Below are 57671 nucleotides of genomic sequence, written 5' to 3'. Positions count from 1 at the left end.
GGGGCCGTGTTCCAGACGCTCGCCCGCAATCCGCTCGCGAGCCCCGACATCGTCGGATTCAGCGCCGGGTCGGCCACCGGGGCGCTCGTCGGGCTCACTCTTCTCGCCCCGGCCGCCTCTCCCGCCGCCGGGGCTTGGATCGGCGGCCTCCTGACCGTCGTGGTCGTCATGGCCATCGCCCGCAGCCTGGGCGTCTCGCGAGAGCGGACCATCCTCGCCGGGATCGCGCTCTCGACCCTGCTGTCGGCGGTCAACGACTACCTCTTGACCCGGGCCCCGCTCGAGATCGCGCGAAACGCGACGCAGTGGCTTCACGGGAGCCTGGCGGCGACCTCTCTCGACGATGTGGCGCTGTTGCTCGCGTCGATCGGCATCCTGTCACTCGTATTGATCGTCAGTTACCGCGACTTCCGCGCTCTCGAGCTCGGCGACGACACCGCTGTCGCCCTCGGGGTGCGCACCGGGCGAGTACGACTCGCCCTGATCGTCGTCGCCGCGCTGCTCACCGGAACCGCGACCGCGGTCGCCGGTCCCATCGGTTTCATCGCCCTCGCCGCACCGCAACTCGCCCGACGCACCATGCGCACCAGCGGGATCCCCCTGGTCGGCTCCGCGGTCACGGGCGCAGCCGTGCTCCTCGTCGCCGACGTGATCGCCCAGCGCGCCCTGGCACCGTTGCAGATTCCGGTCGGCCTGCTCACCGCCGTCGTCGGGGGCGCGTACCTGTTCTGGATCGTGTCGCGGCGACGCCGGTGAGCACGAGCGACCCCGCGGGGCCGGTAGGCTGGACGACGAGGGCCTCTAGCTCAGTCGGTAGAGCATCGGACTTTTAATCCGCGGGTCGTGGGTTCGAGCCCCACGGGGCCCACCGCGCTTGTCTTACTCGAACGAATTCCCCCGAGATCGTGATTGCTCGGGGTTGAGTCCAGAGCGTCAGCCGTATCGCTGACGCTCTTTGCTTTGGCTGCCGCCCACTCGACGGCAGCTGCCTGGATCAGAGCAACCGGCTTATGGAATTCACCGCGCGCACTCACCTCGTGCGACTCGTCCTCAATCCAGATCCCGGAGAAGAGGGCCTCAAGTGCGAGCGATTCACCCGGCCACAACACTTATCACCTCAGACATACTTTCGGATCCGAGGCAGCGCCGTCGACACTCTTCACAAAAGTTGATACATCTGCTTCGGTCGTCGAATCGGGGTCTTTATCCACAGGCAAATAGACGCACAAAAATTACCCACTTGATTGGCGGACGAGGTCAACAGGGAAGCTTCCTCTTTCACACGCGGAAGAATCGAATTGAATGTCGAATGATGCTCCAGAATCGAGGCCGCCCACGGACCAGAGACCAAGAAGGTCAAGACGGTTCGTCTTAACGGCGTCACTTGCATCCCGACCTTCAACCGCCGCGCAACCCACGTTCTCGGGCCAGCTAACAGTCTGCAATGTGCCTTCTACAGACGGAGCACGGCCGCATACGGCGGAATCTCGCTCGCGGCATCGAAAGAGCCACGGCGCGTGTAGCCCGCGAATAAGGCCGCGGAGTATCACGGGGGCTGCTCACCCCGTCCTCGATGATCAGTGCCCTACTGGAATTCCTCTATCCGCCGCAGGAACAGACTCAGCTTCCGGCCGCCGAAGGGAAAGATCTCCGCAAATCCTTCACGGACGGGATTCGCCATGAGAATCGAACCGTCGCGGAACGTGACCTTCAGCTGCGGTTCGAACAGGTGACGGCTCCGTACGACGGACTCCGAGACGTTCGCGACGTCGCCGGGATGAACATCGCGGGTCACACGGTCACCGGAGAACACCGTGAGTGATTCCGCCGTCGTCCAGAGCCATCCGCATTCGGCCTCGCGCACCATCCGGGCCGTCGATCTCATCCTCAGTCTCGCTCCTCGCGTCGAAGGGCGCAATCACAGCAGTCCACACCGGCGGCACTGACAGAGGTGCGTTCATCCCCCCGCCCTGCGCCCACGACGCACCCGCTCCATGGTCTCGGCGGCCGCGACACCGGCGAGAAGGATCGCGGCCGCAATCGACAATCCGAGCGCGTCGAGGACAGGGAGGAAGAGGGCCAGCCCCGCGAGCGTGGCCAGACCGATGAGGCCGAGCAGCTGAGCTCGCGGCCACCGTCCTTCGAGGGTGCGCCGGAACAGCACGGTGCCGGCGAGGAACAGGAGGGGCCCGCCGACGATGACGATCATCGCGGCGGCACTTCGCTGATCAGGTTGCGAAAGCATTTCCTTATCGCCCACGCTCATCAACACGATCCCGCCGATGATCGGAAGGTGCACCCAGGTGTACGCCGTGCGCGCGAGTCTGCCTGGTTCGTCCGACGCCTCGATCGCCTCCGCGCCGACGCGCTCGCCGTGATCGAAATAGATCCACCACGCGGCCGCTGCAGCGACGAACGCCGTCACCAGCGATGCCACCGACGACGCGGACGACTCCTTCTCGACGAAGGCGAGGCCGGTGACGAGCAGTCCCTCGCCGATGGCGATGAGGACGAAGAGCGCCGTCCGTTCGGCGATGTGGGGACCGGACAGGTCCCACGAGTGAAGCAGCACTTTTCCTCGACCCGGTATCGGGTACCCGAGAATCGTGCCGAGCAGTTCGAGCGCGAGAGCCGCGGTCCACAACGGCAGCTGCCCGGCGGGCGGTAATACGGCACCGACGATCCAGAGGGCGCCGCCGACGGCAGTCCATCCGAGGATCAGAGCGAAGTCGTGCGCCACCCGCCGGTCGTGACGAACGGTCGCCCACACGATGAATCCCGTGCGCCCGATCTGCAGGACGACGTACGCCACAGCGAAGGCCCACGCTCGATCACCGAATGCTTCCGCGATCGAAACGCTCATCACGAGCGCGATGAAACCCAGAGCGACAACCGCTCCGCGCACAGGCAGCGTCACGGGATCGAGCCAATTGGTGACCCATGTGGTCGACACCCACGCCCACCACAGAGCGCACACCATGATGACGCCCTCGAGCGCGCCGAGCGGCGTCTGGTTCTCGTAAAGGTAGGCGGACACCTGCGTCAGCGCGAGCACGAACATCAGATCGAAGAACAGCTCGACATACGTCACCCGGTCCGCGCGCGAGGAGTCCGTGGGGCGCAACACGTCGCGAGTCATCCCGAATGCCATGCCCCATCCTGGCACTGACGCGTTGAACACAGGCGGGTCTGCGCCTGCGGGTCCGAGGCACTATCCGGACCCCACTCATCCCGGCATCCGGTCGCCCCTCTCGACCCGCCGGACGGGGCCGTCAGTCGAGCAGCTCCACCCCGAATTCCGCCACCACGTCCCGCACCTCGCCCAGGTACCTCTGCGCCTGGTCGGTGAGGGGAATGGCGGTCCGCCCGATCCAGCCGATCTCGATCCGCTCGTCGACGTCGAGCGGGACGGCGACGATCTCGGGGTCGAGGTCGTCGCTGATGATTCCCGTCGAGATCGTGTACCCGTCGAGACCGATCATGAGGTTGAAGATCGTCGCACGGTCGGACACGCGGATCTCCTGTTTGCTCGAGAGGGTCGAGAGGATCTCCTCGGCGAAGTAGAAAGAGTTGTTCGCGCCCTGGTCGAAGGTGAGTCGGGGCAGATCGGCGAGGTCGGCGAGGGTCGCGCGTTCGCGACCGGCCAGCGGATTGCGGCGCGAGACGAAGATGTGCGGCTCGGCGCGGAAGAGCGGGTGGAAGGCGAGGCCCGAGTCCCGCAGCAGCTTGTCGAGCACGTTCCGGTTGAAATCGTTGCGGAACAGGATGCCGAGCTCGCTGCGCAGCGTCCGGACGTCTTCGATGATGTCGAAGGTGCGCGTCTCACGCAGCGAGAACTCGTACTCCGCGGCATCCGTCGCCCTCACCATGCGCACGAACGCATCGACGACGAACGAGTAGTGCTGGGCGGAGACGCCCAGGAGGCGGCGCGAGGGGGGCCGGCCCAGGTAGCGCTGCTCGAGGAGTTCCGCCTGTTCGACCACCTGACGCGCGTAGCCGAGGAACTCGACCCCGTCGACGGTCAGGGTGACGCCGCGCGCCGAGCGGGTCAGCAGGTCGCGGCCCACCCGTGTCTCGAGATCGCGCATCGCCGCCGACATCGTGGGCTGGGCGACGTAGAGCAGGTCGGCAGCGGCGCTGATGGATCCCTCGGCCGCGACCTCGATGAAGTACTGCAGCTGCTGCAGGGTGATGCCGCTCGCGCGCTTTGCCATAGCCCAAAGCTATACCTCGGCATAGCGGAGCGGAATTACCCGATGACTTCGCGGCGGCGGCACGATGGGGACACGCTCCCCGCACGGCCCACCCCGGCCCCTTCCGATTGGCTCGACATGGCGAACGACATTACGTTCCGCATCTCCACCACCCGCTTCGACGAGGACTACGCGCCCTCGTCCAGCTCGCGGATCACCACGAACTTCGCCAACCTCGCCCGGGGCGAGCACCGGCAGCAGAACCTGCGCAACGCCCTGGCCATGATCGACCGCCGGTTCAACGAACTGGCCGACGGTGAGAACCCCGACTCCGACCGCTACCGCGTCGAGCTCGACATCGTCTCCGCCGCGCTGCAGTTCGACGACGATGCCGGCGACGACCGCGAGTTCCCCCTGCTCGAGGTGCTCGACGTCCACCTCGTCGACACCCTCACCGGCGAGCGCCACCAGGGCATCGTCGGCAACAACTTCTCGTCCTACCTGCGCGACTACGACTTCAGCGTGCTGCTGCCCGCCGCCAACGGCGAGGGCAAGCCCTTCACGCTGCCCGAGGGCTTCGGCATCCTGCACGGCAAGCTCTTCCAGCACTTCCTCGATTCCGAGGCGTACTGCGAGCGCTATACGCAGTCGCCCGTCGTGTGCATCAGCGTGTCGACGAGCCGCGAGTACCACCGCACCGGTGTCGTGCACCCCGTCCTCGGGCACGAGTACGAGCAGGATGCGTTCTCGCTGACCGACGAGTACTTCGGGAAGATGGGCCTGCAGGTGCGCTACTTCATGCCGCGCGGCAGCGTGGCGCCGCTGGCCTTCTACTTCCGCGGCGATCTGCTCGCGGACTACACCGACCTGCAGCTAGCCGGCACGGTGGCCACGATGGAGACGTTCCAGAAGATCTACCGTCCCGAGATCTACAACGCCCACGAGCCGGCGGGCGAGGTCTACCGTCCCACCCTCGCGCACGAGGACTTCACCCGCACGAACATCGCGTACGACCGCGAGGAGCGCAGCCGCCTCGGGATCACGCAGGGCCGTTACACCGAGGAGCACTTCGTCACGCCGCACCGCGCCGTGCTCGACGCCTGGCTCGTCGCCGACGTGCTCCCGACCCGATGACCTCCCCGGAGAACACCGCCGTGAACAGCCTTCTGCCCACCTCCATCGTCGGAAGCCTCCCCAAGCCGGCCTGGCTCGCCAAGCCGGAGGTGCTGTGGTCGCCCTGGGAGCTCGAGGGTGACACGCTCGTCGAGGGCAAGCAGGACGCCCTGCGCAGCGCCGCGAAAGAGCAGGAGCGCCGCGGCCTCGACATCGTCAGCGACGGCGAGCAGACCCGTCAGCACTTCGTGACGACCTTCATCGAGCACCTCGAGGGCGTCGACTTCGAGAACCGCGAGACCGTGCGCATCCGCGACCGCTACGACGCGAGCGTCCCGACCGTCGTCGGTGCGGTGAGCCGTCGCCAGCCGGTCTTCGTCCAGGATGCCGCGTTCCTGCGCCGGCAGACGGACCGCCCGATCAAGTGGGCCCTGCCCGGCCCCATGACGATGATCGACACGCTCGCCGACCGCCACTACCGCAGCCGCGAGAAGCTCGCGTGGGAGTTCGCGACGATCCTCAACCAGGAGGCGCGCGAGCTCGAGGCCGCCGGCGTCGACATCATCCAGTTCGACGAGCCCGCCTTCAACGTCTTCTTCGACGAGATGAAGGACTGGGGAGTCGCCACGCTCGAGCGCGCTGCCGAGGGCCTGCGGGCCGAGACGGTCGTGCACATCTGCTACGGCTACGGCATCAAGGCCAACACCGATTGGAAGGCGACCCTCGGGGCCGAATGGCGCCAGTACGAGGAGTCTTTCCCGCTGCTGCAGCGCTCGAGCATCGATACCGTCTCGCTCGAGAGCCACAACTCGCACGTGCCGATCGACCTCATCGAGCTCATCCGCGGCAAGAACGTCATGCTCGGCGCGATCGACGTCGCCAGCCACGAGGTGGAGACCCCCGAAGAGGTGGCCGACACCCTGCGACGGGCCCTGCAGTTCGTGGACGCCGACAAGCTCATCGCCAGCTCGAACTGCGGCATGGCGCCCCTGCCACGCCAGGTGGCGTTCGACAAGCTCAGCGCGCTGACGGCGGGTGCCGGCATCCTGCGCGAGGAGCTGTCGCGCGTTCCCGCCTGAGCGCGCGTCGATCCGTGGCAGAGTCGACGGTGTCCCCCTTCACCGTCGAGGAGAATCATGCCCATCGCCGCCGATGACCCCCGCCTGACGTCCGCCTTCACGGCGTCCTCCACCCGCTACGACGACGTGCCGTTCCTGCGCGCCGGGGCGAGCGGCATCCCCCTCCCCCGCATCTCGCTCGGCCTCTGGCAGAACTTCGGCAGCGGGCGCACGCTCGACTCGCAACGCGAGATCCTGCGTCACGCGTTCGACCGCGGCGTCGTGCACATCGACCTCGCGAACAATTACGGTCCTCCCTACGGTGCGGCCGAGACGACGTTCGGCACGGTGCTCGACAGCGACCTGCGCCGATACCGCGACGAGCTGTTCCTCTCGACGAAGGCCGGCTACGACATGTGGCCCGGGCCTTATGGCGACGGCGGGTCGCGCAAGTACCTCGTCCGCTCGCTCGAGCAGAGTCTCACGCGCATGCGCACCGACTACGTCGACGTCTTCTACTCGCACCGCGTCGACCCCGACACGCCCATCGAAGAGACCGTCACCGCCCTCGCCGACATCGTGCGCAGCGGCAAGGCGCTGTACGTCGGCATCTCGAACTACCCCGCCGAGCTCACCCGTCGCGCGCACGAGCTGCTCGCGGCCGAGGGGGTGCGTCTGTTCATCCACCAGCCGCGGTACTCGCTGTTCGACCGCACGCCCGAGGCGGAGCTGTTCCCGACGCTGCGCGAGCTCGGCGTCGGCAGTGCGGTGTTCTCGCCGCTCGCTCAGGGCCTGCTGACGGCGAAGTACCTCGACGGGAACGTCCCCGCCGACTCGCGGGCGGCCGACAGCCGCTTCCTCGACGAGTCCGCCCTCACCGACGACTACCTCGAGCGCATCCGCGGCATCGACGGGGTCGCTCGCGACGCGGGTCTGTCGATCCCCCAGCTGGCGGTGGCGTGGGTGCTGCGCGACCCGGTGGTCACGACCGCGATCATCGGAGCGTCGCGGCCGAGCCAGATCGACGACGCCGTCGAGGCGAGCTCGGCCACGCTGAGCGACGACGTGATCGCCGCTCTCGAGCCGTTCGCCGCCCCCTCGGGCGGGTCGCTGCGCTGACCCACGCACACGCGCGGCGCCGGCGCAAGCGGCGCGGCATCCGGAGCCCGATCGTGTGAGGTGAGTAGCCACACGCAATCGAGGAGGCGTCATGGGTGTCGCACGTTGGATCGGAACCGGAGCGGTCGGACTCGCGGGAGCCGTGCTGGCCCGCACGGCGATCGGCCGCGCGGCCGCCGCAGGAACCGTCGCCTACCGGGTCTGGAAAGACCCGAAGGTGCAGAAGATCCGCCGCAAGGTGCAGGCGAAGGTCCTCAAGCAGCGCTCGCAGCGCTGACAGGCGGAGAGGCCCGGGTCGCTATCGTCGACCCGGGCCTCACGCGTGGCCGGCCGGTTCACCGAGCGGGAGCGGCGACACCGGCTTGGTCTCGGCGAACGCGAACGTGGTGTCGATCGAGGCGAGCGAGGGGATCGCGCGCAGGTGTTCGCGCAGGAGGCGCTCGTACTCCTCGAAGCTCGGCGTGACGATGCGCACGAGGTAGTCCCAGTCGCCGGCGAGGAGGTGCGCCTCGACGATGTGCGGGATCGCGCGCAGCCGCTTCTCCACGGCATCCACCGTCGCACCCTCGTGCGAGGCGAGACGCAGGCGCACGAACGCGGTAATGGTCAGATCGACCGCCTTCGGCGAGACCACCGCGCGGTACCCCTCGATCACGCCGGCCTGCTCGAGCTGGCGCACGCGCCGCAGGCACGGCGACGGGGAGAGGCCGACGCGATCGGCGAGTTCCTGGTTCGAGAGCCGACCATCCTGCTGCAGCTCGCGCAGGATCAGACGGTCGATGCGGTCGAGAGCGGTCATGAAGCATGATTCTGCCAATATCGGGCTACCACGAGCAATATTCGCAATCGCCTGCGCCGGCGATCTTTCTACTCTCGCAGGGTGACGACGTTCGCCCTCCCCCGGCCCCGGGTCCTCTCCCGCCGCACCGCGATCGGCATCGCGGCTCTCGCCGCCGTCATCGCACTCTGGTCGTCATTCGCCCTCTCCACGCGCGCCCTCGAGGGCGCGGGACTCACGATGGCGGATGCCGCGATCGTCCGCTTCGCCGTGCCCGTGCTCGTGCTGAGTCCGTGGATCCCCCGCACGTTCCGCGCCCTCCGCGGCGAGCGCCCCGCCGTGCTCGCCCTCGTGCTCCTGGCCGGGCTCCCGCACTTCCTCCTGTTCGCGTGGGGTGCCCACCTCACGTCGGCGGCCCTCACCGGTCTGCTCGTGCCCGGAACCGTGCCCCTGTTCGTCACGGCGCTGCTCTTCCTCGGCTTGCGGCGCACGGTGTCCCGGCGACGCCTGCTCGCCCTCGCCGCGATCGTGGCGGGGGTGGCGGCCAGCGCGCTGTTCACCGGCGGAGCGTCCGGCCCCGGGGGGATCGTCGTGCTGTTGGCCGCGGGCCTGGTGTGGGCCGCGTACACGGTGGGCGTCGCCCGCACGCGTCTCGACCCGATCGCGGTGATCCTGGTCGTCTCGGTGACCTCGGTGGCATCCGCTCTGCTTCTCGGGGCGACGGGAGTGCTGCCCTCGGCGCTGCTCGCCGGCACCGCCGACCTGCGCACCGTGGGCGCCTACGCCCTCGTCCAGGGAGTCGGGACGGGGCTGCTGTCGACGGCCTGCTACGTGGTCGCCGTCAAGAACCTCGGTAGCAGCCTGCCGGCTGCCGCCGGTGCGCTGAGCCCCGTCCTCACCGCCGTCATCGCTGTGCCCCTCCTCGGCGAATCCGTCGGCTGGGGCCTGGGCCTCGCCCTCGCTCTCATCGTGACCGGGGTGGCGGCGTTCGCGCTGGCCCCCGCGGCGCCCACATCGGCGCACTCCGCGCCCTGACGGCATCCGTTCCACCCTTCGCTCCGAATAAGGGGAGATGCTCATCGCGCCTGCGCGGAGAGCGGGAACGAGGGATGCCATGACGACCGACACCGCGGCCCGGACCGAGACCACCACGGCCCGCCGCCCGCACGCCTGGATCTGGGCGGCTCTCGCCGGCATCGTGGCGGCGGCGGTGCTGCTCGCCGCGGCAGAGGCGCTCGCAGCGCTCGTCGCGCGTTCGGCGAGCCCCATCCTCGCGGTGGGCTCGTTCATCGTCGACATCGTCCCGCGTCCGCTGAAGGAGCTGGCGATCACGCTCTTCGGCGAGAGCGACAAGATCGCCCTGCTGGTGGGCGTCGGTCTCGGCGCCGCCGTCGCCGCGGCCGTCGCCGGCGTGCTCGAGTACCGCTTCCGCTACGTCGGGGTCGCCCTGCTCGGCATCGGCGGCGTCCTCGCGACCGCGGCCATCGTCACGCGCGCCGGAGCCGGTGTCCTCGCCTGGCTTCCCCCGGTGGTCGGCACCGTCGCGGGCATTCTCGTGCTCCTGCTCGCGATCGTGCGCCTTCGCCGATGGGTCTCGGCGGCCACGGCGGGAAACGCCGATGCCGCGGGCACCGATCGCCGCCGGTTCCTGCTCCTCACCGGTCTCACCGCGGTAGGTGCGGTGGTCGTGGGCGTCGGGGCCCGCGTGCTCAACGCCGCGACCTCGTCGGTCGCCGCCGCCCGCGACGCCCTGAGCATCCCCGCGGCGCGGACGACCGTGACGGTGCCGGAGGGGGCGAACTGGGACATCGACGGTCTCACGCCGATCATCACCCCCAACGGCGACTTCTACCGCGTCGACACCGCGCTCACCGTCCCCAACGTCGACCCCACCACGTGGCGCCTCTCGATCGAGGGCATGGTCGACAACCCGATCGAGCTCAGCTTCGACGACCTCGTCGGCATGGGGCTCGACGAGTACGGCGTGACCCTCACCTGCGTCTCCAACGAGGTCGGCGGCGGGCTCGTCGGCAACGCCATCTGGACCGGCATCCCGATCCGCGACGTGTTGCGCATGGCCGGCGTGCAGGGAGATGCCGACATGGTGCTCTCGGAGAGCGTCGACGGGTACACGGCATCCACTCCCCTGTCCTCCCTCACCGACGACAACCTCGATGCGATCTTCGCGGTGAAGATGAACGGCGAGCCGCTCCCGTTCGAGCACGGTTTCCCGGTGCGCATGGTCGTCCCGGGCCTGTACGGCTACGTCTCGGCGACGAAGTGGGTCACGAAGCTCACCGTCACGCGATTCGACCAGGCCGAGGCCTACTGGACCCCGCGCGGCTACTCGGCCGAGGCGCCGATCAAGATGTCGTCGCGCGTGGACACGCCCAAGATCGGCTCGCCCGTACCCGCCGGCACCGTCGTGATCGCCGGTATGGCGTGGGCGCAGCCCGTCGGCGTGCAGAAGGTCGAGGTGAGCATAGACAACGGCGAGTGGCAGGAGACGCAGCTGTCGACTCCCATCAACGATCAGTCGTGGGTGCAGTGGAAGTTCGACTGGACCGCCGAGGCCGGCTCGCACTACATCGCCGTCCGCGCCACCGACAAGCAGGGCAACCTGCAGATCGAGGATCAGGCCCCCATCGCCCCCAACGGGTCGAGCGGCTGGCAGCGGACCCTCGTCACCGTCTCGTCGTGAAGCGACGCCCGGGAATGTCAATCGCTGTTCCCGGGCGTCCCCGCGGGGCATGATCGGCTCATGCCTTCAGCAAGCGCCCCGACACGTCTCGACACTCTCGCATGACGACGGTCCCGAACGAGCCGCCCGTCGCCTCCCCCGGTGGCGACCAGGAGAACACCCTGACCAGCATCCGCCGATCGATCCCCCGCGACTGGGACGAGCAGGTCGACCTCTTCGCGATCGTGAAGCTCGACGGCGGCGGGTTCGTGCGCGGATGGAATCTCGGCGCCGAACGTATCAAGGGCTACAGCGAGGACGAGATCGTCGGCTCGCACTTCTCCCGCTTCTACCGCGAGGAGGATCGGCGGCGTGGCAAGCCCGACCAGCTGCTCGCCGCGGCACAGCGCGACGGCCACGTCGAGGACACCGGTTGGCGTGTGCGCAACGACGGCACGGAGTTCTGGGCGCGCGTGACGATCTCGGCCATCCGCAGCGATCAGGGGCAGGTGCTCGGCTTCGTGAAGATCGTGCGCGACCTGACCACCGAGAAGCGGGACGCCGATGAGCAGTCGGCGCTGCAACGGACGTTCGCGCACGACCTGCTGTCGCCCGTGACCGCCCTGCGCGGTTATCTCGACCTGATCGGCGAGGAGCTGCCCCCCGATCACCGTCTGCTGAGACTGGCGGGCGAGGCGAGCGACCACATCGTCGCCATGGCGCAGGCCCTGATGGTCGACGTCGACGCCTCGCGCGAGCGCGGTCGCCGCCGCGCGAGCCTGGACCTCATCGCCCGCGGGGCCGTCGCACTCGTGCTCCCGGGAGACCCACCCGGGCGTGTCGTGTTCGGACAGATGGATGCGGTCCCCGTCTGGGGAGACGTCCTGGGGCTCCGGCGCGCGATCGCGAACGTCCTCGAGAACGCCGCGAAGTACTCCGACGACCTCATCGAGATCGACGCGTTCGAAACCGACGAGGGCGCCGCGGTGCGCGTGCGCGACCGGGGTCGTGGCATCCACCCCGACGATCTCGCCTCGATCACGCGCGAGGGCAACCGGGGGCGGCTCGCCGACACGGGCGACGGTGGCCGCGGGATCGGGTTGGCGAGCGTCCAGCAGGTCGTGAGCGAGCACGGGGGCACGCTGCGTATCACGAGCACGCTCGGCCAGGGGACGACGGTGACCCTCACCATCCCGCGCGCCGACGACGAGGTCGGCCCCTCCCCGCTCGTCTGAGCGCGCCGGCTCAGGCGTCCGAGGTCGTGAGTTCGGCCCCCGCCGTCTCGATCTCCGACAGCGCGGCCGCGCTCGAGTCGGGGTGCACCCCCGCGACGAGGTCGGTGAGCACGCGCACGCGCCGGCCCGCGGCGAGCGCATCGAGGGCCGAGGCCCGCACGCAGTAATCGGTCGCGATGCCCACGACGTCGATGTCCCGGATGCCGTGATCCTCGAGCACCTGCGCGGCCGTGGCGCCCTCGTCGGTCACGCCCTCGAACAGCGAATAGGCGGGCTTGCCCTGCCCTTTTTTGAGGTGGTGGGTCACGCGCGAGGTGTCGAAGACCTCGTCGTACTCGGCGCCGTAGGTTCCACCGACGCAGTGCACGGGCCAGGTGTCGACGAAGTCGGGCGTCGGCGAGAAGTGCCCGCCGTTGTCGTCGTCGCCGTGGTGCCAGTCGCGCGACGCGACCACCAGGGCGTAGTCGTCGGCGTGGCCCCGCAGGTAGTCCGAGATGCGCTCGGCGACCGCGTCGCCGCCCTCGACGCCCAGCGCGCCGCGCTCGGTGAAGTCGTTCTGGACATCGACGATGAACAGGGCGCGCGTCATGCCTCGAGCCTACGCTCCCCGGCATCCGCCCGGCCCAGCTTCGAGGGCCACCAGATGCGTCGACCCAGGTCGAAGGCGAGGGCGGGCACGAGGAGCGAGCGCACCACGAAGGTGTCGAGCAGAACCCCGAACGCCACGATGAAGGCGATCTGTGCGAGGAAGAGGATCGGGATCACCCCGAGAGCCGCGAACGTCGCCGCCAGCACGAGACCGGCCGAGGTGATCACCCCGCCCGTGGCGACGAGACCACGCAGGATGCCGGCTCGCGTGCCGTGCGAGAGGGACTCCTCGCGCACCCTCGACATGAGGAAGATGTTGTAGTCGACGCCCAGTGCGACGAGGAAGACGAAGCCGTACAGGGGTACGGCCGGATCCGCCCCGGGGAAGCCGAAGACGCCGTCGAAGACGAGCGCGCTGACGCCCAGGGCCGCCCCGAACGACACGATGACGGTACCCATGAGCAGCAGCGGCGCGACCACCGAGCGCAAGAGCGCCATGAGGATCAGCAGGATCACGACGAGAACGATGGGGATGATGAGCGAACGATCGCGGATCGAGGTGTCGATCGAGTCGATGTCGGTCGCCGTGACCCCGCCCACCTGCGCCGTCCCGTCGCCGAGCTCGGCCGTCAGGTCGGCACGGAGCGTGCGGACGGTGTCGTCGGCCGCCGGGGAGTCGGCGGTGTCGGACAGCGTGGCCGCCAGCAGCACGTCGCCGTCCGAGACCGTGGGGGCGGCAGCGGGGGTGCCGGGTGCTCCAACCGCCGTGGTCTGCAGCGCACCGTCGACCGCGCTCACCGGCGCCTGTCCCCCGGGGGCGTCGGCGCTGAGCACCGACACGGCCTCGACGCCCGACGCGTTCTGCAGCACGTCCGCGGCCTCGGCGGCCCGCCCCTCGGGAACCAGCACGTAGGCCGGGCTGCCCGAGCCGCCGGGGAAGCGCTCGGCGAGGGCCGCCTGACCGTCGCGCGCCTCGGACGCGCCCAGGACGAGGTCGCTCGAGGGCACGCCGTCGGCGCGCAGCTGCGTGACGCCGACGCAGGCGGCGAGGAGCACGAGGGTGCAGACGATCCAGACCGGTCGTGCCCGACGGGCCACGAAACGCGCCTGGCGCGGCCACAGGCCCTTCACGGGCTGCGTGAGGTCGGCCGGGAGGGCCGCCTGACCGGGCTTCGGCAGGAACGGCCAGAACGCCGCCCGGCCGACCAACGCCAGCAGGGCGGGGAGGAACGTCAGGGCCGAGAGCACGGCGAAGGCGATGCCGATGGACGCGATCGGGCCCAGGGCGCGGTTGGTGGCCAGATCGGACAGCAACAGGCAGAGGAGCCCGGCGATCACGGTGCCACCCGAAGCGAGGATGGGCTCGAAAGCTCCCTTCCAGGCCCGGGTCGTGGCATCCCATCTCGACAGGCCCTCGCCGACGGCCTCGCGGAATCGCGCGACGTAGAGAAGGGCGTAGTCGGTGGCCGCGCCGATGACGAGGATGAATAGGATCCCCTGCACCTGGCCGTTGAGCACGACGATCCCGGCGTAGGCGAGCCACCACACGGTGAGAAGGGCCACGCACAGGGCGAAGACCGAGGTCAGCAGCACGAGGACGGGCAGCAGCGGAGACCGGTAGACGATCACGAGGATGACGAAAACGGCCACGAGCGCCACGATGAGCAGCAGGCCGTCGATGCCGAGGAAGCCCTTGACGAGGTCGGCGGTGAACCCGGCCGGGCCCGTGACCCACGCCTCGACGCCCGCCGGGGCCTCAGCGGACACCGTCGCGCGCACCTGCTCGACGACCTCGCGCACCTCGCCGGAGCTGTCGATGGGCACGAAGATCTGGGCCGCCTGACCGTCGTCCGCCACGACGGGGGGCGAGGCGTCGCCCGAGACGCCGTCGACGGCGACGATGTCGGTCGCCAGGGTCTGCAGGGCGGTGATCTGCGCGTCGCTCAGCGCCGCGCCGTCGGAGGTGGCGACGACGACGATCGCGGGGATGGTGTCGGAGCCCGTGAAGTCGGTCAGTCGTTCGGCGACGCGCGTCGCGTCGGCGGACTGCGGTAGGAACGACGACTGATCGTTGGTGGCGACTTGGTCGACCTTGCCGAAGAACGGGCCGCCGATCGAGCCGCCGACCACCCAGAGCAGCACGAGCAGGCTCGGGATGCCGACACGCAGCCACCGCGAGACGCGCGGGGGCCGCGCGGAGCGGCGGGTGGAGCCTCGGAGCGAACGGCGGAGGGGCGCGGAGGACTCGGACATATTGCTAGCTTATCTAGCAATATGTGCGGCGCGCCAGTTGATCACCCCCGCGCGAACAGCACCGCGATCGAGATGACGAACGCCAGCACGCCCAGGCCGAGCACGCCGGCCGCGAGCAGCGAGACGAATCGGACGAGGGGCGAGGAGCGCGTGAGCCGCATGCGGTCGGCCGTGCCGCGCCGGTAGAAGATGTCGGCCATGTCCGCGGCACCGATCTTGGCTTCGTCGTGCGCGGAGAGCGGCGCCTCGTTCACTCCCCCGTCGTCGTCGAACCAGCGGACCACCCGGCCGCCGTCGACATGCTCGACCACGGCGCGGGCGGGCAGCCAGGTGCCGTCCGCCAGCAGGAGCACGATCGCCGCGAAGGCCAGCAGCAGACCGCCGCCCAGCCCCACCCACGTGAAGATCTCGATGACGGCATCGAGGGCGTTCGACACGGGAGCTCCAGCAGGGGTCAACGGGCGGAGGACAGCCGTCACGCGGGCGCGGAACGAGGCGGATTCAGCCTACCGGGGGCACCGGGCCCGATCAGTCGGGAAGGGCGCGCCGACCAAAAAGGCCCCCACCCGGTGGAAGCGGGTGAGGGCCTTCGGAGCCGCCTAAGGGAATCGAACCCTTGACCTATTCATTACGAGTGAATCGCTCTGCCGTCTGAGCTAAGGCGGCATGTGCGCGCTGTCGCGTGCACGATCATCGATCTTACATGCTCCAGCGGGTGCTGCGGTACGCGGTCAGTAGTCGCCGCCCGCGGTGCGGTCGGCGAGGATGTCGCGACTCGACGACAGACCCAGGCGCGTGGCGCCCGCGGCGATCATCTCCTCGGCGGCGGCGCGGGTGCGAACGCCGCCGGAAGCCTTGACCTCGGCACGGTCGCCCACGGTGCGCTTCATCACCTCGACGGCGTGGACGCTCGCTCCCCCGGCCGGGTGGAACCCGGTGGAGGTCTTGACGAAGTCGGCACCCGCGCTCACCGCGGCCTCGCAGACGGCGACGATCGCCTCGTCGCTCAGCGCGGCGGACTCGATGATGACCTTGAGCACGGTGGGGGCGGGAGCGGCGGCGCGGACGGCGCGGATCTCGGCCTCGACGAGGTCGTACCGCCCCTCGATCGCGGCACCCACGTCGATGACCATGTCGATCTCGTCGGCGCCCTGAGCGACCGACAGAGCGGCCTCCGCCGCCTTGACCTCGGCGTGGTGCTTGCCGCTGGGGAAGCCGCACACGACGGCCAGCTTGAGCCCCTCGGGCAGCTGCACCGGCAGGAACGAGGGCGAGATGCACACGCTGTAGGTGCCGAGCTCGGCGCCCTCGGCGATGAGGCGCTCGACGTCGGCGCGGGTGGCCTCGGGCTTGAGCAGCGTGTGGTCGATGTAGGACGCCAGGTCGGCGATGGGCGCGGTCATAGGGGTCTCCTCGGGGTGTGACGTCTTCAGCGTAGGCGGGTGGGCCGGTCGCTACTCGCAGCGCAGTCCCTCGGCGGGGACCGTGCCGTCGACCAGGTAGTCGTCGACGGCCGAGTTCACGCAATCGTTGCCCTTGTTGTAGGCGAGGTGGCCCTCTCCGACGTAGGTCACGAGAACGCCCTGCGACAGTTGGCCGGCAAGTGCCTGCGCCTCGGTGTACGGCGTCGCGGGGTCACCCGTCGTGCCGAGGACGACGATCGGCGGGGAGCCGGGAGCGGTGATGACCTCGCGCGTGCCGGTCGGGGGCGCCGGCCACGCCGCGCACGCGTCGGGCCCGAGCCAGTACGGCGCGACGACGGGCGCCTTCTCGCGGAGCTCCTGCTCGATCTGCGGGTTGTCCTCGTCGCCCTCATCGGGGTAATCGACGCAGTTGTAGGCGCGAAGCGCCTGCATCGTGTTGTCTTGATACGTCCCGTTGACCCGCCCGTTATAGAAGTCCGCGAGCTGGAACGCGACCGAGGCGTCGCCGTTGCGCACCCCGCTCAGGGCGATGCGGAGGTAGGGCCAGTTCTGGTCGCTGTACAGGGCCGCGACGATCGAGGTCACGAGCGTGTCGGCTCCGAGCCGCCGCCCGTCCGATCCCTCGAGCGGACGCGCGTCGACCCTCTCGAGCATCGACGACAGGTCGTCCATCGCGTTGTCGACCGATCCGGTGAACGGGCAGTCGGACTGCGTCAGGCAGTCGCCCATGAAGGCGCGGAGGGCGTTCTCGAAGCCGACCGCCTGGGCGATGCCGCTGGCGCTGCTGGGCAGGCTCGGGTCGATACCGCCGTCCAGGATCATGCGCCCGACGCGGTCGGGGAACAGGCCCGCGTAGGTGGTGCCGAGGAACGAGCCGTAGGAGAAGCCGAGGTAGTTCAGCTTCTCGTCGCCCAGGACGGCTCGCAACAGATCCATGTCGCGCGCGGCGTTCTCGGTGGAGACGTACGGGAGGATGCCGTCGCTGTTCGCCTCGCACGCCTGAGCGAAGTCCGCCTGTCGCTTCTCGAGCGCGGCGTTGCGTTCGTCGCTGCCGCGCGCGCCCGGCGGGATGTCGTAGAGGAAGGCGTCCATGCCCGCCGCGTCGTAACAGGTGACGGGCGCGGACTGACCGACGCCGCGGGGATCGAAGCCGATCACGTCGTAGTTCTTCGTCAGCGTCTCGTCGGCTACGAGCGAGAGGGAGTCGCGCACGGTGGAGACACCGCTGACGCCGGGGCCGCCGGGATTTGTCAGGAGCGAGCCGAGGGGCTGACCCGACGTCGCCCGGTGCCGGATGACGGCCAGCGAGAGCTCGCCCTTCGACGGATCCGAGTAGTCGCGCGGGGCGGTGACTGTGGTGCAGTCGAATCCTGCCGAGCCGCAGTCCGTCCACGTGAGGGTCTGCCCGTAGTACGGCAGGAGCGAGGCGTCCACCCCGGAGGTCTGCGGAGCAAGGGAGGGACCCTCGGCGGGGGCCATCGGAGGGATCTGGGCGTACAGACACCCCGACAGCGCGAGGACGAGACCGGCGACACCGGCGCCGACGGCGGTCAGACGACGACGAAGGCTCACGGGGCGGATCCGTTGGCGACGGTGATCATGAGGCTCTCCAGCGCCAGCAGCGGGGCGGCGTTCTGTTCCAGGTTGCGGCGGGTGACCGAGATCCGGTCGAGGACGCCGAGCGTGCGGGCGGGCGACCATTCGGCGGCGAGGGCGCGGAGAGCGTCGAGACGCTCGCTGTTGACGAGGTCGCCCTCGCGCCCGTATTGGATCATCACGACGTCGCGGAAGAGCGACTGCAGGTCGGTCAGCACGCGGTCGATCCCGTCGCGCAGACTGCGGGTCGCCCGACGCTTCTGGTCGTCTTCGAGGGCGTTCACCTGTCCGCGTACCGACGGCGGCACCGCGGCTCCCTCTGCCACGCCGAGCATGCGCAACAACGATCGGCGCTCCTCTTCGTCGCGCGTCGCGGTCAGGGCCTTGGCATCGTCGGTGGCCAGCCGGACGATACGCCCCGCGACGTCGACGGCGTCGCCGATCCCGCGCACGGCCAGAACCGCCGCGAGGGTCTCGGCGCGGCGTGCACGCGCGTCGTCGTCGGTCGCGAGACGCTGCGCCATGCCGATGTGACGCTGCGCGTGCCGCGCGGACTCCTCGGCGACGTCCGCGGGAACCCCGGTGCGTTCGACGATGAGCGCGGCGACGTCGGCAACCGACGGTTCGCGCAGGCGCAGGACGCGGACGCGAGAACGGATGGTGGGCAGCAGGTCGGCGTCGCTGGGCGCGCACAGCACCCAGACGGTCTTCTCGGGCGGCTCTTCGAGCGCTTTGAGCAGCACGTTCGACGTCCGCTCCGCCATGCGATCGGCGTCTTCGACGACGATGACACGGTGCCGCCCCAGCGAGGGGGCGAACGAGGCCCGTTCGACCAGACGGCGGGCTTCGTCGATGCGGATGACGACCTGCTCCGTACGCAGGGCGGTGAGATCGGGGTGCGTGCGTGCCAGCACCTGACGCTGGGCCTGCTCGTCGCCCGGGTCGGCGATCAGGGCCGCCGCGAACGCGTAGGCGAGCGTGGAGCGCCCCGAACCGGGAGGGCCCGTGATGAGCCACGCGTGCGCGAGGGCGGAGGGGTCGGATGCCGCGGCCTGCAGCGTCTTCACCGCGTCGTCCTGCCCCCACACGGCATCCCACGGGAACGCCGCCGACCCCGCGGAGGGCACGGACGAATCGAGGGCGAGGGACATGGGCTCCAGCCTAATCGCGGGGTCGGACACCGCCGCTGGTCGTCGGCTGTGCATCGCGCCGGAGCGCGTGGCGTTCGGGCGCATCGCGCGCGGGTCACCGCGCGGGGCGCTGCGGAGCGAGGCACCCGCGAGCGAGCGCCTGCGCGGGGGCACGCACCCACGCCCGGGCGTCAGTCGAGCAGGGCCGCGACGGCCTCGCGTACGCGGTCGGCCAGCTCTTCGGGGGGCAGGGTAGCGTCGAGCACCAGGAACCGGTGCGGCTCCCGGGCAGCGAGGGCGAGGAAGCCGGCGCGCACGCGGGAGTGGAAGTCGGCCTTCTCGGCTTCGAGACGGTCGAAGGGCTTGTCGTCGGCGTCCAACCTCCGGCGTGCCGCGGCGGGGTCGAGGTCCAGCAGCACCGTGAGGTCGGGAAGGAGACCGCCGGTCGCCCAGAGCGACAGAGCGCGGATGTCGTCGGCATCCAGGATCCTCCCGGCGCCCTGGTAGGCCACGGACGAATCGAGATATCGATCCTGGATGACGACATCGCCCCGGGCGATCGCCGGCTGCACGACCGTCTCGACGTGGTGGGCCCGATCCGCCGCGTACAGCAGTGCCTCCGCGCGCGCGGCGATGTGACCGCGATGGTGCAGCACGATGTCGCGGATGCGCACCCCCACGTCGGTGCCTCCGGGCTCGCGCGTGCGAACGACGGCCCGCCCGTGCGAGGTCAGCCACTCCTCGAGCATCGAGGCCTGGGTGGTCTTGCCCGCGCCGTCGCCCCCCTCGAGGGTCACGAACAAGCCCGGGCCCCCGGCCGCGGCCTCCCGAGGGACGGTCAGCGGCCGGGTGCGCTCGTGCGTCACGAGGTCGCCGGCGCCTTGCGCGTGGTCGTCGTCTTCGCCGCGGTGGTCTTCGCAGCCGTGGTCTTCGCCGCGGTGGTCTTCGCCGCCGTGGTCTTGGCCGCCGTCGTCTTCGCCGCCGTGGTCTTGGCCGCCGTCGTCTTCGCCGCCGTCGTCTTCTTCGCCGCCGTGGTCTTCGCCGCCGCCGTCTTCGCCGGCGCCTTGCGGGCGGCGGTCTTCTTCGGCGCGGGACCCTTCGCGCGCTTGTCGGCGATCAGCTCGACGGCGCGCTCGAAAGTGATGCCCATCGCGTCCTCACCGCGCGGAACCGTGGCGTTGGTCTCCCCGTCGGTGACATACGGACCGAAACGACCGTCCTTGAGCTTGATGGGCTTGCCGCTGACCGGGTCCGCGTCGAACTCCTTCAGCGCGCTCGAGGCGCGGCGCGCACCGTACTTCGGCTCGGCGTACTTGGCGAGAGCCTGTTCGAGCGTGATGTCGAAGATCTGCGTCTCGTCGTCGAGCGACCGCGAATCGGTGCCCTTCTTGAGGTAAGGACCGAACCGCCCGTTCTGCGCGGTGATCTCATCGCCCGACTCGGGGTCGGTGCCCACCACGCGCGGGAGCGAGAGCAACTGCAGCGCCGTGGCGAGGTCGACGGTGTCGACCGACATCGACCGGAACAGCGATGCCGTGCGCGGCTTCGGCGCGGCTTCTTTCTTCGCCCCGCGCTTCTTCGGCGCCTCGACGACCTCGCCCGTCGACTGATCGACCTCTTCGGGCTCCTCGGCGTCGACCTCTTGCACGTAGGGACCGAAGCGGCCGTCCTTCACCACGACGAGCTTGCCGTTCTCGGGGTTCTCGCCCAGGACGCGATCACCGGCGACGGGAGCGTCGATGAGCTCCTGCGCCTTCTCGGGCGTGAGCTCGTCGGGGGCCAGGTCTTCGGGGATGTTGACGATGCGGGGCTTGGCGTCGGGTCCGGCCGCGGGATCGGCGACCTCGAGGTAGGGGCCGTACTTCCCGAAGCGCAGCGTCGCCGTGTCGGTGATGCGCGTCGAGTTGAGCTCGCGGGCGTCGATCTCGCCGAGGTTGTCGACGATGTGCCGCAGGCCCACCTGCTTCTCGGAACCGAAGTAGAACGACTTTAGCCACTCCGTCCGGCGCTGCTCTCCGCGGGCGATGGCGTCGAGGTCGTCCTCGAGGGCCGCGGTGAAGTCGTAGTCGACCAGATCGGCGAAGTGCTCCTCGAGCAGGCGAACGACGCTGAAGGCGAGCCAACTGGGCACGAGAGCCTGTCCGCGCTTGCTGACGTATCCCCGATCGAGGATGACGCCGATGATGCTGGCGAACGTCGAGGGACGACCGATGCCCTTCTCTTCGAGCGCCTTGACGAGGCTCGCCTCGGTGTAGCGGGGCTTCGGCGAGGTGCTGTGCCCCTTGGGCTCGACGTCGCTGACGCTCAGCGTGTCGCCCACGGCCACGATCGGCAGCGACTGGTCGGCGTCGTCGGCGTTGCGCTTCTCGTCGGCACCCTCCTCATAGGCCTCGAGGAAGCCCTTGAAGGTGTAGACGGTTCCGGATGCCGTGAACTCGGCCACCTGAGAGCCCGCCTGCACCGTGAGGGTGACGGTCGTCGTCTCGTACTTGGCATCCGCCATCTGGCTGGCGACGGTGCGCTTCCAGATGAGGTCGTAGAGCTTCTGCTCGTCGCGGTCGAGCGAAGACGCCAGCGACGCGGGAGTGCGGAAGGTCTCGCCGGAGGGGCGGATGGCCTCGTGCGCCTCCTGCGCGTTCTTCGACTTGCTCTTGTAGACGCGCGGATTCGCGGGAATCGCCTTGTCGCCGTAGAGGGCGACCGCCTGGGCGCGCGCTGCCGAGATCGCCTGCCCCGACAGGGCGACCGAGTCGGTACGCATATAGGTGATGAAGCCCTTCTCGTAGAGGCGCTGCGCGACGCCCATGGCGTGCTTCGCGCTCATCGAGAGCTTGCGTCCGGCCTCCTGCTGGAGGGTGGAGGTCGTGAACGGCGCACGGGGGCTGCGCGTGCCGGGCTTCGCCTCGACCTTGGCGACGGTCGCGGTGCCGGCGGCGGCGATCGCGTCGGCCAGGGCGCGGGCCTGCGCCTCGTCGAGGACCACGACGGCCTTCTTGAGCTGACCGTTGTCGTCGTAGTCGCCGCCGCGCGCGATCGGCGCGCCGTCGAGACGGTTCAAGCGAGTGGTGAACGACGAGCCCGACTGCGACGCGACTGCCTCGACGTCCCAGTACGACGCGGATACGAAGGCCATGCGCTCGCGCTCGCGCTCGACGACCATGCGCGTTGCGGCGGACTGCACGCGCCCGGCGCTGAGGGCGGTGCCCTCGCGGCCCGAGCCGACCTTCCGCCACAGGACCGGCGAGACATCCCACCCGTACAGACGGTCGAGGACGCGGCGGGTCTCCTGCGCATCGACGAGCGACACGTCGAGATCGCGGGTGTGCTCGGCGGCTTCCTTGATGGCGTCCTTGGTGATCTCGTGGAAGATCATGCGGCGGACGGGGACCTTGGGCTGGAGGACCTCGAGCAGGTGCCACGCGATGGCTTCGCCCTCGCGGTCACCATCAGTGGCGAGCAGGACTTCGTCGGCGCCTTTGAGAGCCCTCTTGAGCTCGGCCACCGTCTTGGTCTTGCGGTCGTTGACGACGTAGAAGGGGTCGAAGTCGTTCTCGACGTCGATGGAGTACTTGCCGTACGCCGCCTTCTTGTCGGCCGGGATCTCCTTCTTCGACGCGAGGTCGCGGATGTGGCCGACCGAGCTGAGCACCTCGTAGCCGTCGCCGAGGTATCCCTGGATCGACTTCATCTTCGTCGGGGACTCGACGATGACGAGCTTCTTTCCGTTTGCCACTGGGGTCCTTTCGTCGATGCACACCATACACACGCCTCCCTGTTCGGGTTCCGGGAGGTCTCACGGGCCCGGGGTTTTTGGGGGGGTCCGGCCCGTGAGCGCGCATCGAATGAAATCCCACCGTACGCCCCGGCGACGGTGATGGTGGCGATCAGGCCATCGACATCGCACTCTCGCAGGCGCGCAGCCCCCGCCGCGGCCACACGCTCAGCCTCCTCGCACGGCACGCCCGTCACCGCTCCACTCGCGGCATCCGCCGCCGCCAAGGCGGCCGCGTCGGCGACGGCGGCCACGCGCTCGGCGGTGATCACCGCCCCGCCGATCACGGCCAGCGCGGCGACGGCTCCGACGAGCACCGATGTAACGCCGAGGGTCGCAACCGTCCCCGCCATCAACGACCGCCGTCGAGCGCACAGGCCCGCGCCGTCACCGCCGGGAGGGGAAGCTCGAGCGGAACGGGCGCCGCCGCCCGCACGCAGACCACACCGTCGCCGTGATCGACCGACGCCGTCGCCCCGATCTCCGCGAGGCGCGAGAGGGCGAGCGCGTCGCCGCGCCCGAGGAGGCGAGCAGCCTCCGCCGTGACCTGCTGCACGTGCACCGCTGTCGCGAACGCACCGAGGATCCCGGCTCCGAGCGCGAGCATCACCACGATGGCCGGTAACGCCACGGCGAACTCGGCGGTCACGGCGCCCTCCTGCCCGAGTGGCCTCCTCATTGGACGGTCAGTGCCCGGCGGACGAGGTCGGTGAGGATGCCGCGCACCTCGTCGCTGCGCATGATCACGACCAGCAGGCCCGCGAACGCGACCGCGGCCATGGTGGCGATGGCGTACTCGGCGGTCGCGGCGCCGCGCTCGTCGAGGAACAGGGCGCCGGCTCGCGTCGAGGTCAGCGCGGGCAGGTCGGCGCCGCGGGCGCGACGCGTGGAACGGCGAGGGAAACGGATCATGGGAGTACTCCTTCTTCTTGTGGTGGGTCGGGGGCGCCGTTCACGGCAGCGAGGTCGAGCGCAGGACACCCAGCACGGCCGGGACGACGGCGATGAGCAGGAAGGCCGGCAGAGTGCAGACCCCGATCGGCACGAGCAATCGGGTCGAGAGTCTCGCGGCGGCCACCCGACCGGCGGTCCGCGCCCGATAGCGCGCGATCCAGGCGTCTCCGCGCAACAATTCGGCGGCGGGTACGCCCGCGCGCGTCGCCAGCTCGAGGGTGCCCGTCACCGCGGCCCCTCCGGCCGAGGCGACGTCGAGTTCGCCGATGAGAGCGTTCGCCCTGTCGACGGACACCCCCGCCGACAGGGCGACGGCCCAGAGCTCCGCCTCGAGCCCGGGGATCTCGGGCGAGGGGCGCGCGCGGCGCGTCAGGCCTCTCATCCAGACGCGGGCTGCGCCCATCAGGACGATCCCGGACCCGAAGCAGATCCGGCCGAGCGGATCGTGGAGGAGGACGCCGACCACGTCGATGCCGAGGAGTCCCGTGAGCGGGATGCCAGCCAGCGGTAGCCAGGCGAGCAGCCGGGCGGTGGCCGCTGGCTCGGCGAGCGCGACCCGTACGTCGGCGGACACGTCGGCCGCCTCCCGGAGGGAACCCACGACCGAGCGGAGGGCGTCGGACAGGGGCGCTCCGGCACCGACGGCCACGCTCCAGATCGCGGCGACCCCGTGCCAGGACTCGCCGGCCGCTCTCAGGACGACCCCCACGTCGTCACCGCGGGCAGCCGCCTCCGCCGCCGCGGTCAGCGTCGGGTCGCCGCCGTCGGCGAGATAGTTCCAGGCAAGGGCCGGCGCGGTTCCGCCGGACAGCAGGACGGCCAGCCGGAGGACCGTCTCGATCGGGTCGGCCCCCTGCGCGCGACGCTGAACGGAGTCGCGGAGCGCGGAAGGGCGGAGCACCGCAGCGGTGGTCACGTCCACTTCTCCTGCTCGATGCGGAGGCGTCCCGCTCGCAGCACCGGTCGCCCCCACCCGGTGACCCGGCGTCGACCGGCGACCCTCTCGACGTGGACCACCGCACCGATGGCCCCGACGCTCTGCCGCGCGCAGGTCTCGGCATCCATCCCCGCGAGCGCCCCCAGGGCTTCGAGCCGGGTCGCGACGTCGATGAGGCTGCTCGCGTGCAGGGTTCCCGCTCCGCCGTCGTGCCCGGTGTTGAGCGCCATGAGCAGATCGCGCACCTCCTCGCCGCGACACTCGCCCAGCACCAGCCGGTCGGGGCGCATCCGCAGGGCCTCCCGCAGCAGGCGGGCGAGCGGGATGCCGCCCACCCCCTCGATATTGGGCTGGCGCGCCTCGAGGGCGACGTGATGGGGATGATCCGGTCGCAGCTCCGCGACCTCCTCGATCGTGACGATCCGCTCGCTCGGGGGCACGCGTGACAGCAGCGCGGTGAGCAAGGTGGTCTTACCCGCACCGGTCGCCCCGGCGATCAGGACGTTCTCGCGATGGTCCACGAGACTCTCGAGGCGCTCCCGCTGCCGGGCGGTGAACATCCCGGCGCGCTGCAGGGCGGCGAGGTCGGGGCCGTCGAACTTCGGCACCCGGACGGAGATGGTCGTGCCGGTCGCCGCGACGGGTGCCAGCACCGCGTGCACGCGCACGCCCGCGTCGAGCCGGACGTCGACGCACGGTGAGGCGTCGTCGAGGTGCCGCCCGCCCAGCGCGATGAGCCGCACTGCGAGCCGGCGGACCTCCGCCTCGCTCGCCCGCCACGAGGGCACGTGTTCGACCCCGTCTCCTCGATCGACGAACAGCCCCCGCTCCCCGTTGACGAAGAGATCGGTGACGAGGGGGTCGTCGAGGAAGGGACGCAGGAATGCCATCGCCGGATCGGGCGCCTCGATCGCGAGGGCGTCGGAGCCGCGGGGGGTCGGGGCGAGGGAGGTCACGACGACGACCGTAGGCACCCACCGGCGGCGACCGAGGGCCACTCGGAGCGTTCGGTGAAAACCTCGCCGGTATTCGCCCCTGTGGAGGAACGTCACGGCGTCGACGGCGGGTCGAACCCGCTCCCGGGCCGGAGGCGGCCGGAAAAAGAAGGGGGCGGCATCCCTACAGTGGGGGGCGAGGGATGCCGCCGCGCGCCGGGGAAAAATTGGGGGGCTCCCCCCGACGCGAATGCCGGAAGCGATGTTCGGGCGCTAGCTAGAGTACGCGTGCAGGTGAGCCCGACCAACTCAACGGACCCATTCACGGCGATATATCACCTGTTTCCCACCCGCCGAGATCGCGTTCGACGGGATCCCACCTATCGGAGGTGGCCGGTGTCGGAGGCGGTCGCTAGCGTGACCGTGACGAGGACGCCGTGCGCAGGAGCGCGGGTCCGTGAACGCGAAGGAGCGCCGCGATGAGCAGCCAGATCGACCACCTCCTCAACGAGACCCGCCGGTTCGCGCCGTCGGCGGACTTCACCGCGCAGGCCGTCGCCCACCGGGACCTTTACAAGCGCGCCGCGGCGGACCGTGAGGGTTTCTGGGCCGAGCAGGCCCGTGAGCTGCACTGGCATACCCCGTTCACCCAGGTGCTCGACTGGTCGAACCCGCCGTTCGCGGAGTGGTTCGCCGACGGAGAGCTCAACGTCGCGTACAACTGCCTCGACCGCCACGTCGAAGCGGGCAACGGCGACCGCATCGCGCTGCGCTGGGAGGGCGAGCCCGGCGACCAGCGCGACGTCACCTACGCCGAGCTGACCGACGAGGTGAAGCGTCTCGCGAACGTCCTCACCGAGCTCGGCGTCGAACGCGGCGACCGCGTCGCGCTGTACCTGCCGATGATCCCCGAGGCGATCGCCTCGATGCTCGCCGTCGCGCGCATCGGCGCCGTGCACTCCGTCGTCTTCGGCGGGTTCTCGGCCGACAGCCTGCGTGCGCGCATCGACGACGCCGGCGCGAAGCTCGTCATCACCGCCGACGGGGGATGGCGCAAGGGCAAGGTCTCGCCCCTGAAGCCCGCTGTCGACCAGGCTCTCGCCGATCGCAACGGCTCCGGGGAGCAGGAGACCGTGGAGCACGTGCTCGTCATCAAGCGCGGCGGCAACGAGGTCGACTGGACCGACGGCCGCGACCTCTGGTGGCACGACGTGGTTCCGGCCGCCTCGGCGCAGCACGAGGCCGAAGCGTTCCCCGCCGAGACCCCGCTGTTCATCCTCTACACCTCGGGGACCACGGGGAAGCCGAAGGGCATCCTGCACACCTCGGGCGGCTACCTGACGCAGGCGGCGTTCACGAACCGGGTCGTTCACGACGTGCACCCCGAAACGGACGTGTACTGGTGCACCGCCGACATCGGGTGGATCACCGGTCACACCTACGTCACCTACGGCCCGCTGGCCAACGGCGCCACCCAGCTGCTCTACGAGGGCACCCCCGACACCCCCCACCCGGGCCGGTGGTGGGAGCTCATCGAGAAGCACGGCGTGACGGTCTTCTACACGGCCCCCACCGCCATCCGCTCGTTCATGAAGATCGGGCGGGACGTGCCCCAGAAGTTCGATCTCTCCTCGCTCCGCGTCCTCGGCTCGGTGGGCGAGCCCATCAACCCCGAGGCGTGGATCTGGTACCGCGAGATCATCGGTGCCGATCAGACCCCCATCGTCGACACGTGGTGGCAGACCGAGACCGGCGCCATCATGATCTCGGCCCTTCCGGGGGTCACCGAGACCAAGCCCGGATCCGCCCAGGTCCCGATCCCGGGCATCTCGATCGCCGTCGTCGACGAGCAGGGCGAACCGGTCGGAAACGGTAGCGGCGGCCTTCTCGTCGTCACCGAGCCGTGGCCCAGCATGCTGCGCGGCATCTGGGGCGACCCCGATCGCTACCGCGAGACGTACTGGGAGAAGTTCGCCGACAAGGGGTATTACTTCGCCGGCGACGGAGCCCGCCTCGACGACGACGGCGACGTCTGGCTGCTCGGCCGGGTCGACGACGTCATGAACGTCTCGGGCCACCGCCTGTCGACAGCCGAGATCGAGTCGGCGCTCGTCGGACACGAGGGAGTGGCCGAGGCCGCCGTCGTGGGCGCGAGCGACGAGACGACGGGTCAGGCCGTGGTCGCCTTCGTCATCATCAAGAGCCGATACCTCAAGGAGCACCCCGTCGAGGGCCTCGGCGACGAGCTGCGCACCTGGGTGGGTCAGCAGATCGGCCCGATCGCGCGTCCGCGCGATGTCTACATCGTCGGAGAGCTGCCCAAGACGCGTTCCGGCAAGATTATGCGTCGCCTCCTCCGCGACGTCGCCGAGGGCCGCGAGGTCGGAGACACCACCACCCTGGCCGACACCGCCGTGATGAGCGTCATCAGCGCGCAGGTGAAGTGAGAGCGGGGCGGATGCCGGGACCCCTGGCATCCGCCCCGCCATCCGTTGGAGCGGGTGCTCACCTCCGGGCCGGCCGCCGTCGTGCGACGAGCGCGTCGATGCGGGGCAGGAGCACCGCGCCCCCGGCTCGCACCGCGGGGTAGACCCCGGCCACCCAGAGCACGGATGCCAGAGCGTCACCGGCGTAGTGCACGCCGATCACCACGACCGACACCGACATCCCCACCACCAGGATCACCCCGACGACGATTCCGAGGGTGCGCCACCGCGTCGTCCAGAGCGCGCAGATCAGCACCGCGGCGAAGGATGCCGTGAACGCGACGTGACCGCTCGGGAACGACGGATCGGCCGTCGCACCGACGGCCTGCGTCATCGCCTCGGACATGCCCGGCCGTGGGCGCTCGACCACGAGCTTCGCCGCTTCGGCGAGACCCCACGTGACGGCCACCCCGCCGAAGAAGGCGAGGGCGACCCGTCGGCTGCGCGAGACCAGGCCCGCGGCGACCGTGGCGACGACCATGATGCCGGCGGCCGGCAGCGGTTTGAGGGAGCGGTAGAAGGCTTCCGCCACCTGGGTGAGGGCACTGAGGTGCAGGTGGTGCATCGCCTCCGAGAAGGCCACGTCGATGGGGACGAATCGCACGAGGAACCCCGCGGCGATGATCACGACGACGGTGGCGATCGCCACGCCGACATCACGCCTGAGGTGGGTGGCGGGGGCGAGCAGGGCGTTCGTGGGGGCCGAGGAACCGCGCGGCCCGGAGGAGGAGGTCACGGGGGCATCCTGCTCCCGTGCACTTCTGAATCAGCCGAGACAGCGCACGCCGGACGCATCGAAGGGGCGCCCCGATCGATCGGAGCGCCCCTTCGGTGTGCGGACGCCGGGATGCCGGCATCCGGTGTCGTCATCCGGCGACGGTGAAGACCACCTCGACCTCGACGGGGCTGTCCAGCGGCAGAACGGGCACGCCCACCGCCGAGCGCGCGTGGGCGCCGGCCTCGCCGAAGACCTCTCCGAGGAACTCGCTCGCGCCGTTGATGACGCCGGGCTGCCCGGTGAATTCGGGGACGGATGCCACGAAGCCGGTGAGCTTGAGCACGCCGGTAAGGTTGTCGACACCGCCGACGAGGGCGGCCGCCGCGGCGATCGCGTTCAGCGCGCACTGGCGGGCGTAGGTCTTCGCGTCAGCGGGGGTGACGAGGCCCTCGGTCTCGCCGACCTTGCCGGTCGCCGGGAGCGCGCCCTGGACCATGGGGAGCTGTCCCGAGGTGTAGACGAGGTCGCCGTGCCGCTTGGCGGGGATGTAAGAGGCGACGGGCGGGACGACCGCCGGAACTTCGACTCCGAGGGCGGCGAGGCGCTCGGAGACGCTCACTGCTGACCCTCGAACTGCTTGGCGGCGGTCTCGGCGGCACCGAGACCGGCGTTGGCCGCGCCCCCACCGGTGGGGCGCTTGAAGTAGGCGACGAGTCCGCCCTCGGGACCGGGCACCACCTGGACGAGCTCCCACCCCTGCTTGCCCCAGTTGTTGAGGATCGCCGCGGTGTTGTGGATCAGCAGGGGCGTGGTGAGGTACTCCCACGTGGTCATGACGGGCTCCCGGAAGTGGCTCGGAGCGCGCAGGGGTCGTGCGCGCGAGGGTGGACGCGTCCGCGCGCGAGCGCACGCCTTCGAGGCATCGCCCAGCAACGTCGCTTAGCATCAACCCTATGCCCGAGAACAAACGAACGGCTAGCGGTGCCCTCGGCGGCATCGTCGGCCTCGTCGGCCTGAGCGCGGTCGCCGGACTCCTGGTCACCGCCGCCGTGACGCCGGCCATCGCCGTCTCCGGTGCCGCTGCCTCCAGCGCCATCACGGTCTTCGACAACATGCCCAGCTACCTGAAGCCCGACGAGCTCATGCAGCCGACGACGCTGATGGCCGGAGACCGGGTGCTGGCGAAGTTCTACGACCAGAACCGCTCCCCCGTCACCTTCGACCAGGTCAACCCGGTCATGTATGACGCGATCCTGTCGTCGGAAGACCCGCGGTACTACCAGCACGGTGGCGTCGACCTCATCGGAACGACCCGCGCTCTGCTCAGCAACGCCTCGGGCGGCGAGACGCAGGGTGGCTCCTCGATCAGCCAGCAGTACGTCAAGAACGTGCTCGTGCAGCGCTGCGAGCGCGACGCGAAGGCCGTCGACGCCACCGAGACCACGGCGGCCGTGACGCGCGACGAGGCCCTGCAGCAGTGTGCGCTGCAGGCCGTGCAGTCCGACGGACCCGCGGGGTACCAGCGCAAGCTGCAGGAGATGCGCTACGCGATCCAACTCGAGAAGGAGTACACGAAGGACCAGATCCTTCTGGGCTACCTCAACATCGCCAACTTCGGCGGCGTGACCTACGGCATCGACGCCGCGGCCAAGCGCTACTTCAACGTCTCGGCATCCGAGTTGAACATCGGCCAGGCGGCCGTGCTGGCGGGCATGGTGCAGAACCCGAACCGTTTCCGCATCGACCGCCCGGAGGGGTCGATCATCGACGCCGACGGCACCGCCTACAACAAGCAGGCCGACGGCTCGATCGACGACGTCGACCAGGGCACGATCCAGGCGCTGTACACGCTGCGCGACAACGGCGAGATCACGCAGGACCAGCTCGTCGCGGCCGCAGACGGCTACAGCGAGACGAAGGGTCGTCAGCTCTACGTGCTGAGCCGCATGGAGGCCGACGGGAAGATCACGCACGAGCAGTACGTCCAGTACGCCGTGGAGCCGATCACGCCCAATCTCTCCGAGACCGAGCAGGGCTGCGGTTCGTCGGACGCGCCGTACTTCTGCCAGTACGTCGTCTCGACCATCCTGAACGACCCGGCGTTCGGAGCCGACACCGACGACCGCGTGCGCGCCCTGCGTCAGGACGGCCTGACCATTCAGACGACGCTCGACTGGCGCATGCAGGATGCCGCTCAGAGCTCGATGAACGACAACACCCCGCAGAGCTACGACGGAATGAAGTTCGGTTCCACAGCGGTGAGCCTCGAGGCGAAGACCGGTCGCATCCTGGCGATCGCCCAGAACACCAAGTTCACACAGGACCCCGCGTTGGCCGAGTCCGACCCGTCGTACAACTCGATCGTCTTCGCCGGTGACTCCACGAACGGCGGCTCGATCGGATTCAGCGTCGGCTCGACGTTCAAGCTCTTCACGCTGGTGGATTGGCTCGAGAAGGGCCACTCGCTCAACGAGACCCTGAACGGCCGCCTGCAGCCTGTGCCGAACATGACCAACTCCTGCTACGGCAACTGGGTCAACCCGGGCGGCGTGCGGATCCAGAACTTCGCGAACAACCCCGGCTACGTCGGGACTCCGATGATGTTCACGCGCGATTCGTTGAACACGGGCTACCTCGCGATGGCCGCAGAGCTCGACCTCTGCGACGTCTCGAAGGTCGTCAAGAAGCTCGGGGTGCAGACGGGCGACGGCAAAGAGATCACGATGCAGAACGCCAACGAGGTCATCGGTAGCGACAACGTCTCTCCGATCGCCATGGCCGGTGCTTTCGCGACGGTCGCGAACGGCGGCAGCCAGTGCCAGCCGAAGGTCATCGACAAGGTGACCACGGCGAGCGGCGAAGACCGACCGATCCCCGAGCGCACGTGCACGACGGCTCTCACCCCCGAGATCGCCGCGACGACGGCGTACGCCCTGCAGGGCGTCATGGCCAGCGGCGGAACGGGTCGGGCGGCGAACCCGCAGGACGGCACGCCCGTCATGGGTAAGACCGGTACCCACGAGGGTCACGAGACCTGGATGATCGAGTCGTCCACCAACGCCACCACCGCCGTGTGGGTCGGCAACTGGAACGGCGACGTCGATCTCTTCGGCAAGTACTACAACCGCACCCAGTTGAGCGACATCCGCTACACCCTGGCTCGTAACATCCAGAGCGCGGCGAACGAGTTCTACGGCGGCGACCGCTTCCCCGACCCGGTGTCGAACCTGCTGCGCACGCAGCAGCGCGACCTGCCGAACGTGGTCGGCCAGAGCATCGACGCGGCGACCTCGACCCTGCAGGGTGCGGGCTTCCGTGTGAGCGTCGGCGACCCGGTGGACTCCCCCTCCGGCCCCGACACGGTGGCCGCTCAGAACCCGAGCGGCGGGACGGCCCCCGCGGGTTCGGTCATCACGCTGAGCCCGGGTAACGGCCAGGGCGGCACCGTGCCGAACGTGGGCGGGCAGACGGTGCCCGCCGCCCAGGCGGCGCTGAACGCCGCGGGCTTCACCAACGTGACGATCGGCGGATGCCAGACCGAGCCCAACGCCCCGAACGAAGGGCAGGTGACGGCGACGAACCCCGCCGCCGGAACCGCGACGAACAAGAGCACCGCGATCGCTCTGTCCATCGTGGCCAAGAAGTGCGGCGCGTGACGCGCCCCCTCGTCACGGCCGCCCTCGCACCCCTCGGGGTTGCGGGGGCGGCCGCTGTCGGGGCGGCTGTGTGGGGAATGGGTATAGAGCGTTACCTCTTCACGGTGCGCTACCACGCGCTGCGTGTGCTCCCCAAGGGTGCGGAACCGATCCGCGTCCTGCACGTCTCCGACGCGCACATGGCCCCGTGGCAGCATCGCAAGCAGGAGTGGATGGCCCGCCTGACGGAGCTGTCGCCCGACCTCGTCGTGAACACGGGCGACAACCTCGGTCACCGCGACGGCCTCACCGGCATCCGCACGGCGTTCGCGCCCCTGCGCGGCATCCCCGGCCTGGTCGTGCACGGGTCGAACGACTACCAGGAGCCGGCGCCGCGCAACCCGCTGCGCTACTTCCTCGGCCCCTCCGGCCACCAGCCGGCGCACAAGCACCTCGATGTGGGAGCCCTCGACCGGTTCTTCACCGATGACCTCGGATGGCACATCCTCGACGACACCGCGGTGTCGGTCGAGGTCAAGGGTCTGCGGGTGACCGCGTTCGGCGTCAACGACGCCCACCGCAAGTGGGACCACCCCGAGCTGATCCCTCCCCTCCTGGAGCGACTGGATGCCGCCGACCTCACGCTCGGCGTGATGCACGCGCCGTACCGTCGAACGCTCGACACCTTCACGGACTTCGGCGCGGACGTCCTGCTGGCAGGCCACACGCACGGCGGACAGGTGCGCGTGCCCTTCCGGCGCGACGCTCTGGTGGCCAACTGCGACATCCCGCTCGATCAGGCCCGGGGCCTGAGCGAGTGGACCCACCAGGGTCGGACGGTTCCCCTGAACGTCAGCGCGGGGCTGGGGCATTCGATCTACGCCCCCGTGCGCTTCGCCTGCCGCCCGGAGGCGTCGCTGCTCACTCTGCTGCCGCGCTGAGACGCTCCTCCACAGCGCGCGAGAAGGCCGATCCGTTCACGGATCGGCCTTCGTCGTCTCCGCGGCGAGACGCCTGTCCCCCAGGATCGAGTTCCTCGAACGAAGGGACTCCCTCATGCACCGACCTCCGCTGTCCCGGCGACGTTTCGCCGCAGCGCTGACGCTGTCCGCTCTGCTCCTAGGCGCCGCCGTCGTCCCGGCCGCGCACGCCGCCGACCGGGGCACCGGCTTCGGCACGTGGGCTCCCCTGTCGCGCACCGGCTGGCACGGCTCGATGCGGGTGGGCGACGTCCACACCTACTGCATCCATCCTGGCCTGCCGGTCGCCACCGGCACGACGACCGACCACGGCGTCTCGAGCGACGTCAATGGTCTGAGCCCACAGCAGCTCGTGTCGATCAACTACCTCGTGGGAACGTACGGCCAGACCGACGACGCGGTCCAGGCGGCGAGCGTCGGCTGGGCGGTCAAGGCGATCGTCGATCGCGACACGACCCTGCACTCGTGGGGCTACGAGGGCGACGACCTGGCCGGAGCGATCGACTACATCATGCGGCGCGTGAGCCCCGAGAACAGCGGCGCCATCCAAACGCAGGCCGTGCGCTACCTCGCGGAGGCGGAGCAGGTGACGGTCCCCCGCGTCGGCGGGTCGCTCAGCCTCTCGACGCAGGAGGACGAGCCGACCCGAGGGACGGTGTCCGTCGACATCGACCCCTCGGCGACAGGGGTCCTGCGGCTCGAGAACGCGGTGTTCGCCGACACCGGTCTCGCCGAGCGCTCGGACGTGCGGGGGGCGTCGTCGTACGCGATCCTCGCCCCGGCGAGCGCTTCCGACGACGGTCGCCCCTACGTCGTGCGCGCGTCCGGCTCGTTCTCCGTCCGCTCCGCCGCGATCCGCTCCTACTCCACGCCCGATCAGCAGGAGTCCGCCGGACCCGCCGGCCCGACCGTCTTCGAGCTCGAAGCGACCGACGCCTCTGCGCGCATCGTGCAGTTCTCTCCGACGATCGAGACCTCCGCCCGAATCGACACGCGCGCCCGCTTCGTCGACAAGGTCACGATCTCAGCCGCCGAGGGCGTGTGGCCGCGCCGTAGCGACGGGTCGTTCGTCGTGGTCTCGGCTGTCGCGGACGTCTACCGCACGAGCGCGTTCCCCGCAGAGTCGTCGGAGATCCCGGCCAACCTCGTGCCGGTGACCCGTCTCGAGCTGACCACCGACCCGGCCGTCGGCGCCGGCGTCTACGAGACGATCACGGACACGCTCCCCGGGCCCGGCGTCTACACGGCCGTCTGGCGCATCGAGCGGAGCTCTCAGGACGCCGAATCGATCCCGTACCTCGTCCCGCGCTACGCCTGGACCGAGCGCTTCGCCACCCCCGCTCAGACGGAGCAACTCGCTTTCGCTCCCCCGTCCGCCGACCCGATCCCCAGCCCCACGACCACCCCGACCGCCGTCGCCGTCTCGACGCCGCCACCGAGCTTTCCGGCCGTCCCCGCGGCCCTGGCCCTCACGGGCGGACCCGCGACCCCCGCGATCGGCGTGGGCGGAGCGGCCGCTGTCATCGTGCTGGGCGTTCTCGCGTGGCGGGTCGCGCGACGGCGGTCGGCAGCCGCCACGGCTTGAGACCACCGGTGAGGGTGAGCGCGCTGGTTCACGCGGCGCGCTCACCCTCCCTCCCCCGATCGTCGAGGGAAATCCCCGCCGTGGTTCGGAGCACCACTTCCGGCAGGGTAGACTTTTCTAGTTGCAACGGGGTGTGGCGCAGCTTGGTAGCGCGCGTCGTTCGGGACGACGAGGCCGCAGGTTCAAATCCTGTCACCCCGACCACTGCATCATCAGGAAGGCCCTCCGCTCCGGCGGAGGGCCTTCCTGCTTCGGAGCCGGCGCCCAAGACCGTGTGTTCCGGCCGTCTCGTTCCCCGGCCCGGAAGCTTTGCGGGGCCGGGCGACGCCCCCCGGTAGAATCGGTGGGGTTCGCGGCATCTCGAGACGCCGCCGCCGCGCGCACGCGACACCTCCGTGCGACGACCTCTCACTGCTCAGGAGCACCGTGTCCGACGCCTCGCCCCGCCTCGTCGCCTTCGACCTCGACGACACTCTCGCCCCCTCGAAGTCGGCGATCGACCCGCGCATCGGCGATCTGCTGCTCGCCCTCGCCGAGAAGGTCGAGGTCGCGATCATCTCCGGCGGCCAGCTGCAGCAATTCCGCAGCCAGGTCGTCGAGCGTCTGCCCGAGGCAGCGCCCGAGCTGCTCGCGCACTTCCACCTGATGCCCACGTGCGGCACCCAGTACTACCGCCTCACTCCCGCCGGGGTCGAGACCATCTACGCCCACTCCCTCACCGACGACGAGAAGCAGCGCGCTCTCGCCGCCGTCCGCGAAGAGGCGGAGCGCCTCGGGCTGTGGGAAGCGGAGCCCTGGGGCGACATCCTCGAAGACCGCGGCTCGCAGATCACCTTCTCGGCGCTCGGGCAGTCCGCGCCCCTCGAGGCGAAGATGGCCTGGGACCCCACCGGTGAGAAGAAGAACAGCCTGCGCGAGGCCGTGGCCGCGCGCATACCCGACCTCGAGGTGCGCTCCGGCGGATCGACCTCGGTCGACATCACCCACCGCGGCATCGACAAGGCCTACGGCATGAACAAGCTCGTCGAGGCCACCGGCATCCCGCTCGACGACATGCTCTTCGTGGGCGACCGCCTCGACCCCGATGGCAACGACTACCCCGTGCTCGCGATGGGCGTCGAGTGCCAGGCCGTGCACGGCTGGGAGGACACCGCGGCGTTCCTCGAGAACCTCATCCCGACGCTCCCCGAGCGCTCCGCGAACTGACGCTGCGCGTCGGCTCCCGCAACGAGCGCGGGAGCCGGCGCCGTCTCAGAGGATCTGCCCGATCGGCTCGCGCTTCTCGGCCTGGAAGCGGTCCTCGGTCCGGCCATAGGCCCAATAGCCCGACAGCGAGACCTGCTCGCGCGACAGTCCCCACCGGCTGAAGACGAGATCGCGCACCCGCTTCATGGCCTCGCGCTCCCCGTGGGCGAACACGTGTCCCCGTCCGTCTCGCGGATGCCACGAGGCCACGGCATCCGTCAGGACGCTCGTCGCACCCGCCTCCGCCGAGCCGCGGTGCACCCAGGTGACCTCGATCCCCGCGGGCACGGTCAGCGCCAGCTGCTCGTCCGCGGCCTGCACCTCGAGGAACGCCGCGCCGACGGCATCCGGGGTCAGAGCCTCCAGGCCGGCGGCGATCGCGGGGATCGCCGACTCGTCGCCGATGAACAGGTGCCAGTCCGCGCTCGGGTCGGGCGCGTATCCGCCCCCGGGCGACGACACGACCAGTCGGTCGCCCGGCTGCGCACTCGCGGCCCATGGACCCGCGAGCCCCTCGTCGCCGTGCACGACGAAGTCGATCACGAGCTCGTCCCCCTCGACCGCGCGCACCGTGTACGTGCGGGTGACCGGGAGGTCCTCCGGAGCGAGCGTCTCGCGGAGCGCGGCCAGGTCGTAGGGCGGTTCCAGACCCAGCTCGGGCTTGGCGAAGGTGATCTTGACGTACTTGTCGGTGTGCGGGCTGTCGCGGAACGGCGACAGATCAGCGCCCCGGGCACGCACCCGGACGAGATGGGGCGTCAGCCGCTCCGTGTGCACGACGTGGAGCACGTGCTGCGGACGGGGCGGGCGGACGGGTCGATCGCTCATGGGATCCTCTCAATCGGCCGAGGAGCGCACAGCGGCTCGCGCCGCTTCGCCGACGGCGGACTCCGCCGCGTCGGACGGGCTCAACGCCCGCGCCACCTCGGTGTAGTAGTCGGTGATGTGCGCGCGCACGGCCTCGCGCGCCCCGTCGGCGTCGCCCGTCGAGACCGCGGCGACGATGCGACGATGCTCCGCGCGCAGACGGTCCGCCACGGCGGGCCACGTGTCGAGCCGGGCGGCGCCGGCGCGGGTGTACGCCTCGATCGAGCTGCGCAGACCCGCCATCATCGCCGAGACGACCGCGTTACCCGACACCTCGGACAGGGCCTGGTGGAACCGTGCGTCGAGAGCGAGGAAGTCCTCGGGCGCGAGGTCCTCGGCATCCATCGCATCGAGGATGCCGACCACCTCGGCGAGGTCGACGTCGTCTTGCGCCAACCGCTCGGCGACGTCGCACTCGAGCACGATGCGCGTGCGCACCACGTCGGTCAGGGGAAAGCCGTTCGCGGCCACCTGCAGCCGCAGGAAGGCCGCCAGTCCGCCCCGGGGGGTCGTGACGATCATCGCTCCGGCCGTGGGACCGGAACCGGTGGCCGTGCGTACGACCCCGAGCACCTCGAGCACCCGCACCGCTTCGCGGACGCTGGAGCGACCGACCCCGAGCTGAGACGCGAGCTCGCGCTCCGGGGTCAGCCGGTCGCCGGGGGCCAGACGCCCCTCACGCAGGTCGCCCTCGATGCGCTCGAGGACCACCTGCCAGGCACGGGGCGCGGTGTTCGTCATGGCATCCCCCGTCCGTGCGGACCGACGATGTGGCCCGACCACACCACCTTAGGCGTGGATCAGGCGTCGACGGTCGTGCGGTACCCGGCCGGGTTGGTGGTCTGCCAGTTCCAGTAGTCGCGGCAGGCGTCGTCGATGCCCAGCCGCGTCCGCCACCCCAGGACCTCGCCGGCCTTCGTGGGGTCGCAGTAGGTGGCGGCGACGTCGCCGGGGCGACGGTCGAGGATCTTCTTGGGCAGCTCGTGACCGACGGCCTTCTCGAACGAGGCGATCAACTCGAGCACGCTCACGGGGCGGCCGGTGCCGAGGTTGAACACGGCGTGACCCGGCTGCGCCTGCTCGAGGGCCGCGACGTGCCCCTCGGCCAGATCGACGACGTGGATGTAGTCGCGCAGCCCCGTGCCGTCGGGGGTGTCGTAGTCCGAGCCGAAGACGCCGATCTCGTCGAGCGAACCGATCGCGACGCGCGAGACGTACGGCATGAGGTTGTTCGGGATGCCGGCGGGGTCTTCGCCGATCAGTCCCGACGGGTGGGCGCCGACCGGGTTGAAGTAGCGCAGCACCGTCACGTTGAGCTCGGGGTTCACGCGAGCGACGTCGGCGAGCACGACCTCGTTCATGCGCTTCGACTTGCTGTAGGCGTTGGAGAGGTCGACGCTCGTCGTCGACTCCTCCGTGAAGGGCAGATCGGCCGGGTCGGAGTACACCGTGCCGGTGCTCGAGAAGACGAAGCTCCGGATGCCGCGGGCGATGCCCACCCGCAGCAGCGCGAACGTCGTGTCGAGGTTGTTGGAGTAGTACTCGAGGGGCTTCTGCGTCGACTCCCCCACCGCCTTGAACGCGGCGAGGTGGATGACCGCGTCGATCGGACCGTGCTCGTCGAAAGCCGAAGCGACGACCGCTTCGTCGGCCGCGTCGCCGACGATCAGCGGCGCGGGCTTGCCGGTGATCTTCTCCACCCGCTCCGCGGCGACGGCGTGCGTCCCCGAGAGGTCGTCGAGCAGGACCACGTCGTGACCGGCTTCGAGCAGGGCGACGGCCGTGTGGGTTCCGATGTAACCGGCACCGCCGGCCAGGAGTACGCGCATGCTCCCAGGCTATCGGTCGTCGCCGACACCCACCGCCGGGGTCGGGCGCTCAGCGGCCGTCGAGTCGCCCGCCCGACTCGCGCAGGTAGCAGGCGGCGCACATCGACTCGTACGTGACCTCGCCCGCGATCTGGCCCTCGTCGATCGCGACCTGGTCGCCGTCGAAGACGAACCGGCCGCCGACCAGGCGCGCGTTGAAGATCGCCTTGCGACCGCAGCGGCAGATGGTCTTGAGCTCTTCCAGGCTGTGGGCGAGTTCCAGCAGTCGTGCCGATCCCGGGAAGGCCTCGGTGCGGAAGTCGGTGCGGATGCCGTACGCCAGCACGGGGATGCCGTCGAGCACCGCGATGCGCAGCAGGTCGTCGACCTGGGCCGGCGTGAAGAACTGCGCCTCGTCGACGAGCAGACACGCGACCGGCGCGTGTCCCGCCGCGGTGTGGAACACCTCGCGCAGGTCGTCGGTCGGAGCGACGAGGAAGTCGACGGGGCGCTTCACGCCCAGGCGACTGTCGATCTGGTCGGCGCCCTTGGTGTCGATCTCGGGCTTGGCCAGCAGCACGCGCTGGCCGCGCTCCTCGTAGTTGTACGCCGCCTGCAGCAGGGCCGTCGACTTGCCCGAGTTCATCGCCCCGTAGCGGAAGTACAGCTTCGCCACGAGCGCGTCAGGGGTTGATCGCGAGGGCGTGAGCCGTGGCATCCAGCTCTCGACGGGCGACGTCGGGCTGGGTGTTCAGCGACTCGCCGTAGCTGGGGATGAGCTCGCGCAGGCGCGGCTCCCACTCGCCCATACGCTCGGGGAAGCACGTCTTGATCAGGCCGAGCATGATCGAGACCGCCGTCGACGCTCCCGGCGAGGCACCGAGGAGCCCGGCGATGGAGTGGTCGGCCGAAGTGACGACCTCGGTGCCGAACTGCAGGACCCCGCCCTTGGCCTTGTCGCGTTTCATCACCTGCGCGCGCTGACCGGCGTCGAGCAGCTCCCAGTCGTCGTCCTTCGCGGTGGGCATGAACTCGCGGAGGCTGTCGACCTTCTTCGCGTGGGTCTTCAGCAGTTCGCTGACCAGGTACTTGATGAGGCCGGGGTTGTCGACGGCGACCTTCAGCATCGGGAAGATGTTGTGCGGGCGCACCTGGGTGACGATGTCGAGCATCGAGCCGTTCTTGAGGAACTTCGGGCTGAAGGTCGCGAACGGTCCGAACAGCAGAGCCGACTCGCCATCGACGACGCGCGTGTCGAGGTGCGGCACCGACATGGGGGGCGCGCCCACCGAGGCCTGCGAGTAGACCTTGGCGCGGTGCTTCGCGACGATGTCGGGGTTCGACGTCTTCAGCCACTGCCCGCCGATCGGGAAGACGCCATAGCCCTTGATCTCGGGGATACCCGAGCGCTGCAGCAGCTTCAGCGCCCATCCGCCCGCACCGACGAACACGAACTTCGCGTTGATGGACCCGGGGGTGCCCCCGATGACGTGGCGGTACGACACCTCCCAGGTGCCGTCCTTCTTCTTCTTGAGCTTTTTGACGTCGTGGTTGGTGGCCACCTCGACGCCCTTCTCGCTGAGGTTCGCGAAGAGCTGGCGCGTGAGCGAGCCGAAGTCGACGTCGGTGCCGGCGGGAACGCGAGTGGCCGCGAAGGGCTCGCCCTTGCGGCGCTTCTGCATGAGCAGCGGAGCCCACTGGTTGATGACGCGGGAGTCCTCGCTGTACTCGATGCCCGCGAACAGCGGCTGCTCCTTGAGCACCTCGTAGCGCCGACGCAGGTACGCCACGTCCTTCTCGCCGCGCACGAACGTCATGTGCGGGGTCGCGTTGATGAACGTCGACGGCTCGTCGAGCACGCCCTCGGCCACCAGCGTCGACCACAGCTGGCGGCTCTGCTGAAACTGCTCGTTGATCGCGACGGCCTTCGACGGGTCGAGCGCGCCGTCCTTGGTGTCGGGCATGTAGTTGAGCTCGCACAGCGCCGCGTGGCCGGTACCGGCGTTGTTCCAGGCATTGGAGCTCTCCTGCGCCACGTCGCTGAGGCGCTCCAGCACCGCGATCTTCAGATCGGGCTGGAGGTCTTTGAGCAGCGTGCCGAGAGTGGCGGACATGATGCCGCCACCGATGAGGAGAACATCGACGTTTTCAGTCACCCGTCGATTCTAGGTGCGGGCCGTGAGGTGTCTCGACATCGAGAGAACCGTCGGTTCGATGTCGAGACACCTCGCACCCGGCATCCGGATGCCGGAGCCTCAGGCGGTCGCGAGACGCTTCTGCGCGACGAGCTCGGCGATCTGCACCGCGTTCAGCGCCGCACCCTTGCGCAGGTTGTCGTTGCTGATGAACAGCACGAGGCCCTTGCCCTCGGGAGCCGACTGATCGGCACGGATGCGGCCGACGTAGCTGGGGTCGGTGCCGGCGGCCAGGAGCGGCGTGGGCACCTCTTCGAGCGCCACGCCGGGGGCGTCGGCGAGCAGCTCGCGCGCGCGCTCGGGCGAGAGGTCGCGGGCGAACTCGGCGTTGACGCTGAGCGAGTGCCCGGTGAACACAGGGACCCGCACGCAGGTGCCCGCGACGCGGAGGTCGGGCAGCTCGAGGATCTTGCGGCTCTCGTTGCGCAGCTTCTTCTCTTCGTCGGTCTCGTTCTGGCCGTCGTTGACGAGGTTTCCGGCGAAGGGGATGACGTCGAAGGCGATCGGGGCGACGTACTTCTCGGGCTCGGGGAAGTCGAGGGCCGAACCGTCGCGCACGAGTCGCTCGACCTCGCCCTGAGCGAGCACGCCCTCGACCTGACCGAGCAGCTCCTGCGCGCCGGCGAGACCGGAGCCCGACACGGCCTGATAGGTGCTGACGATCAGGCGCTCGAGGCCGGCCTCGGCGTCGAGGACCTTGAGGACCGGCATCGCGGCCATGGTCGTGCAGTTGGGGTTGGCGACGATGCCCTTGACGGCCTGGTCGATCGCGTGCGGGTTGACCTCGCTCACCACGAGGGGCACCTCGGGGTCCATGCGCCACGCGCTGGAGTTGTCGATGACCAGGGCGCCCGCCTCGGCGAAGCGAGGGGCGTGAGCGCGGCTGCCCGTGGCGCCGGCCGAGAACAGCGCGACCTCGACCCCGGCGGGGTCGGCCGTCGCGACGTCCTCGACGACGACCGCGTGGCCGCCGAAGTCGACGGAGGTGCCGGCCGAGCGCGCCGTGGCGAACAGGCGCAGCTCGCGAATCGGGAACGAGCGCTCGGCGAGGATCTCGAGCATGACGGTGCCGACCTGGCCGGTGGCGCCGACGACGGCGAGGGAGATTCCGGAATCGGAGATGCGGGTCATGCGGGGTCCTCGGATGTTTCGGGTGGTGGATGCCGTGAATGCGGCGTTCGGGTCAGGGTAGCGCGCCCTCCCGGTCAGCGACGATCGGGAGGACACAACGCAGGAGAACTGTCGCTCCTGCGCGGCAAGTCGGCGGGATTCCGGTGGTGTCGCACCCGCAGCGTCCCGAACTCCTGCGTTGCGTCCGGAGACGGTCGGGCCTGTCGACCCGATGGCGGGTCGGCGGCCCGTCGTGTCCCGAGAAGGTCCGGCCTGTCGACCCGGCGCGGGCCGGCGGGGCGGGTGCCCCCGCGGGGGCGCGGGTCAGCGACCGGTGCCGGCGTGCACCGTCGCCTCGGCGTCGCCATCGAGGCCGTACGCCGTGTGCACGAGGCGCGCAGCCTCGGCGAGGTCGACACCGCGGACGACGACCGAGATGCGGATCTCGGAGGTCGAGATCATCTCGATGTTCACGCCCGCCAGGCTCAGCGCCTCGAAGAGGGTCGCCGAGACGCCCGAGTGGGTGCGCATGCCCGCTCCCACGACGGAGAGCTTGCCGATCTGATCGTCGTGCACGAGGCTCTCGAAGCCGACCTCGGCCTGCTCACCCGCGAGCGCCTTGAGGGCCGTGGTGGCGTCGGTCTTGGGCAGGGTGAACGAGATGTCGGTGCGACCGGTGGCCGCCGCCGAGACGTTCTGCACGATCATGTCGACGTTGGCGCCGGACTTCGCGACGATCTTGAAGATGTCGGCGGCCTTGCCGGGGACGTCGGGCACACCGATGACGGTGATCTTGGCCTGGCTGAGGTCGGTGGCGACGCCGGCGACGATGGGCTCTTCCATGGCTTCTCTTTCGGGGACGAGTGCGGAGGTCTTCGAGGCATCGAGCACCCAGGTGCCCTCACCCGAGCTGAACGTGGAACGGGCGTGGATGAGGACCCCGTGACGACGCGCGTACTCGACCGCGCGGATGTAGAGGACCTTCGCGCCGTTCGCGGCGAGCTCGAGCATCTCCTCGCTGCCGACGCGGTCGAGCTTGCGTGCGAGCGGCACGACGCGCGGGTCGGCGGTGAAGATACCGTCGACGTCGCTGTAGATCTCGCAGACGTCGGCGTTCAGGGCCGCGGCGAGCGCTACGGCGGTGGTGTCCGAGCCGCCGCGACCGAGGGTCGTGATGTCGCGGGTGTCGCGGTTGAAGCCCTGGAAACCGGCGACGATCACGATCGCCCCCTCGTCAAGCGCCTCGCGAAGACGCACGGGCGTGACATCGACGATGCGGGCGGCGCCGTGCGTGGCATCCGTGATCATTCCCGCCTGGCTACCCGTGAAGGACCGGGCCTCGAACCCCATCGAGTGGATCGCCATGGCTAGCAGGGCCATCGAGATACGCTCCCCGCTGGACAGCAGCATGTCGAGCTCACGCGGAGCGGGGATGGGGGCGACCTGACCGGCGAGATCGAGCAGTTCGTCGGTCGTGTCGCCCATGGCGCTGACCGCGACGACGACCTCGTGGCCCGCGCGGCGGGTGTCGACGATGCGCTTGGCCACCCGCTTGATGCTCTCGGCGTCGGCGACGGAGGAACCGCCGTACTTCTGGACGATCAGAGCCATGAGGAGAACTCCCGGAGGGGTCGTGCGTCGGGGTGTCACGACGCCGGCGCTCGTGCCGCGCCGAGGATCATCCTAGAGGCGGGTGCATACCGTCTTCGTCATGCGGTGGCACCCGGCGAAACCGCAGGGCCCGTCGATAGGATCGAACGCCCCTCTCCCCCGCTCCTCTGGAGGCCCGCGGTTGTCCCCCACCCCGCGCCGACTGCTGTCGTCCCTGCGCCGGCTCGTCCACGTCGACGAGGCCTCGTCGCCCGACACGACGATGATCCCGGTCCTCGACGAGGCGCTCTCGACGCGCATCCTCGACCTCGCCATCCGCATCGGAGAGACCATGCTCGTCGTCGGTGCTCCCGCCAACGAGGTGACCCTCACGATCGTGCGGGTGTGCGCGGCCTACGGGCTCGATCCGGTGCACGTCGACGTCACCTACAACTCGATCACGATCGCCCACAGCCGCCCGGGCGCCAGCCACCCCACCACTCTGCTGCGCGTCGTGCGGGGCTCTGTCCCCGACCACGCGAAGCTGCAGCGCCTTCAGGCCCTCGTGCAGGAGATCGCCGGCGGCCTCGGCCTCGACGATGCGGTCTCACGCTGCCGGGCCATCCGTCGACTGCCCTTCCGCTATCGCCCCGCGATCGTCATCGCCTCGCAGGCCTCGCTCGCCGCGGGCGTGGCCATCATGTTCGGGGCGAACTGGCTCGCCCTGGTGCTGTCGTTCATCGCCGCCGCCCTCGCCGCGACGACCCAGCACGTGATGGCGCGGGCGCGCGTGCCCTACTTCTTCGCCCAGATCGCCGGCGGTTTCGTCCTCACCGTGTTCGCGGCGCTGTCCCCCCTCTTGCGCTACACCGGTCTCGACGCGGCCGCGGCGATCAGACCGTCGGTGATCGTGGCATCCGGGATCGTGTTGATGCTCGCGGGTCTGACCGTGGTGGGCGCGGCTCAGGATGCCATCGACGGCTTCGCCCTGACCGCGACCGGACGCATCCTCGAGCTGACCACGCAGACCCTCGGTGTCGTGCTGGGCATCCTCGCGGGGCTCGAGACGGTGCGCGTGCTCGGCATGGGGATGTCGCCGCCATCGACCGCGTTGCCGCTCGGGCCGGTGAGCGTGCAGTTCGTGGGTGCCGCGATCATCGCCATCGCCGTCGCCGTGTACAACGGGGCCGGGGCGCGCATCGTCGTGGTCAGCGCGGCGTTGAGCCTCGTGGCCTGGGCGGGCTATGTCGCGGCGACCGGGGTCGGCTTCGAGGTCGCGGCCGCGAGCGGGGTGGGTGCGTTCATCGGCAGCTTCGCGGGCATCGTCGTCGCCTATCGGTTGCACGTGCCCTCGGTCGCGATCACCACCGCGGCGATCCTGCCCCTCGTTCCCGGTGCGGCCGTGTTCCGCGGTCTGCTCGGGATCGTGGAGTCGGGCGACGACCCCGCCGTGCTCATGACCGGGGTCACCACGCTCGCCGGTGCGGCGACCATCGGCATCGCCCTGGCGGTGGGTGCGTCGCTCGGCATCTACCTCGGTCAGCCCGTGCGGGCGACGCTGTCGAGCGTCACGCGGGTGCGGGCGCGCGTGCGGCGATAGGGCGAGAGCGGCCGGGATGCCACGGCCCCCGCGTGGCGCGGGCACCGGGGCGTGGCATCCGGGGTTCTCAGGGACAGGAGCCGGGTTCGCTCCCCGTCGCGGTCTCGGCCGCGGGCAGGTCGACGTCGATGTCGATATGGAACGTCTGGTCGGTGACGCCGACGTCGCGCACCCGGAGGAAACGGGGCAGCGCCTCGGCAAGACACACGGGGGCGGGTTGCAGGGCGGCGAGATCGACACCCGTCTTCGCACCCATCTCCGCGGCGGACATCGTTTCGCCACCCGCCGTGACCGAGGTGATCCCCATGCTGAACCGCCCCTTGTCGAAGTGCGGCGTCATCGCGAGGCTCGCCGATTCAGGAGTCGCGCCGCCCGGCACGGACATTCCGAAGACCATGTCACCGTCGGAGAAATCGATGCGCATCGCACCCTGCGCCTCGGGAGGGACCACGAGCGCTGTCGCCTGCGCGGCGGAGAGCGTCAACGCCCCGGAGAGGTGGTCGACCGTCCACGTGCCGTCGGCGTCCTCGAAACCTTCGAGAGTCATCGTGAAGTCGGAGTTGGCCGGCCCGACGGCGAAGCTGCGGACCGTGAGTCCGACACTGTCGAAGCGTCCGGCGAGTTCCTGAAGGAGCACGGAACCGGGGATGTCAACCTCGATGCGTTGACTCTCGGGAAGGGCGAACATGGTCCTCGCCTCGGCGACGATGGCCCGCTCTTGCTCGGCACGAACGAGCCCCTCCGCCGTCGCGAAGGCGGTCGTCGCCAGGACGACGAGGACGACGGCGAGAACCGCCACACGAAGCCCCAGACCGGGACGAGCCTGCTCGGAAGCCTCCGGCGTCCGCGTGGGAGGCAACACCTCGGTCCGCTCATCGAAAAGGGTCATGCGCCACGTCCTATCCGAAGCGTCCGTTGACGTAGTCGTAGGTGCGCGGATCGATCGGCGAGTCGAACATCGCCGCGGTGTCGCCGTGCTCCACGATGTGACCGGGCTGGCCCTGCGACGCGAGGAAGAAGGCGCACTGCTGCGAGACGCGCTGCGCCTGCTGCATGTTGTGCGTGACGATGACGATCGTCAGCTCCTTCTGCAGCTCGCCCATGGTCTCCTCGATCACGCGGGTCGAGGTGGGGTCGAGCGCCGAGCACGGCTCGTCCATGAGCAGGATCTTGGGGCGGATCGCGAGTGACCGAGCGATGCACAGACGCTGCTGCTGACCGCCCGAGAGTCCCCCACCCGGGGCGCGCAGGCGGTCTTTGACCTCTTTCCACAGCCCCGCGCTCTGCAGCGATGTCTCGACGAGGTGGTCCTTCTCGTCTCGCCCGGCGCGACGACCTGTGAGCTTCAGCCCCGCGATGACGTTGTCGTAGATGGACATCGCCGGGAAGGGGTTCGGCTTCTGGAAGACCATGCCGATGTGCTTACGCGCGTCGATCAGCCGGTGACCGGGGTCGTAGATGTCGTCGCCGTCCAACAGCACCTCGCCGGCGAGGGCGGCCGAGGGCACCAGCTCGTGCATGCGGTTGAGGATGCGCAGGAACGTCGACTTTCCGCAGCCCGAGGGACCGATGAGCGCGGTCACCTGCCCTGCGGGCATCGTGAGGGACACGTCGAGGAGCACCTGGTGATCGCCGAACCACGCCGAGATCGAACGCGCGTCGAGCTCCGACAGAGCGGGCCGGCCCGCCTCCTCGGGGACCGGACGCTCCGCCTCGGCGAGGCGGTCCGAGGTCGCCGCCGCGCCGCCGAGAAGCGAGACGGCGGAGGCTCGGACCGACGCGGACGACACGGTGTGTCCCGCCGACGTGCTCGGAGCCGCTCCCACGGGGGCGGCAACGGGCGACATCGGCGGGGCGAACGAGGGGTACGCACCGGCGGCCGGCGAGATCACGTCGGTGACTTCGTCGGCGCCCGCGGCGACCGATCGACCGAACAGACGCGTCGTGCGTCGTGCGCGGCGGGCCTGCGAGGCGACCGAACCCTCGAGCGGAAGGACGACCGTGGTCGGCACCGCCCCCATGGTCGTCTGCGTGAGCAGGTCGAGCTCGTCCGCCGAGACCACGTCGGTCATGAACGGATCCGGCGTGTGGTGCTCGCGGCTCAGCACGTCTGTGCGGAAGGCGTCTTCGGCGCCGTCCGCGGCATCCGACGCGGAGGACGAGGGATCGCCTTCGGGACCGCGCTGGTCACGAGGCTCGGGATCGATGATGGGGCACATTCGGGTACTCCGGTCAGAGGAGGTTGGGAAGAAGACGGATGAGCTGGTCCGAGACGAAGACGCTCGCCAGCAGAAGGACGGGGGTGAAAACGACCCACGTCTTCTGCCAGCCCACACGCCGATACGCCCACACGGCGAGCAATTCGGCCACGACGAGGAACTGCAGCGCGAAGACCAGCGCCCACACCGTCGTCATGTCCGTCGCCATCGGCTTCGCCTGCGGCACGAGAGCCATCGACGTGGTCTGACGAGCGCCCGTGGGCTGCGCATCGCCGGTACTCCTGGCATCCACGTACGCGACGCCCGTCGGCAGGTAGGGCGCACCACGGGCGGCCATGAGGATGAGCCGGCTCTCGCCCCTCACGGGGGCGGGCGGGGTCGGATCCCCGGCGTATCGGACGCCGAGGACTTCGAACGTCTGCTCGCCCTGACCCGTACGGACCGTGAACGTCTCGCCCGGCTGCAGGGTCTGCAGGCGCGCGAAAGGGCCGCCGAACGCGGCGGTGCGCCCCATGATCACGCTGACGCCCGCCTGCCCGGGCAGCACCGTGTCGCGACGATGACCGGGCCCCTGTTTCAGGATGCCGGATGTCGTGCCTTCGGACACGACTTCGTCGACGCCGAGCTGCGGGATCGACAGCAGCGCCACGGGCGCGCCGTCGACGAGCAGGTGATCCTCGAAGTCGCCCTCGCTGACGGGAGCGGTGCCCTCCGCCAGCTGAGCGCGATACGTGTCCCGCAACTGCTGCTGCGAGGCGAAGTGGCTCACATGGCTGACCACGAGGAGGTTGATCAGGAAGACCAGGACGAGAACCGCGATCGAAGCCAGCGTCCCACGGACGAAGACCTGAACCGGAGACAACGGCGCGTACTCCGGTCGCCGACGCGGTGGACGGCGCGGCGGACGCGGGGGTGCCGGCTGAAACACGGGAGAGCCGCCCCCGTCCGTCGTGCGTCGTTCCTCGAAGAGGGTCATGACACGGCCGCCGCGGGGACCGGCGGAAGAGCCGCGCGGACGACCCGCACGATCGCGAGGGCCAGGGCGATCGCGACCGCAACGAGCACGATCAACCACGGGAACACCAGCACGAGCGCATCGCGCGTGACCGAGGTCGCGGCTGCTGCGTCCACGGTCTCGGGCGGAGTGAAGGTGACGTGGGCCGACACGAGCGTCCACTGTCCCGCCCCGCTCAGGGTCGCCGCGACGACCCGCGTCTCTCCCGGCTGAAGAGCGGTGATGGGAACGCCGTCGCGGGCATCGAGACGGTTGGAGAAGACCGTGCCCTCCATCCAGAAATCGGCCGTGGCATCGACCGGCTTCGTCGACGAGTTGCGCACCGTGAACCACATGTCCACCGTGCCGTCCGCGGGATTGACGGCCGGCATCCCGTTGCCGTTCAGCCCACCGACGAAGAGCCCGCCGCCGACGCTCACCTCGTTCGCCGGGGTGGTCTGTCCGGCCGGCGTCGTCCCCGGATCCGAGGAAGTTCCCGCGCCCGTCGACCCGCCCACGCCGGTGGAGCCCCCCGCGCCGCGCGAGCCGCCCGTCGACGAGCCACCCGTCGACGATCCGCCGGACGACGTGCCCGTGGCGGGGCCGGAACCGGTCGTCGATGAGGAGGAGGGCGAAGGCGAGGGCGTCGATCCGTCGGTGATGCTGACGGTCAGCGGGGTACCCGAATCGGCGTCGGACGCCAAAGCGGGAACGGCGAGACCGACTGCCGCGACGGCCGCGAGCGCCAGAGAGACGACGAGTCGCCGCGACGCGCGTCGACGGGGCGTCACGGGGCGCCCACGCGCAGGTCTGCTGCGCTGTTCGCGTCGGACGCGGTGGCGTGCTCCATGTAATCGACCCACTGCTGCGCGAGCGCTTCGTCACGCCGGCGATGCCACCGCAAGAGCACGAAGACGATCGCGGCGAGCGCGAGAAGGATCAGAAGCGTCCACGGCGGAGCGAACGTGACCGCGTCGCGCGAGACCGGCGTGACAGAGAGCTGCTGCGTCATGTCCGGGGAATCGACGAACGGGCTCAGCACCGTTCGCGCGTCGAGGTAGAACCACTGCCCGACACCGCCGATGGTCGTCTCGTAGGTCGAGGTGTTGCCGGGGAGCAGAACGGGGATGCTGCCACCGTGGAGGCCGGTGGCGAAAATGCCGAACCACGTGCTCACACCGTTCGTGAGGTTGGCAGCCAACGCGACGTTGCCCGTGTTCGTGACGGTGTACCGCGCCTTCACCGCCCCGCCCACGGGATTCCACCAGTCGCCCTCGTGGGTCGCGTCGTAGCTGGTGATCGTGAGCTGCGGCTGAAGTTCCCCCGACACGCGCGCGAAGATCGACGTCGCCACGCGGCGGTCGACGTTGACCTGCTGCCCGTCTTCGACGACGGATGCCACGAGACCGCCGACGTGATCGCCGGGCGTCCCATCTGCGGGCACCGCGATGGTGAACGTGAGAAGACGCACTTCGTCGGGCGCGAGCGAGAACCGGACCCGGTCGCTGCCGTCATCGAAACGCAGCCAGGCGCCGACCGAGGTGGGCGCATCAGCGGAGGCGAGCAGCGAAAAGCTGCCGTCTTCGCCGTTGAAGGCGTCGGTTGCGAAGACGGTGAAGTCCTGCCGTTCCGTGCCCGTGTTGCCGACGAGCACGCGATCGGTGATGCTCTGGCCCGGGTCGGCGGTGAAGGTGAACCGGGAGCGGCCGTCGGGGCGGCCGTCCTCACCGGCGGGACGTGTCGCGACACCGACGGTGGCGGCGGACGTGGCGTCGCCCTCGGCGGCCGTCGCGGGCGCCGAGGGGACCAGGAAGGCGATCGTCGCCGCAGCGACGAGAAGAGCGGCGCCCAGAGCCGGGAAGCGGCGCCGCGAGGTCGTGGAGAGCACGGTATATCTCCGCAGATGGGGGCGACGTAGGCATGTCGCGGGGGTGAACGAGGCCTGATGGGGAACGAGCCGAGACATGTCACGGCGCGGGCGCCGACGCACCGTGCGGGGAGACCGGTGACGGCCTCCCCGCACGGCGTGCAGCGGGTCTATCCGAGATCAGCTCACTTGGAGGTGAGCGTCAGCGTCAGCGTCGAGGTGTAGTCACCGGTCTGGGCGTCCTTGGGAGCCTTGAAGGTGAGATCGGCGTCGAACAGCGCACCGGAGGTGAGCGTGGAGACCGCCGAGCTGGATGCGATCTTCGAGCCCGTGGTGCCGAGGGTCACGCCCGAGACGAGCGACGTACCGGCGTAGGCCTTGGGAGCCAGCGTGAGAGCGGTAGCCGGGATCTCGTCGCCCGAGGAGTTCTTGAAGGAGCTCCACGCGGCGTCGAGGTTCCAGCCCTTCAGGACGTTGCGGTCGTCGACCACGGTGACCTTACCGAGGGAGGCCTGGGCGGTCTTGTCGCGCGCGACGCTGCTGAAGTCGACCTTCGTGGCCTCGGCATTGAGCGACCACAGGTCGCTCGCGGTCACGGCGGCGGTCACGTCGACCGTGTCGGTGGTGGTGTCACCCGAGGCCGAGACCTTGGTGATCGTGTCCCACGCGAGGACCGCGAACGTCGCGTCACCGGGGGCGGTGAGCGCGATGGTGTGCTCACCGGCGGCCAGCGACGAGATGTCGACGGTCGCATTGCCGTTGGCGTCGGTCGTGACCTGGCCGAGGTTGGTCGGGGCGGACCATGCCCAGGCGACGAGCGTCTTGTTCGCGTTGGCGGAACCGGCGGGAACCGTGACCGTCTTCGCACCCTTGGCGGGGTCGGCGATGTCGACCTTGTTCGTGGCCGAACCCTCGGGCTTGGTCGGAGCGGTCGGAGCGGGAGCCGCCACCGTGCCCGAGAAGGCCTTCTCGTTCGAACCCGCGCTGTTGGTCGCGACGATCGTGACGCTGTACGCCCCCGCGGTCGTGGGCGTGCCCGAGACGACGCCGCTGGAGGCGTCGAGCGCGAGGCCGGCGGGCAGCGCGCCACCCGACTTGACCGACCAGGTGAGGGGTGCGGTGCCGTCGGCGGTGAGCGTCTGCGAGAACGCCGTACCCACCGTTGCGGCGTTGAACGATGCCGTGGTGATGGAGGGGGCGGTGGCGGCCGCGGCGGGCGTGGCGAAGGTCCACGTGGCCAGTTCGGGCTTGGCGTTGGCCGTGACCGAGATATAGATGAAGTCCGTCTCGAGGACCTGGTTGCCGTTGAAGAAGGCGATACCCAGCGAGTAGTCGCCGCCCGTGTTGGCGACGGCGCCGCTGCCCGAGGGAGAGCCCGTTCCGGTGCTGGTGTTGGCGCTCGGCATCAGGTTGGGCAGCTGGATGCCGCTCGGGGTGAGGCCGAGAGGACCGTACGCGTTCCAGGCCGCCACGTTGGCCTCCTGGCCGCGGGGCGAGATGAACGTACGGACGCTCCCGCTGTTCGCGGGGACGGTGAAGAAGCTGTTGTAGTCCTCGTCACTCGGGTCGGGCGAGCCCAGGACCGAGTCGTTCCAGCCGAGGACCTTGCCAGCGGGGATCTGCGTACCGTCGAGGTCCGAGATCAGGTAGACCGGGTGAGCGGAGCCCACGGTCGGGACGACCGCCGCCGACGCCGCAGCGGCGGGGACGATCGAGAGCGCAGCGGCGGTCACGACGGCGCCGAGGCCGAGGATTCCGCGCTTCGCGAGGGTGATCTTCATGAGGAGTGTTCTCTTTCTCGTGGGTGAGGATCAGTTGTTGCGGGTGAGGACGGTGCCGGTGGGAGCCGAGAAGCCGAACTTGGCCTTGACGGCCTTCGTCGTCGTCGGCGAGCCCGAGCCACCCCAGTAGGTGAGGCTCGTGGTGGACGAGGTGTTGACCAGGGCGGCGACGCCCGAGTCGAACGCCGCGTTGTCGGGCGTGATCTTGGCCGTGGGGACCACGATGTAGACCGTGCGGCCCCAGTCGGCGCTGTTGTAGTAGCTGGTGCTGGGGGTGAGGTTGGGCGCAGTGCCCGTGAAGGCGGCCACACCGGCGATTGCGCCCACCGAGACACCCGAGAACGTGTTGATGCGCGAGGCGCCGTTCGACTGACCGATGTAGTTGGCGACCGAGAGCGGGATGATCTGGATCTCGTTGCTGGCGGGCGTCAGCACACGACCGTCGTTCTCGGGGATCGAGTTGCTGCGCGTGTCGACGGCGGAACCCAGCGTGGTGGTGCTGAGGCCGATCTTGCCGAGGAAGGTGGTCCACGTGCCGGAGCTGGACTGCAGACCCAGCGGCTTCAGGGTGTAGCCGGTGCCGGCGAGGACCGCGCTCGCGGACGAGCTCGAGGTCGCCGAGTAGATACTGCTCAGCTGGTCCTTCGAGAGGTCGTTGATCGCGTCGGTCGCCGCGGTCGCGTTGGCGCTGCCGGTCGCAGCACCGACCTTGAACGCGTAGCCGATGGCATCCTGACCGAAGGGCACGTAGGTCAGCAGGGTTCCGGTGGTGCCGCCCACCGAGGAGCTGCGGGCGAAGTCGACCTGGTCCTTGACGTTGACGTTGTTGAAGGTGAACGCGGTGCCGCTCGCGCCGCCGACCGACGCGATGAGGGCGTTGCGGCCCGCGCCGGAGCCGTTCGGACGGTCGAAGACGGGGCCGAAGGCCTTCGTCTGGATGCTGCCGACGCCTCCGGCGACGCCCAGCGTGAAGGCATCCCACGACGCCAGCGACTTGCCGTTGCCTGACACCTTCACCGAGGGGCCGGTGATGTTGGTCCCGTTGGCGAGGGCGCTGACGGCGTCCTGCAGGGTGTCGGAGCCGACGATCGAGTAACCGTCGGAGATCGGGTCGGCGTTGGCCGCCGACGCCATGCCAGCGCCGGCAAGGGCGACGCCAACGGCCGCGCCGAACGCGACGATTCGCTTGAGCTTCATTTCTTCCTGTTCTTTTCGGGTGCAGAGGATGGGTTACTGCGAAGAAGCCGGCAGGCGCGGGCCTCAGGTGACCCGTCTTCTCAGACGGGTGATCAGGGGCACCCCGGCCGCGCTCGCCAGTCCGGCGAGCACGCTCAGGGGCAGAGCGGCACCGAGCGCGCCGCCGTCGGGGTCGTCCGGGGTCTTCGCCCCGGCGAGCGCCCCGCTGGACGCACCGGATGCCGCCGTCGTCGCGGAGTCCGTCGACGAGGGCGCGGCCCCGCCCGCCGCGGCGGCGCTCGCAGCGCTCGACGACGCCGCTCCCGTGGTCACCGCCGTCTGCTGCGAGGGGATGTACGCGCCGGACGTCGACGACGACTCCCCGGTCGACGAGGGCCGAGGGCCGTTCTGCATCACGTCCGCGGCATCCCGCGCCTGCTCAATCCAGGCCGCGGGCAACGCGACGTAACCGTCGGGAAGCTCTCCGGCCGCCGTCCCGGGGGTCTGCGCCTGGGTGCCCACGGCGAAGCGGACGAGGTCCGCGTACGCCGCGCGCAGCGAGGGATCGGTGGCCGTCGGATTGGTGGCCGCATAGACGGGCATCGTGAGCGGGTAGGCGTCACGGGAACCCGCGGCCACCGACGACTTCGGGTCGAAGGCGACGACTCGATCCCCCGCGCCCGCCGGCGTCATCACATCGGCCGCCGCTCGCATCGAGGCGCTCGTGGGAGCGGCGAATCCGCCGGAGGGATTACGCAGGGATGCCGTGACCACCTGGAACCGCGCGGCGGCGGCCGCACTGGTGAGCCCGAGGAGGCGCTGGCTTCCGGGCAGCATGCGCGGGTTCTTGCCGTACTTCGGCGGGACGGTGTTCGGATCCCATTGCCCCGGTCCCTGGCCGTCTCCGCGGAGCGTCAGATACGCGATCGCGGAGAGGTCGTTGGCGTAGGGGCGCCAGGTCACGAGGTTGATGGGGGCCTGATTCTTCGGCACCACCTCGACGGGGTCGGCCTTCGGGAAGTCGTCCCGATCGAGCGAGAACGCCACCTTGCTGGGATTGATGTCGGCGTTCGTGGAGTACCACGGGTTGACGACCATGCCCCACGGGTCCGGCTTGCTGGCGAGGAAGTCCATCGCATCCTGGTCGGAGGAGATGTACTTCCACACCGCGCGAGCGGCATCCGACCGCCCCTGCGGAACGATGACGTCGGCGATCGCGGCGCCCTGGAGGTCCTGGGCCCTCCACTCGGGATCGTTGACCGCGAGGAAGTCCTCATCGCGAGTGATGTTGTACTCGTTCGTCCCCGTCAGATATCCCTGGTCGGCCCCGGTGGGAATCGACGAACGGTAGGAGTAGCTGAGGAGCTTCGCCAGCAGACGCGGGGTGAGGTTCACGCCGCGGAACGGCGTGCGCGCCTTGTCCTTCCACTCCTGGGGGACGGTCTTGTCGTTGGGGTTCGGAAGCCTGTCGATCGCCAGCGAGATGGCCACGCCGCTCAAGGCCACGGGGGCGTACGTCAGCGGGTCCTTGCCCTCGGTCGTGAGTGCGTAGCTCGTCAGGGCGAGGGGCGCCTGCGCGTTCTTGGCGGCAGAGAGCAGGGCGTCCGACTCGGCGCTCGTGATGAGCGAGTAGACCGAACCGTTCTTCCGGTTGCAGACCGCGGGCTGCCACGAAGCGACCGCGAGCGCCGCGAGCTCGCTGCCCGCGACCTGCCGCTCGGCCTGTCCGATCGGGCAGCCGGCGCCGACGGGTGCGAAGTCGAGCTTCACCGAGAGTGCGTGCTGCCACGAGTCGGCGAAGAGGCCCGACTGGGTGATGTTCGTCGACCCGTTGTCCGAGGTCCCGCGCGGGAGGACGACGAGCCAGCACGACGCTCCGACGGTGACGCCGGACGTCGTCACCGGGTTTCCGCATCCGAGTCCGTTCGACTGGACGGCCGTCTGCACCTCGAAGGTGACGGAGCCCTTCCCGTCGTCTCCCGAACCGACCCACGGAATCTCGTTGGTGGTGTACGAGGTGAAGAACTGGTTGCCGTTGACATCGACGGCGGAGTTGATCGTCTTGCCGCCGGTCTTCGGGTCGCGCGTGATCGAGTCGACCCGGGTCCCGTCGCGAGCGATGAACGGGATCGACGTGTAGGGCGGGTAGATGATCGAGCCGGGGGCGGTGAATTCCACATCGGCCGCGGGCACCTCGTCCATCGAGGAATAGTTGCGGTACGCGTCGCGGGTCGCCCCGACGCTCCCCGCCCCTCCGTACTGACACGTCGTGCGATCGGGACGCTGGGCGTTCTGCGGATCGTCGCCCCAGCACATGAACACCTGGAGGAAGTTCTCGCCGCCGTTGCCCCCCGCCGACGGCGCCGTCGATTTCTTGCCGCCGGTCCAGTCGAGACGGATGCCCTGAGCGACCAGGCCCCGGGTCTGCGAGACGGAGACGGAGAGGTCGGGCAGGGGGGCCGTGTCGAGCTGAGGGTCCTGCTGCTTCGCCGTGATCGTCACGGCGGAGGAGGTCGCGGCGGTGGCGGACTGGCCGCCCGAGACGACGCCTCCCGAGACCAGCGCGAAGACGGAGACGCCCGCCACCAGACCCGCCGCGAGCGGGCCGAGCGCCCGACGCACGCCTCGACCGGACTGGCCCGCGCGTCTCGGACGGCACGTCCGTGACCGGGTCGTCGAGGCGTCGGCGTCGCTGCGCTCGCGGGGGTCAGACACAGGTGAATTCCTTAAATTCTGCGGGTGACTTTCCACCCGCGATGAGCTAAAAGCGCGGAGGTGACGGTGGCATGAACGCGCCCGCAACGAGGTACCGATGCGGTGGGCTCGAGACGCGAACGCTTCCGCCGAGGCTCCGGCGGATGCCCGCTCGGTCACCGACGGTTCGTTCGCGCGCCGGATCGTCGGATGATCACGGGCGGGATGAGGATGGCCGCGAGCATGAGCAGCCCGGCGACGAGCATGATGGACTGCGGGGTCCCCCACCCGTCATCCGCCAACGTGAACGGCGACGACACCGCCGCGTTCACGGCCGCCCCTCCCCCAGAGACCAGCACGCCGTTCGCGTCGTACACGGGGGCGCCCGCCGCATCACCGGCAGCGGCTGAACCCGCGGCCGCCGCAGCCCCGCCGAACGAACCGCCACCCGAGGCGCCCGCTGCCGCGGCAGCACTGTTGGCCCCACCCGAGGCCCCGCCCGCGCCCGTCGCCGGTGTGACTTCCTGGGCACCGCCCGTTCCCTCCACGCACTGCGTGGATCCCTTCTTGTCGCAGTCGGGAGGGTTGGGAGCGGAGGCGGCGAGCTGATTGTTCGCCGGGGAGTCGCCCGGCTTGAACGTCGGGTTGTTGCACTTGTTGAAGTCGACCTGCCCCTCTGTTCCGGGGATCGACTTCAAGACGTCGGAACCCGCCTGGACGAGGTTCATCGGCAACGGCGAATACCCGAGGGCGGAAGCCTGCTGCTGGCCCTCGCACAGCATGTAGTTCGCGAAACGACTGAGGGTCTTGCCCTTCTCGGCCGTGAAGATCTTGTTCGTCTGGGTGGGGACGATCATGTACGAGTAGCTCGACATCGGATACGCCCGAGGATCGCCGCTGTTGTACACGCCGTCCAGGTTCTGCGTGAGGTCGGGGTTGATCGCGGCGGACATCAGCGCCACGGCGACCGACTGGTATGTCGGCTCCACGTAGTACCCGGCCTTGTTGAGCACCTTCACGACGGGGAACCCGGACTTCATCGCGTACGAGTACTCGACGTAGGTGATGGCCCCCTCGCCGTAGTCCTGGCTCACGTAGCCCGCCACGCCCAAGGAGCCGTTCTGTCCCTTGAACGAGGCGTTGACTTGCGGGAACTGCGAGCGCATGCCCTGCGTCCAGATGTTGCCGAACTGCTTGGACATCCACAGGGTGAACTGCGCGCTCGTCCCCGAGCCGTCCGAACGATAGACCGGCGTGATGGTCTTATCCGGCATCGCGAGGGCGGGGTTGTCGGACTGGATCGCCGGGTCGTTCCACTTGGCGATCTGACCGCTGAAGATCTTGGCGATCACCTCG

Annotated in this window: 50 protein-coding genes and 3 tRNA genes (2 of these 53 running past the window's edge); 16 read left to right on the top strand and 37 right to left on the bottom strand. The window is 69.8% G+C overall.

Translation table 11 applies throughout. The features are described 5' to 3' along the window. Both F9B98_RS14465 and F9B98_RS14460 read left to right on the top strand, forming a co-directional pair. Window positions 1–756, top strand: partial view of a FecCD family ABC transporter permease gene (locus tag F9B98_RS14465; RefSeq protein WP_191966861.1) — the 3' portion only. The gene continues 261 nt to the left of window position 1, outside the view; only the last 756 of its 1017 coding nucleotides appear in the window; the start codon falls outside the window, past its left edge; its stop codon occupies window positions 754–756. A gap of 39 nt (window positions 757–795) precedes the next feature. Continuing rightward, window positions 796–868: transfer RNA gene (locus F9B98_RS14460), tRNA-Lys, on the top strand. Window positions 869–1585: 717 nt separating this feature from the next. Here F9B98_RS14460 and F9B98_RS14455 read toward each other — a convergent pair. From F9B98_RS14455 to F9B98_RS14445, 3 genes are all read right to left on the bottom strand, one after another. After that, the gene (locus F9B98_RS14455) at window positions 1586–1885 is read right to left on the bottom strand and encodes a hypothetical protein (RefSeq protein WP_150958665.1); all 300 of its coding nucleotides are present in this window, start codon (window positions 1883–1885) and stop codon (window positions 1586–1588) included. Between the two features lie 72 nt (window positions 1886–1957). Next, on the bottom strand, window positions 1958–3151 hold the full coding sequence (locus F9B98_RS14450) for a low temperature requirement protein A (protein WP_150958663.1): 1194 nt from the start codon (window positions 3149–3151) through the stop codon (window positions 1958–1960). Between the two features lie 121 nt (window positions 3152–3272). Then, window positions 3273–4214: a LysR family transcriptional regulator gene (locus F9B98_RS14445; protein ID WP_150958661.1), complete on the bottom strand. Its 942-nt coding sequence runs from the start codon at window positions 4212–4214 to the stop codon at window positions 3273–3275. Window positions 4215–4331: 117 nt separating this feature from the next. Between F9B98_RS14445 and F9B98_RS14440 the strand changes: the two genes are divergently transcribed. The 4 genes from F9B98_RS14440 (at window position 4332) to F9B98_RS14425 (ending at window position 7760) form a co-directional block, all read left to right on the top strand. Beyond that, a complete protein-coding gene (locus F9B98_RS14440) occupies window positions 4332–5327 on the top strand; it encodes a putative oxygenase MesX (RefSeq protein WP_150958659.1) in 996 nt (331 codons plus the stop codon). A 20-nt stretch (window positions 5328–5347) separates the two neighbouring features. Beyond that, window positions 5348–6385, top strand: a complete 1038-nt coding sequence (locus F9B98_RS14435) for a methionine synthase (RefSeq protein WP_150958657.1) — start codon at window positions 5348–5350, stop codon at window positions 6383–6385. A 57-nt stretch (window positions 6386–6442) separates the two neighbouring features. Next, a complete protein-coding gene (locus tag F9B98_RS14430; RefSeq protein WP_150958655.1) occupies window positions 6443–7483 on the top strand; it encodes an aldo/keto reductase in 1041 nt (346 codons plus the stop codon). Between the two features lie 91 nt (window positions 7484–7574). After that, window positions 7575–7760: a hypothetical protein gene (locus F9B98_RS14425; protein WP_150958653.1), complete on the top strand. Its 186-nt coding sequence runs from the start codon at window positions 7575–7577 to the stop codon at window positions 7758–7760. 39 nt (window positions 7761–7799) lie between these two features. On the opposite strand, the gene F9B98_RS14420 is transcribed toward F9B98_RS14425, so the two are convergent. Then, window positions 7800–8282 (bottom strand): Lrp/AsnC family transcriptional regulator, encoded by a 483-nt coding sequence (locus tag F9B98_RS14420; protein ID WP_150958651.1) that lies wholly within the window; start codon window positions 8280–8282, stop codon window positions 7800–7802. Between the two features lie 81 nt (window positions 8283–8363). On the opposite strand from F9B98_RS14420, the gene F9B98_RS14415 reads away from it, so the two are divergent. The 3 genes from F9B98_RS14415 (at window position 8364) to F9B98_RS14405 (ending at window position 12176) form a co-directional block, all read left to right on the top strand. Beyond that, entirely contained in the window at window positions 8364–9296 is a 933-nt protein-coding gene (locus F9B98_RS14415) for a DMT family transporter (RefSeq protein WP_150958649.1), read from the top strand. A 79-nt stretch (window positions 9297–9375) separates the two neighbouring features. Next, window positions 9376–10962 carry a molybdopterin-dependent oxidoreductase gene (locus F9B98_RS14410; protein ID WP_150958647.1) on the top strand — a complete coding sequence of 529 codons (1587 nt, stop codon included), beginning with the start codon at window positions 9376–9378 and terminating at the stop codon, window positions 10960–10962. 101 nt (window positions 10963–11063) lie between these two features. Further along, on the top strand, window positions 11064–12176 hold the full coding sequence (locus F9B98_RS14405; RefSeq protein WP_150958645.1) for a PAS domain-containing sensor histidine kinase: 1113 nt from the start codon (window positions 11064–11066) through the stop codon (window positions 12174–12176). Window positions 12177–12186: 10 nt separating this feature from the next. On the opposite strand, the gene F9B98_RS14400 is transcribed toward F9B98_RS14405, so the two are convergent. From F9B98_RS14400 to F9B98_RS14335, 14 genes are all read right to left on the bottom strand, one after another. Continuing rightward, window positions 12187–12765: an isochorismatase family protein gene (locus F9B98_RS14400; RefSeq protein WP_150958643.1), complete on the bottom strand. Its 579-nt coding sequence runs from the start codon at window positions 12763–12765 to the stop codon at window positions 12187–12189. Next, a complete protein-coding gene (locus tag F9B98_RS14395; RefSeq protein WP_150958641.1) occupies window positions 12762–15017 on the bottom strand; it encodes an MMPL family transporter in 2256 nt (751 codons plus the stop codon). The genes F9B98_RS14400 and F9B98_RS14395 overlap by 4 nt, the downstream gene beginning before the upstream one ends. A gap of 41 nt (window positions 15018–15058) precedes the next feature. After that, window positions 15059–15454, bottom strand: a complete 396-nt coding sequence (locus F9B98_RS14390) for a hypothetical protein (protein WP_150958639.1) — start codon at window positions 15452–15454, stop codon at window positions 15059–15061. A 156-nt stretch (window positions 15455–15610) separates the two neighbouring features. Next, window positions 15611–15683: transfer RNA gene (locus F9B98_RS14385), tRNA-Thr, on the bottom strand. 65 nt (window positions 15684–15748) lie between these two features. Continuing rightward, on the bottom strand, window positions 15749–16420 hold the full coding sequence (gene deoC, locus F9B98_RS14380; RefSeq protein WP_150958637.1) for a deoxyribose-phosphate aldolase: 672 nt from the start codon (window positions 16418–16420) through the stop codon (window positions 15749–15751). 51 nt (window positions 16421–16471) lie between these two features. Beyond that, the gene (locus tag F9B98_RS14375; protein WP_225310362.1) at window positions 16472–18013 is read right to left on the bottom strand and encodes an alpha/beta hydrolase; all 1542 of its coding nucleotides are present in this window, start codon (window positions 18011–18013) and stop codon (window positions 16472–16474) included. Further along, window positions 18010–19188, bottom strand: a complete 1179-nt coding sequence (locus F9B98_RS14370; RefSeq protein ID WP_191966860.1) for a DNA polymerase III subunit delta' — start codon at window positions 19186–19188, stop codon at window positions 18010–18012. Before F9B98_RS14370 ends, F9B98_RS14375 begins: the two co-directional genes overlap by 4 nt. A 170-nt stretch (window positions 19189–19358) precedes the next feature. Continuing rightward, window positions 19359–20033 carry a dTMP kinase gene (tmk, locus tag F9B98_RS14365; RefSeq protein ID WP_150958635.1) on the bottom strand — a complete coding sequence of 225 codons (675 nt, stop codon included), beginning with the start codon at window positions 20031–20033 and terminating at the stop codon, window positions 19359–19361. After that, window positions 20030–22900 (bottom strand): type I DNA topoisomerase, encoded by a 2871-nt coding sequence (gene topA / locus F9B98_RS14360; RefSeq protein WP_150958632.1) that lies wholly within the window; start codon window positions 22898–22900, stop codon window positions 20030–20032. The genes tmk and topA overlap by 4 nt, the downstream gene beginning before the upstream one ends. Next, window positions 22852–23292 carry an Rv3654c family TadE-like protein gene (locus F9B98_RS14355; protein ID WP_150958630.1) on the bottom strand — a complete coding sequence of 147 codons (441 nt, stop codon included), beginning with the start codon at window positions 23290–23292 and terminating at the stop codon, window positions 22852–22854. Before F9B98_RS14355 ends, topA begins: the two co-directional genes overlap by 49 nt. After that, window positions 23292–23588 (bottom strand): TadE family protein, encoded by a 297-nt coding sequence (locus F9B98_RS14350; protein ID WP_150958629.1) that lies wholly within the window; start codon window positions 23586–23588, stop codon window positions 23292–23294. The genes F9B98_RS14355 and F9B98_RS14350 overlap by 1 nt, the downstream gene beginning before the upstream one ends. Before the next feature lie 26 nt (window positions 23589–23614). Continuing rightward, window positions 23615–23851: a DUF4244 domain-containing protein gene (locus F9B98_RS14345; protein WP_150958627.1), complete on the bottom strand. Its 237-nt coding sequence runs from the start codon at window positions 23849–23851 to the stop codon at window positions 23615–23617. A gap of 40 nt (window positions 23852–23891) precedes the next feature. Next, window positions 23892–24809 carry a type II secretion system F family protein gene (locus F9B98_RS14340; protein ID WP_225310361.1) on the bottom strand — a complete coding sequence of 306 codons (918 nt, stop codon included), beginning with the start codon at window positions 24807–24809 and terminating at the stop codon, window positions 23892–23894. Beyond that, window positions 24806–25720 carry a TadA family conjugal transfer-associated ATPase gene (locus tag F9B98_RS14335; RefSeq protein ID WP_150959101.1) on the bottom strand — a complete coding sequence of 305 codons (915 nt, stop codon included), beginning with the start codon at window positions 25718–25720 and terminating at the stop codon, window positions 24806–24808. Before F9B98_RS14335 ends, F9B98_RS14340 begins: the two co-directional genes overlap by 4 nt. 524 nt (window positions 25721–26244) lie before the next feature. Here F9B98_RS14335 and acs point away from each other — a divergent pair. After that, the gene (gene acs / locus F9B98_RS14330; protein ID WP_150958626.1) at window positions 26245–28212 is read left to right on the top strand and encodes an acetate--CoA ligase; all 1968 of its coding nucleotides are present in this window, start codon (window positions 26245–26247) and stop codon (window positions 28210–28212) included. A gap of 58 nt (window positions 28213–28270) precedes the next feature. Here acs and F9B98_RS14325 read toward each other — a convergent pair whose 3' ends face one another. The 3 genes from F9B98_RS14325 to F9B98_RS14315 all read right to left on the bottom strand — a co-directional run bounded on the left by F9B98_RS14325 (window position 28271) and on the right by F9B98_RS14315 (window position 29803). Continuing rightward, on the bottom strand, window positions 28271–28987 hold the full coding sequence (locus F9B98_RS14325; protein ID WP_150958625.1) for a phosphatase PAP2 family protein: 717 nt from the start codon (window positions 28985–28987) through the stop codon (window positions 28271–28273). 130 nt (window positions 28988–29117) lie between these two features. Further along, entirely contained in the window at window positions 29118–29588 is a 471-nt protein-coding gene (locus F9B98_RS14320; RefSeq protein WP_150958624.1) for a RidA family protein, read from the bottom strand. Continuing rightward, window positions 29585–29803 (bottom strand): DUF4177 domain-containing protein, encoded by a 219-nt coding sequence (locus tag F9B98_RS14315; RefSeq protein ID WP_150958623.1) that lies wholly within the window; start codon window positions 29801–29803, stop codon window positions 29585–29587. The genes F9B98_RS14320 and F9B98_RS14315 overlap by 4 nt, the downstream gene beginning before the upstream one ends. Window positions 29804–29922: 119 nt before the next feature. Between F9B98_RS14315 and F9B98_RS14310 the strand changes: the two genes are divergently transcribed. The 5 genes from F9B98_RS14310 (at window position 29923) to F9B98_RS14290 (ending at window position 36375) form a co-directional block, all read left to right on the top strand. Next, entirely contained in the window at window positions 29923–32625 is a 2703-nt protein-coding gene (locus F9B98_RS14310) for a transglycosylase domain-containing protein (protein ID WP_150958622.1), read from the top strand. Continuing rightward, on the top strand, window positions 32622–33545 hold the full coding sequence (locus F9B98_RS14305) for a metallophosphoesterase (RefSeq protein ID WP_150958621.1): 924 nt from the start codon (window positions 32622–32624) through the stop codon (window positions 33543–33545). The genes F9B98_RS14310 and F9B98_RS14305 overlap by 4 nt, the downstream gene beginning before the upstream one ends. Window positions 33546–33660: 115 nt before the next feature. Next, entirely contained in the window at window positions 33661–35169 is a 1509-nt protein-coding gene (locus tag F9B98_RS14300; RefSeq protein WP_150958620.1) for a hypothetical protein, read from the top strand. Window positions 35170–35296: 127 nt separating this feature from the next. Next, window positions 35297–35373: transfer RNA gene (locus tag F9B98_RS14295), tRNA-Pro, on the top strand. Between the two features lie 222 nt (window positions 35374–35595). Continuing rightward, complete coding sequence (locus tag F9B98_RS14290; RefSeq protein ID WP_150958619.1) at window positions 35596–36375, top strand: HAD-IIB family hydrolase; 780 nt, start codon at window positions 35596–35598, stop codon at window positions 36373–36375. A gap of 45 nt (window positions 36376–36420) precedes the next feature. Here F9B98_RS14290 and F9B98_RS14285 read toward each other — a convergent pair whose 3' ends face one another. The 7 genes from F9B98_RS14285 to F9B98_RS14255 all read right to left on the bottom strand — a co-directional run bounded on the left by F9B98_RS14285 (window position 36421) and on the right by F9B98_RS14255 (window position 44005). Then, complete coding sequence (locus tag F9B98_RS14285) at window positions 36421–37242, bottom strand: siderophore-interacting protein (protein ID WP_150958617.1); 822 nt, start codon at window positions 37240–37242, stop codon at window positions 36421–36423. A 9-nt stretch (window positions 37243–37251) separates the two neighbouring features. Beyond that, window positions 37252–38022 carry a FadR/GntR family transcriptional regulator gene (locus F9B98_RS14280; RefSeq protein ID WP_150958615.1) on the bottom strand — a complete coding sequence of 257 codons (771 nt, stop codon included), beginning with the start codon at window positions 38020–38022 and terminating at the stop codon, window positions 37252–37254. 59 nt (window positions 38023–38081) lie between these two features. After that, complete coding sequence (galE, locus tag F9B98_RS14275) at window positions 38082–39110, bottom strand: UDP-glucose 4-epimerase GalE (protein ID WP_150958606.1); 1029 nt, start codon at window positions 39108–39110, stop codon at window positions 38082–38084. 49 nt (window positions 39111–39159) lie between these two features. Beyond that, the gene (locus F9B98_RS14270; protein WP_150958604.1) at window positions 39160–39765 is read right to left on the bottom strand and encodes a thymidine kinase; all 606 of its coding nucleotides are present in this window, start codon (window positions 39763–39765) and stop codon (window positions 39160–39162) included. A gap of 7 nt (window positions 39766–39772) precedes the next feature. Further along, entirely contained in the window at window positions 39773–41245 is a 1473-nt protein-coding gene (locus F9B98_RS14265; RefSeq protein ID WP_150958602.1) for a malate:quinone oxidoreductase, read from the bottom strand. 99 nt (window positions 41246–41344) lie between these two features. Continuing rightward, entirely contained in the window at window positions 41345–42415 is a 1071-nt protein-coding gene (locus F9B98_RS14260; RefSeq protein ID WP_150958600.1) for an aspartate-semialdehyde dehydrogenase, read from the bottom strand. A gap of 303 nt (window positions 42416–42718) precedes the next feature. Then, window positions 42719–44005 carry an aspartate kinase gene (locus F9B98_RS14255; RefSeq protein WP_150958598.1) on the bottom strand — a complete coding sequence of 429 codons (1287 nt, stop codon included), beginning with the start codon at window positions 44003–44005 and terminating at the stop codon, window positions 42719–42721. Window positions 44006–44186: 181 nt separating this feature from the next. Between F9B98_RS14255 and F9B98_RS14250 the strand changes: the two genes are divergently transcribed. After that, on the top strand, window positions 44187–45584 hold the full coding sequence (locus tag F9B98_RS14250) for a threonine/serine ThrE exporter family protein (protein WP_150958596.1): 1398 nt from the start codon (window positions 44187–44189) through the stop codon (window positions 45582–45584). 67 nt (window positions 45585–45651) lie between these two features. Here F9B98_RS14250 and F9B98_RS14245 read toward each other — a convergent pair whose 3' ends face one another. The 9 genes from F9B98_RS14245 to pstS form a co-directional block, all read right to left on the bottom strand. After that, window positions 45652–46473, bottom strand: coding sequence for a hypothetical protein (locus F9B98_RS14245; RefSeq protein ID WP_150958591.1), 822 nt, complete (start codon window positions 46471–46473; stop codon window positions 45652–45654). A gap of 10 nt (window positions 46474–46483) precedes the next feature. Next, window positions 46484–47257 carry a phosphate ABC transporter ATP-binding protein gene (locus tag F9B98_RS14240; protein WP_225310381.1) on the bottom strand — a complete coding sequence of 258 codons (774 nt, stop codon included), beginning with the start codon at window positions 47255–47257 and terminating at the stop codon, window positions 46484–46486. A 559-nt stretch (window positions 47258–47816) separates the two neighbouring features. Continuing rightward, window positions 47817–48665: a sortase domain-bontaining protein gene (locus tag F9B98_RS14235; protein WP_225310360.1), complete on the bottom strand. Its 849-nt coding sequence runs from the start codon at window positions 48663–48665 to the stop codon at window positions 47817–47819. A 110-nt stretch (window positions 48666–48775) separates the two neighbouring features. Next, the gene (locus tag F9B98_RS14230; RefSeq protein ID WP_150958588.1) at window positions 48776–49588 is read right to left on the bottom strand and encodes a hypothetical protein; all 813 of its coding nucleotides are present in this window, start codon (window positions 49586–49588) and stop codon (window positions 48776–48778) included. Further along, a complete protein-coding gene (locus F9B98_RS14225) occupies window positions 49585–50685 on the bottom strand; it encodes a hypothetical protein (protein WP_150958587.1) in 1101 nt (366 codons plus the stop codon). Before F9B98_RS14225 ends, F9B98_RS14230 begins: the two co-directional genes overlap by 4 nt. 164 nt (window positions 50686–50849) lie before the next feature. Further along, the gene (locus F9B98_RS14220) at window positions 50850–52445 is read right to left on the bottom strand and encodes an Ig domain-containing protein (protein WP_150958586.1); all 1596 of its coding nucleotides are present in this window, start codon (window positions 52443–52445) and stop codon (window positions 50850–50852) included. 30 nt (window positions 52446–52475) lie between these two features. Beyond that, entirely contained in the window at window positions 52476–53642 is a 1167-nt protein-coding gene (locus F9B98_RS14215) for a hypothetical protein (RefSeq protein WP_074695699.1), read from the bottom strand. A 63-nt stretch (window positions 53643–53705) separates the two neighbouring features. After that, a complete protein-coding gene (locus F9B98_RS14210) occupies window positions 53706–56336 on the bottom strand; it encodes a hypothetical protein (RefSeq protein WP_150958579.1) in 2631 nt (876 codons plus the stop codon). A gap of 155 nt (window positions 56337–56491) precedes the next feature. Further along, window positions 56492–57671 carry the 3' portion of a phosphate ABC transporter substrate-binding protein PstS gene (gene pstS, locus F9B98_RS14205; RefSeq protein ID WP_150958577.1) on the bottom strand. 431 nt of this gene lie beyond the right edge of the window, so 1180 of the gene's 1611 nt are visible here — the last part of the coding sequence; the start codon falls outside the window, past its right edge; its stop codon occupies window positions 56492–56494.

It is taken from the genome of Microbacterium testaceum StLB037, from assembly GCF_008763945.1.
GTDB lineage: Bacteria > Actinomycetota > Actinomycetes > Actinomycetales > Microbacteriaceae > Microbacterium > Microbacterium testaceum_G.
Note: the sequence above shows the minus strand (reverse complement) of the source record. Positions and strands in the feature narration are given on the sequence as shown.

What these genes read in the sequence shown, in the direction of transcription:
- F9B98_RS14310 (WP_150958622.1), top strand. Translation starts at nt 29,923, where the DNA reads ATGCCCGAGAACAAACGAACGGCTAGCGGTGCCCTCGGCGGCATCGTC.
- galE (WP_150958606.1), bottom strand. Translation starts at nt 39,110, where the DNA reads ATGCGCGTACTCCTGGCCGGCGGTGCCGGTTACATCGGAACCCACACG.
- F9B98_RS14430 (WP_150958655.1), top strand. Translation starts at nt 6,443, where the DNA reads ATGCCCATCGCCGCCGATGACCCCCGCCTGACGTCCGCCTTCACGGCG.
- F9B98_RS14215 (WP_074695699.1), bottom strand. Translation starts at nt 53,642, where the DNA reads ATGAAGCTCAAGCGAATCGTCGCGTTCGGCGCGGCCGTTGGCGTCGCC.
- F9B98_RS14355 (WP_150958630.1), bottom strand. Translation starts at nt 23,292, where the DNA reads ATGGCGGGGACGGTTGCGACCCTCGGCGTTACATCGGTGCTCGTCGGA.
- F9B98_RS14445 (WP_150958661.1), bottom strand. Translation starts at nt 4,214, where the DNA reads ATGGCAAAGCGCGCGAGCGGCATCACCCTGCAGCAGCTGCAGTACTTC.
- F9B98_RS14280 (WP_150958615.1), bottom strand. Translation starts at nt 38,022, where the DNA reads ATGACGAACACCGCGCCCCGTGCCTGGCAGGTGGTCCTCGAGCGCATC.
- F9B98_RS14405 (WP_150958645.1), top strand. Translation starts at nt 11,064, where the DNA reads ATGACGACGGTCCCGAACGAGCCGCCCGTCGCCTCCCCCGGTGGCGAC.
- deoC (WP_150958637.1), bottom strand. Translation starts at nt 16,420, where the DNA reads ATGACCGCGCCCATCGCCGACCTGGCGTCCTACATCGACCACACGCTG.
- F9B98_RS14315 (WP_150958623.1), bottom strand. Translation starts at nt 29,803, where the DNA reads ATGACCACGTGGGAGTACCTCACCACGCCCCTGCTGATCCACAACACC.
- F9B98_RS14245 (WP_150958591.1), bottom strand. Translation starts at nt 46,473, where the DNA reads ATGACCCTTTTCGATGAGCGGACCGAGGTGTTGCCTCCCACGCGGACG.
- F9B98_RS14420 (WP_150958651.1), bottom strand. Translation starts at nt 8,282, where the DNA reads ATGACCGCTCTCGACCGCATCGACCGTCTGATCCTGCGCGAGCTGCAG.
- F9B98_RS14395 (WP_150958641.1), bottom strand. Translation starts at nt 15,017, where the DNA reads ATGTCCGAGTCCTCCGCGCCCCTCCGCCGTTCGCTCCGAGGCTCCACC.
- F9B98_RS14335 (WP_150959101.1), bottom strand. Translation starts at nt 25,720, where the DNA reads ATGGCATTCCTGCGTCCCTTCCTCGACGACCCCCTCGTCACCGATCTC.
- F9B98_RS14425 (WP_150958653.1), top strand. Translation starts at nt 7,575, where the DNA reads ATGGGTGTCGCACGTTGGATCGGAACCGGAGCGGTCGGACTCGCGGGA.
- F9B98_RS14440 (WP_150958659.1), top strand. Translation starts at nt 4,332, where the DNA reads ATGGCGAACGACATTACGTTCCGCATCTCCACCACCCGCTTCGACGAG.
- F9B98_RS14410 (WP_150958647.1), top strand. Translation starts at nt 9,376, where the DNA reads ATGACGACCGACACCGCGGCCCGGACCGAGACCACCACGGCCCGCCGC.
- F9B98_RS14285 (WP_150958617.1), bottom strand. Translation starts at nt 37,242, where the DNA reads ATGAGCGATCGACCCGTCCGCCCGCCCCGTCCGCAGCACGTGCTCCAC.
- F9B98_RS14450 (WP_150958663.1), bottom strand. Translation starts at nt 3,151, where the DNA reads ATGGCATTCGGGATGACTCGCGACGTGTTGCGCCCCACGGACTCCTCG.
- F9B98_RS14260 (WP_150958600.1), bottom strand. Translation starts at nt 42,415, where the DNA reads ATGACCCGCATCTCCGATTCCGGAATCTCCCTCGCCGTCGTCGGCGCC.
- F9B98_RS14220 (WP_150958586.1), bottom strand. Translation starts at nt 52,445, where the DNA reads ATGAAGATCACCCTCGCGAAGCGCGGAATCCTCGGCCTCGGCGCCGTC.
- F9B98_RS14255 (WP_150958598.1), bottom strand. Translation starts at nt 44,005, where the DNA reads ATGGCTCTGATCGTCCAGAAGTACGGCGGTTCCTCCGTCGCCGACGCC.
- F9B98_RS14400 (WP_150958643.1), bottom strand. Translation starts at nt 12,765, where the DNA reads ATGACGCGCGCCCTGTTCATCGTCGATGTCCAGAACGACTTCACCGAG.
- F9B98_RS14370 (WP_191966860.1), bottom strand. Translation starts at nt 19,188, where the DNA reads ATGTCCCTCGCCCTCGATTCGTCCGTGCCCTCCGCGGGGTCGGCGGCG.
- acs (WP_150958626.1), top strand. Translation starts at nt 26,245, where the DNA reads ATGAGCAGCCAGATCGACCACCTCCTCAACGAGACCCGCCGGTTCGCG.
- F9B98_RS14300 (WP_150958620.1), top strand. Translation starts at nt 33,661, where the DNA reads ATGCACCGACCTCCGCTGTCCCGGCGACGTTTCGCCGCAGCGCTGACG.
- F9B98_RS14455 (WP_150958665.1), bottom strand. Translation starts at nt 1,885, where the DNA reads ATGAGATCGACGGCCCGGATGGTGCGCGAGGCCGAATGCGGATGGCTC.
- F9B98_RS14345 (WP_150958627.1), bottom strand. Translation starts at nt 23,851, where the DNA reads ATGATCCGTTTCCCTCGCCGTTCCACGCGTCGCGCCCGCGGCGCCGAC.